The 57671-nt window shown below is 73.2% G+C and carries 44 protein-coding genes and 1 pseudogene (1 of these 45 running past the window's edge); 36 read left to right on the top strand and 9 right to left on the bottom strand.

The window, feature by feature from the left end; genetic code table 11:
* The 4 genes from IF73_RS0121190 to IF73_RS0121175 form a co-directional block, all read left to right on the top strand.
* Nucleotides 1–1213, top strand: the 3' portion of a protein-coding gene (locus IF73_RS0121190) for an ABC transporter ATP-binding protein (RefSeq protein ID WP_031010383.1). 71 nt of this gene lie to the left of the window's left edge; the window shows 1213 of its 1284 coding nt (coding positions 72–1284); its start codon lies beyond the left edge, outside the window; its stop codon occupies nucleotides 1211–1213.
* A gap of 69 nt (nucleotides 1214–1282) precedes the next feature.
* Nucleotides 1283–1960: a trimeric intracellular cation channel family protein gene (locus tag IF73_RS0121185; RefSeq protein ID WP_031010380.1), complete on the top strand. Its 678-nt coding sequence runs from the start codon at nucleotides 1283–1285 to the stop codon at nucleotides 1958–1960.
* 22 nt (nucleotides 1961–1982) lie between these two features.
* Entirely contained in the window at nucleotides 1983–2846 is an 864-nt protein-coding gene (locus tag IF73_RS0121180; protein WP_031010378.1) for a thioesterase family protein, read from the top strand.
* 70 nt (nucleotides 2847–2916) lie between these two features.
* Complete coding sequence (locus IF73_RS0121175; RefSeq protein ID WP_031010376.1) at nucleotides 2917–4080, top strand: cysteine desulfurase family protein; 1164 nt, start codon at nucleotides 2917–2919, stop codon at nucleotides 4078–4080.
* Between the two features lie 25 nt (nucleotides 4081–4105).
* On the opposite strand, the gene IF73_RS0121170 is transcribed toward IF73_RS0121175, so the two are convergent.
* The gene (locus IF73_RS0121170) at nucleotides 4106–4771 is read right to left on the bottom strand and encodes an N-acetylmuramoyl-L-alanine amidase (RefSeq protein WP_037879920.1); all 666 of its coding nucleotides are present in this window, start codon (nucleotides 4769–4771) and stop codon (nucleotides 4106–4108) included.
* Between the two features lie 60 nt (nucleotides 4772–4831).
* Between IF73_RS0121170 and mnmA the strand changes: the two genes are divergently transcribed.
* The gene (mnmA, locus tag IF73_RS0121165) at nucleotides 4832–5956 is read left to right on the top strand and encodes a tRNA 2-thiouridine(34) synthase MnmA (RefSeq protein ID WP_031010372.1); all 1125 of its coding nucleotides are present in this window, start codon (nucleotides 4832–4834) and stop codon (nucleotides 5954–5956) included.
* Between the two features lie 13 nt (nucleotides 5957–5969).
* On the opposite strand, the gene IF73_RS0121160 is transcribed toward mnmA, so the two are convergent.
* Nucleotides 5970–6533, bottom strand: coding sequence for an alpha/beta fold hydrolase (locus IF73_RS0121160; protein WP_031010370.1), 564 nt, complete (start codon nucleotides 6531–6533; stop codon nucleotides 5970–5972).
* A 97-nt stretch (nucleotides 6534–6630) separates the two neighbouring features.
* On the opposite strand from IF73_RS0121160, the gene IF73_RS0121155 reads away from it, so the two are divergent.
* The 9 genes from IF73_RS0121155 to gatB all read left to right on the top strand — a co-directional run bounded on the left by IF73_RS0121155 (nucleotide 6631) and on the right by gatB (nucleotide 17220).
* Nucleotides 6631–7170 (top strand): TIGR00730 family Rossman fold protein, encoded by a 540-nt coding sequence (locus IF73_RS0121155; protein WP_031010369.1) that lies wholly within the window; start codon nucleotides 6631–6633, stop codon nucleotides 7168–7170.
* 7 nt (nucleotides 7171–7177) lie between these two features.
* Nucleotides 7178–7876 (top strand): SDR family oxidoreductase, encoded by a 699-nt coding sequence (locus IF73_RS0121150; protein WP_031010367.1) that lies wholly within the window; start codon nucleotides 7178–7180, stop codon nucleotides 7874–7876.
* A gap of 9 nt (nucleotides 7877–7885) precedes the next feature.
* Entirely contained in the window at nucleotides 7886–8884 is a 999-nt protein-coding gene (locus IF73_RS0121145; protein ID WP_031010366.1) for a methionine synthase, read from the top strand.
* 33 nt (nucleotides 8885–8917) lie between these two features.
* Entirely contained in the window at nucleotides 8918–11119 is a 2202-nt protein-coding gene (gene ligA / locus IF73_RS0121140; protein ID WP_051717097.1) for an NAD-dependent DNA ligase LigA, read from the top strand.
* 320 nt (nucleotides 11120–11439) lie between these two features.
* Nucleotides 11440–13551 (top strand): putative bifunctional diguanylate cyclase/phosphodiesterase, encoded by a 2112-nt coding sequence (locus IF73_RS0121135; protein WP_031010363.1) that lies wholly within the window; start codon nucleotides 11440–11442, stop codon nucleotides 13549–13551.
* 109 nt (nucleotides 13552–13660) lie between these two features.
* Nucleotides 13661–13957 carry an Asp-tRNA(Asn)/Glu-tRNA(Gln) amidotransferase subunit GatC gene (gatC, locus tag IF73_RS0121130; protein WP_030492502.1) on the top strand — a complete coding sequence of 99 codons (297 nt, stop codon included), beginning with the start codon at nucleotides 13661–13663 and terminating at the stop codon, nucleotides 13955–13957.
* 2 nt (nucleotides 13958–13959) lie between these two features.
* The gene (gene gatA / locus IF73_RS0121125; RefSeq protein ID WP_031010362.1) at nucleotides 13960–15453 is read left to right on the top strand and encodes an Asp-tRNA(Asn)/Glu-tRNA(Gln) amidotransferase subunit GatA; all 1494 of its coding nucleotides are present in this window, start codon (nucleotides 13960–13962) and stop codon (nucleotides 15451–15453) included.
* A gap of 5 nt (nucleotides 15454–15458) precedes the next feature.
* Nucleotides 15459–15692 carry a hypothetical protein gene (locus tag IF73_RS0121120; RefSeq protein WP_031010360.1) on the top strand — a complete coding sequence of 78 codons (234 nt, stop codon included), beginning with the start codon at nucleotides 15459–15461 and terminating at the stop codon, nucleotides 15690–15692.
* A 16-nt stretch (nucleotides 15693–15708) separates the two neighbouring features.
* A complete protein-coding gene (gatB, locus tag IF73_RS0121115; RefSeq protein ID WP_031010357.1) occupies nucleotides 15709–17220 on the top strand; it encodes an Asp-tRNA(Asn)/Glu-tRNA(Gln) amidotransferase subunit GatB in 1512 nt (503 codons plus the stop codon).
* Between the two features lie 76 nt (nucleotides 17221–17296).
* On the opposite strand, the gene IF73_RS0121110 is transcribed toward gatB, so the two are convergent.
* Nucleotides 17297–19303 (bottom strand): protein kinase domain-containing protein, encoded by a 2007-nt coding sequence (locus tag IF73_RS0121110; RefSeq protein WP_063833460.1) that lies wholly within the window; start codon nucleotides 19301–19303, stop codon nucleotides 17297–17299.
* A 771-nt stretch (nucleotides 19304–20074) separates the two neighbouring features.
* Between IF73_RS0121110 and IF73_RS0121105 the strand changes: the two genes are divergently transcribed.
* From IF73_RS0121105 to IF73_RS42745, 4 genes are all read left to right on the top strand, one after another.
* Nucleotides 20075–22318 carry an MMPL family transporter gene (locus tag IF73_RS0121105; protein WP_031010352.1) on the top strand — a complete coding sequence of 748 codons (2244 nt, stop codon included), beginning with the start codon at nucleotides 20075–20077 and terminating at the stop codon, nucleotides 22316–22318.
* On the top strand, nucleotides 22296–22853 hold the full coding sequence (locus IF73_RS0121100) for a GNAT family N-acetyltransferase (protein WP_031010349.1): 558 nt from the start codon (nucleotides 22296–22298) through the stop codon (nucleotides 22851–22853). The genes IF73_RS0121105 and IF73_RS0121100 overlap by 23 nt, the downstream gene beginning before the upstream one ends.
* Nucleotides 22854–23033: 180 nt before the next feature.
* A complete protein-coding gene (locus tag IF73_RS41500) occupies nucleotides 23034–23207 on the top strand; it encodes a hypothetical protein (protein ID WP_199806685.1) in 174 nt (57 codons plus the stop codon).
* Between the two features lie 33 nt (nucleotides 23208–23240).
* Nucleotides 23241–26270, top strand: coding sequence for a helix-turn-helix transcriptional regulator (locus IF73_RS42745; protein WP_037879931.1), 3030 nt, complete (start codon nucleotides 23241–23243; stop codon nucleotides 26268–26270).
* A 40-nt stretch (nucleotides 26271–26310) separates the two neighbouring features.
* On the opposite strand, the gene IF73_RS0121085 is transcribed toward IF73_RS42745, so the two are convergent.
* Both IF73_RS0121085 and IF73_RS0121080 read right to left on the bottom strand, forming a co-directional pair.
* Nucleotides 26311–27444 carry a PQQ-dependent sugar dehydrogenase gene (locus IF73_RS0121085; RefSeq protein ID WP_031010345.1) on the bottom strand — a complete coding sequence of 378 codons (1134 nt, stop codon included), beginning with the start codon at nucleotides 27442–27444 and terminating at the stop codon, nucleotides 26311–26313.
* A gap of 133 nt (nucleotides 27445–27577) precedes the next feature.
* On the bottom strand, nucleotides 27578–28591 hold the full coding sequence (locus tag IF73_RS0121080) for an aldo/keto reductase (protein WP_037879917.1): 1014 nt from the start codon (nucleotides 28589–28591) through the stop codon (nucleotides 27578–27580).
* 75 nt (nucleotides 28592–28666) lie between these two features.
* Between IF73_RS0121080 and IF73_RS0121075 the strand changes: the two genes are divergently transcribed.
* The 6 genes and pseudogenes from IF73_RS0121075 to serA all read left to right on the top strand — a co-directional run bounded on the left by IF73_RS0121075 (nucleotide 28667) and on the right by serA (nucleotide 38731).
* Nucleotides 28667–29629: a 2-hydroxyacid dehydrogenase gene (locus IF73_RS0121075; RefSeq protein ID WP_031010342.1), complete on the top strand. Its 963-nt coding sequence runs from the start codon at nucleotides 28667–28669 to the stop codon at nucleotides 29627–29629.
* 642 nt (nucleotides 29630–30271) lie between these two features.
* Nucleotides 30272–33128 (top strand): annotated as a pseudogene (locus IF73_RS37880) (putative bifunctional diguanylate cyclase/phosphodiesterase).
* Nucleotides 33129–33355: 227 nt separating this feature from the next.
* Nucleotides 33356–35224, top strand: coding sequence for an acetolactate synthase large subunit (locus IF73_RS0121065; protein WP_031010340.1), 1869 nt, complete (start codon nucleotides 33356–33358; stop codon nucleotides 35222–35224).
* Nucleotides 35225–35259: 35 nt separating this feature from the next.
* Nucleotides 35260–35784, top strand: a complete 525-nt coding sequence (ilvN, locus tag IF73_RS0121060; RefSeq protein WP_031010337.1) for an acetolactate synthase small subunit — start codon at nucleotides 35260–35262, stop codon at nucleotides 35782–35784.
* A 119-nt stretch (nucleotides 35785–35903) separates the two neighbouring features.
* A complete protein-coding gene (ilvC, locus tag IF73_RS0121055; protein WP_031010335.1) occupies nucleotides 35904–36905 on the top strand; it encodes a ketol-acid reductoisomerase in 1002 nt (333 codons plus the stop codon).
* Between the two features lie 236 nt (nucleotides 36906–37141).
* On the top strand, nucleotides 37142–38731 hold the full coding sequence (gene serA, locus IF73_RS0121050; protein WP_031010333.1) for a phosphoglycerate dehydrogenase: 1590 nt from the start codon (nucleotides 37142–37144) through the stop codon (nucleotides 38729–38731).
* A gap of 97 nt (nucleotides 38732–38828) precedes the next feature.
* On the opposite strand, the gene IF73_RS0121045 is transcribed toward serA, so the two are convergent.
* Nucleotides 38829–40052, bottom strand: coding sequence for a PucR family transcriptional regulator (locus IF73_RS0121045; protein WP_031010332.1), 1224 nt, complete (start codon nucleotides 40050–40052; stop codon nucleotides 38829–38831).
* 194 nt (nucleotides 40053–40246) lie between these two features.
* Between IF73_RS0121045 and IF73_RS0121040 the strand changes: the two genes are divergently transcribed.
* The 5 genes from IF73_RS0121040 to IF73_RS0121020 all read left to right on the top strand — a co-directional run bounded on the left by IF73_RS0121040 (nucleotide 40247) and on the right by IF73_RS0121020 (nucleotide 45785).
* Nucleotides 40247–41173, top strand: coding sequence for a proline dehydrogenase family protein (locus IF73_RS0121040; protein ID WP_031010331.1), 927 nt, complete (start codon nucleotides 40247–40249; stop codon nucleotides 41171–41173).
* 36 nt (nucleotides 41174–41209) lie between these two features.
* Nucleotides 41210–42841, top strand: coding sequence for an L-glutamate gamma-semialdehyde dehydrogenase (gene pruA / locus IF73_RS0121035; protein WP_031010330.1), 1632 nt, complete (start codon nucleotides 41210–41212; stop codon nucleotides 42839–42841).
* 349 nt (nucleotides 42842–43190) lie between these two features.
* Nucleotides 43191–43322, top strand: a complete 132-nt coding sequence (locus IF73_RS42595; protein WP_267883591.1) for a hypothetical protein — start codon at nucleotides 43191–43193, stop codon at nucleotides 43320–43322.
* Nucleotides 43323–43414: 92 nt separating this feature from the next.
* Nucleotides 43415–44455 carry a 3-isopropylmalate dehydrogenase gene (locus IF73_RS0121025; RefSeq protein WP_031010329.1) on the top strand — a complete coding sequence of 347 codons (1041 nt, stop codon included), beginning with the start codon at nucleotides 43415–43417 and terminating at the stop codon, nucleotides 44453–44455.
* Nucleotides 44456–44699: 244 nt separating this feature from the next.
* Nucleotides 44700–45785 (top strand): branched-chain amino acid aminotransferase, encoded by a 1086-nt coding sequence (locus IF73_RS0121020; protein WP_031010327.1) that lies wholly within the window; start codon nucleotides 44700–44702, stop codon nucleotides 45783–45785.
* Here IF73_RS0121020 and IF73_RS0121015 read toward each other — a convergent pair whose 3' ends face one another.
* A complete protein-coding gene (locus IF73_RS0121015; protein WP_037879913.1) occupies nucleotides 45786–47210 on the bottom strand; it encodes a cytosine permease in 1425 nt (474 codons plus the stop codon).
* A gap of 130 nt (nucleotides 47211–47340) precedes the next feature.
* Here IF73_RS0121015 and ureA point away from each other — a divergent pair, with 130 nt between their 5' ends.
* From ureA to IF73_RS0120985, 6 genes are all read left to right on the top strand, one after another.
* On the top strand, nucleotides 47341–48039 hold the full coding sequence (ureA, locus tag IF73_RS0121010; RefSeq protein ID WP_031010325.1) for an urease subunit gamma: 699 nt from the start codon (nucleotides 47341–47343) through the stop codon (nucleotides 48037–48039).
* Complete coding sequence (locus IF73_RS0121005) at nucleotides 48039–49721, top strand: urease subunit alpha (RefSeq protein ID WP_031010324.1); 1683 nt, start codon at nucleotides 48039–48041, stop codon at nucleotides 49719–49721. Before ureA ends, IF73_RS0121005 begins: the two co-directional genes overlap by 1 nt.
* A gap of 11 nt (nucleotides 49722–49732) precedes the next feature.
* A complete protein-coding gene (locus IF73_RS0121000) occupies nucleotides 49733–50752 on the top strand; it encodes an agmatine deiminase family protein (RefSeq protein WP_031010323.1) in 1020 nt (339 codons plus the stop codon).
* Nucleotides 50753–50845: 93 nt separating this feature from the next.
* Nucleotides 50846–51418 (top strand): TetR/AcrR family transcriptional regulator, encoded by a 573-nt coding sequence (locus tag IF73_RS0120995; RefSeq protein WP_037879925.1) that lies wholly within the window; start codon nucleotides 50846–50848, stop codon nucleotides 51416–51418.
* Between the two features lie 282 nt (nucleotides 51419–51700).
* Entirely contained in the window at nucleotides 51701–53317 is a 1617-nt protein-coding gene (cimA, locus tag IF73_RS0120990) for a citramalate synthase (RefSeq protein ID WP_031010317.1), read from the top strand.
* Between the two features lie 61 nt (nucleotides 53318–53378).
* Entirely contained in the window at nucleotides 53379–54725 is a 1347-nt protein-coding gene (locus IF73_RS0120985; RefSeq protein ID WP_031010312.1) for a hypothetical protein, read from the top strand.
* 15 nt (nucleotides 54726–54740) lie between these two features.
* Here the strand turns inward: IF73_RS0120985 and dnaN are convergent, their stop codons facing one another.
* Both dnaN and IF73_RS0120975 read right to left on the bottom strand, forming a co-directional pair.
* The gene (dnaN, locus tag IF73_RS0120980) at nucleotides 54741–55850 is read right to left on the bottom strand and encodes a DNA polymerase III subunit beta (RefSeq protein ID WP_031010310.1); all 1110 of its coding nucleotides are present in this window, start codon (nucleotides 55848–55850) and stop codon (nucleotides 54741–54743) included.
* A 102-nt stretch (nucleotides 55851–55952) separates the two neighbouring features.
* Nucleotides 55953–56564: a YceI family protein gene (locus IF73_RS0120975; protein ID WP_031010308.1), complete on the bottom strand. Its 612-nt coding sequence runs from the start codon at nucleotides 56562–56564 to the stop codon at nucleotides 55953–55955.
* A gap of 254 nt (nucleotides 56565–56818) precedes the next feature.
* Between IF73_RS0120975 and IF73_RS0120970 the strand changes: the two genes are divergently transcribed.
* Nucleotides 56819–57328, top strand: coding sequence for a hypothetical protein (locus IF73_RS0120970; RefSeq protein ID WP_031010306.1), 510 nt, complete (start codon nucleotides 56819–56821; stop codon nucleotides 57326–57328).
* Nucleotides 57329–57671: the final 343 nt, after the last annotated feature.

The raw sequence follows: 57671 nt of genomic DNA, 5'->3' as shown, positions 1-57671 counted from the left end.
GGTCGGCCACGTCTACGCCGTGGACGGCATCTCGCTCAAGGTCGAGGCGGGCCAGACGTACGGCCTGGTCGGCGAGTCCGGCTGCGGCAAGACCACGCTCGGGCGGGCCGTGCTGCGGCTCGTGGACGTCACCGACGGCTCCGTCGTCCTCGACGGCACCGACGTGGCCAAGCTGCCGGAGAAGGAGCTGCGCTCCTTCCGCCGCCGCCTCCAGATGGTCTTCCAGGACCCGCTGGGCAGCCTGAACCCGCGCCAGAACATCGAGTCGATCCTCAGCGAGGGCATGGCCGCGCACGGGATCGGCGCGAACCAGGACGAGCGGCGGGAGCGGATCCGGGAGATCCTCGCCAAGGTGGGCCTGCCCGCCAACGCGCTCTCCCGCTACCCGCACGAGTTCTCCGGCGGCCAGCGCCAGCGCATCGGCATCGCCCGCGCGCTGGTCCTGGAGCCGGACCTCATCATCTGCGACGAGCCGGTCTCGGCGCTGGACGTCTCCATCCAGGCGCAGGTCATCAACCTGCTGGAGGAGCTCCAGGAGTCGATGGGCCTGACCTACCTGGTCATCGCCCACGACCTCGCCGTCGTCCGGCACATCTCGGACGTCATCGGCGTGATGTACCTCGGCGCGCTGGTGGAGGAGGCGACGAGCGACACGCTGTACGAGGAGCCGCTGCACCCGTACACCCGGGCGCTCATGTCCGCCGTGCCGGTGCCCGACCCGGAGGTCGAGGAGCGGCGCGAGCGGATCCTCCTCCGCGGCGACCTGCCCTCCCCGGCGAACCCGCCGGCGGGCTGCCGCTTCCACACCCGCTGCCCCTGGGCGCAGCCCCGGTGCGCGGAGGAGCGGCCGGAGCTCACGGACGCGGGCGACGGCCACAAGGTGGCCTGCCACTTCACCCAGGAGATCCGCTCGGGCGCCCTCCTCCCGGCGGGCGACCCCGCCCCGGCGACGGTCCCGACCCAGGCGACGGCGCCGGAAGCGGAGACGGCGGCGGAGACCGAGGCGGAGACCGAGGCGCCCGCGTCGCAGAAGGCCCCGAAGTCGGAGACGGCGCCGGAGCCGGAGACGGCGCCCGAGGCTGAGGCGCCCGCGGCGGAGGCCGCCGAGTCCGGGACGGCCCCGGAGCCGGAGGCCGCCGAGGGCGAGACGGCTCCCGAGACCGACGCGGCTTCCGAGGCCGGGGACGGTCCCGGGAAGGCCGAGGGCAAGTAGGGCTGCCGGAAAGGGCCCGTCCGCCGTGTGGCGGGCGGGCCCTTTCCGAACACACGGCACAATTGGCCGGTGCTCCACGATCTGTTCAGCCCGTCGGTCCAACACACGCTCGACCTCGTCGGGATCTTCGTCTTCGCCATCTCCGGCGCCCTCCTCGGCGTCCGGAAGAACTTCGACGTCTTCGGCATGGCCGTGCTCGCCGAGGTCACCGCGCTCGGCGGCGGTCTCCTCCGCGACCTCATCATCGGAGCCGTACCCCCGGCCGCCTTCACCGACCTCGGCTACTTCCTCATGCCGCTGGTCGCCACGGCCCTGGTCTTCTTCCTCCACCCCGAGGTGGAGCGCACCCAGACGATGGTGAACGTGTTCGACGCGGCCGGCCTCGGCCTCTTCTGCGTGACCGGGACGACGAAGGCGTACGACTACGGGCTCGGCCTCACCTCCTCCGCCGCGCTCGGCCTCGCCACCGCCGTCGGCGGCGGTGTGCTGCGCGACGTCCTCGCCAACGAGGTGCCGTCGCTGCTCCGCTGGGACCGGGACCTGTACGCCGTCCCCGCGATCGTCGGCGCCACCATGGTCGTCCTCTGCATCCGCTTCGACGTGCTGAACGCGTACACCAGCGGCACCGCGGTGCTCACCGCCTTCCTCCTGCGGCTGCTCGCCATGCGCTACCACTGGCGGGCGCCGCGCGCCTGGAACCGCCGGTCGTCCGCCCGCGAGGAGCCCGAAAAAGCTACCGCTCAGTAATCTCCTGTTGTACCTTCGGGGCATGAGCACGAGTACCGAGACGAGCCCGGCCCCGCGGACCGAGGCGCGCAGCGAGTTCGACCGGGACACCGCCGTCACCCTCCGGGAGCCCGGGGTCTACGACGCCGAGCTCTCGGCCGGCTGGACGATCATCCACGCCGTCAACGGCGGCTACCTCCTCGCCCTGCTCGGCCGCGCCCTCGGCGACCACCTCCCGCACCCCGACCCCTTCACCATCTCGGCGCACTACCTCACGCCGTCGGTGCCGGGCCCCGCCGTCATCCGGACCGAGACCGTCCGCACCGGCCGGACCCTCTCCACCGGCACCGCCTCGCTCTACCAGTACGCCGAGGACGGCACCGAGGTCGAGCGGATCCGCGTCCTCGCCTCGTACGGCGACCTCGACGCCCTCCCGGACGACGTCCGCACCAGCGCCGTCCCGCCCGCCCTCGCCCCGATCGAGCAGTGCTTCAGCGCCGCCGACAACCCGGCCCCGCCGATCCCCGGCTCCTCGGCCATCACCGACCGGCTCGACCTCCGCCTCGACCCCGCGTGCGTCGGCTGGGCGCTCGGCGCCCCCTCCGGCAAGGGCGAGATGCGCGCCTGGTTCGGCCTCGCCGACGGCCGCGAGCCCGACGCGCTCTCCCTGCTCCTCGCCGTCGACGCCCTGCCGCCGACCTCCTTCGAGCTGGGCCTCAAGGGCTGGACGCCGACCGTGGAGCTCACCACCCACGTCCGCTGCCGCCCCGCCCCAGGCCCGCTGCGGGTCTCCATCACCACCCGCAACCTCGCCGGCGGCTTCCTGGAGGAGGACGCCGAGGTCTGGGACAGCGCCGGCCGGCTCGTCGCCCAGTCCCGCCAGCTCGCCCGCGCCCCGCGCGACTGAGCCGGTACGCGGCCGTACGACCCCGGTGCGGAGGGGAGCGCCGTTCCGGGGCTCGTAGAATCGACCCACCATGGCTTACCTCGACCACGCCGCGACCACGCCCATGCTCCCCGAGGCGATCGAGGCGATGACCGCCCACCTCGCCGTCACGGGCAACGCCTCCTCCCTGCACGCCGCCGGGCGGCGCGCCCGGCGGACCGTCGAGGAGGGCCGCGAGACCCTCGCCGCCGCGCTCGGCGCCCGCCCCAGCGAGGTCGTCCTCACCTCCGGCGGCACCGAGGCCGACAACCTCGCGGTGAAGGGCCTCTACTGGTCCCGCCGGGACGCCGACCCCCGTCGCACCCGCGTCCTCGCCAGCCCCGTCGAGCACCACGCCGTCCTCGACGCCGTCGACTGGCTCGCCGGCCACGAGGGCGCCGAGGTGGAGTACCTCCCCGTCGACGCCCACGGCCGGGTCCACCCCGACGCGCTGCGCGAGGCGATCGCCCGTGACCCGGAGTCCGTCGCCCTCGCCACCGTCATGTGGGCCAACAACGAGATCGGCACCGTCATGCCGGTCCGCGCCCTCGCCGACGTCGCCGCCGAGTTCGGCGTCCCGCTGCACGCCGACGCCGTCCAGGCGGTCGGCCAGCTCCCCGTCGACTTCGGCGCCTCCGGGCTCGCCGCCATGACCGTCTCCGGCCACAAGATCGGCGGCCCCTACGGCATCGGCGCCCTGCTGCTCGGCCGCGAGCACACCCCCGTCCCCGTGCTGCACGGCGGCGGCCAGGAGCGGCACGTCCGCTCCGGCACCCTCGACGTCCCCGCCGTCGCCGCCTTCGCCACCGCCGCCCGCCTCGCCACGGAAGGGCAGGAGGGCTTCGCCCGCGAGATCGGCGCCCTGCGCGACACCCTCGTCACCGCCGTCCGCACGGCCGTGCCCGACGCGATCCTCGGCGGCGACCCGGTCGACCGGCTCCCCGCCAACGCCCACTTCACCTTCCCCGGCTGCGAGGGCGACTCCCTGCTCCTCCTCCTCGACGCCGCCGGCATCGCCTGCTCCACCGGCTCCGCCTGCACCGCCGGCATCGCCCAGCCCAGCCACGTCCTCCTCGCCACCGGCACCGACCCCGAGCTGGCCCGCGGCACCCTCCGCTTCTCCCTCGGCCACACCTCCACCGAGGACGACGTCCGGGCCGTCGCCGACGCCATCGGCCCGGCGGTCGAGCGCGCCAGGACCGCCGGCCTCAGCTAGGCGGGGCCGGGAGCCCCGGTCTCGGCTAGGCAGGCGCCGGCGGCTTCGTCAGCTCCTTCTTCACGAGGGTCAGATACCGGTCCCAGTCCCAGTGCGGGCCGGGATCGGTGTGGTCGGTGCCCTCGACCTCCACGTGCCCGATGATGTGCTCCCGGTCCACCGGTATCCCGTGCCGCCGGCAGATGTCCGCCGCCAGCCGCGCCGACCCCGCGTACATCTCCGCCGTGAAGTCCCCCGGCCGGTCCACGAAGCCCTCGTGCTCGATGCCGACGCTCCGCTCGTTCATGTCCCGGTTCCCGGCGTGGAAGGCCACGTCGAGCTCCCGGATCATCTGCGCCACATGCCCGTCCTTGCGGACCACGTAGTGGGTGGCCGCCCCGTGCAGCGGATTCCGGAACACCTTCAGCGCCGTCGCGTACGAGCCCTGCACCACATGGATCACCACCCGGTCGATCCGGTAGTCCTCCGGGCGGTCCGCCCGCCGCCAGTTCGCCTGGTGCGCCGCCGTCCACTCGGCCGCCTTGTGGTCCAGCTCCCCGTCCGTCCGCGGCTTCTCCATGCCCGGCAGCCGCCACCAGGCCCGCGCCAGCTCCTCGCGCGCCAGCACCGCCGTGCCCACCACGGCCGCGCCGCCGCCGAGCAGCACGGCGCGCCGGCCGACCCCCCGCTTCCTGCCGTTCTCGCTCCCCATGCTCCCCAGAACGCCGGTCCCGGCCGCGCGGTTCCCGCGGCCCCGTACCCTGGTAGGGCTATGACTGAGACTCCGCGCCCTCTTCGCGTCCTCGCCGCCATGTCCGGCGGGGTGGACTCCGCCGTCGCCGCCGCCCGAGCCGTCGAGGCCGGCCACGACGTCACCGGCGTGCACCTCGCGCTCTCCGCGAACCCGCAGTCCTTCCGCACCGGAGCCCGCGGCTGCTGCACCATCGAGGACTCCCGGGACGCGCGCCGGGCCGCCGACGTCATCGGCATCCCCTTCTACGTCTGGGACCTCGCCGAGCGCTTCCGCGCCGACGTCGTCGACGACTTCGTCGCGGAGTACGAGGCCGGCCGCACGCCCAACCCGTGCCTGCGCTGCAACGAGAAGATCAAGTTCGCGGCCCTGCTCGACAAGGCGCTCGCCCTCGGCTTCGACGCGGTCTGCACCGGCCACTACGCCACCGTGGTCCTGAACGAGGACGGCACCCGCGAGCTGCACCGCGCCTCCGACATGGCCAAGGACCAGTCGTACGTGCTCGGCGTCCTCGACGAGCAGCAGCTCGCCCACGCCATGTTCCCGCTCGGCGACACCCTCACCACCAAGGACGAGATCCGGGCCGAGGCCGAGCGGCGCGGCCTCGCCGTCGCCAAGAAGCCCGACAGCCACGACATCTGCTTCATCGCCGACGGCGACACCCAGGGCTTCCTCGCCGCCCGCCTGGGCAAGGCGGAGGGCGACATCGTCGACGAGTCCGGCACCAGGCTCGGCACCCACGAGGGCGCGTACGGCTTCACCATCGGCCAGCGCAAGGGCCTCCGCATCGGCCACCCGGCCGCCGACGGCAAGCCCCGCTACGTCCTCGACATCTCGCCCGTGAACAACACGGTCACCGTCGGCCCCGCCGAGTCCCTCGACGTCACCGCCCTCACCGCGATCAAGCCCCGCTGGTGCGGCACCGCCCCCGAAGGCCCCGGCCGCTACACCGCCCAGCTCCGCGCCCACGGCGGCGAGACGCCCGTGAGCGCGGCGATGGAGGACGGCGAGCTCCGCGTCACCTTCGACGAGCCCGTCCGCGGCGTCGCCCCCGGCCAGGCGATCGTCCTCTACGACGACACCCGCGTGGTCGGCTCGGCGACGATCGCGACGACGGTCCGCCGCACGGCCGCCGCGCCCGCGTAGCGGGGCGGCCCGCTCACAGCCCGTCGGACGCCTCCGCCACGAACTCCGCGAGCACCGGCGCCAGCACATGCGGCGCCACCTCGTGGGTCTGGCCGGTCAGCGTCCGGTGCCGGGCCCGCGGCAGCCGCGCCGACAGCTCCCGGGCCGCGCGCCGCACCGGCGCCGGGCTCGCGCCCCCGTCGACCACCAGCACGCGCGCGTGGACCTCCGGCAGGGGCCCGAGCGTGTCGTCGTACGGCGGCTCGAAGACCGACACCGCCCCCACCGGCAGCCCGGCCGCCGCGGCCGCCAGCGCCAGCGCGCCGCCCTGCCCGCTGCCGTGCACCGCCGCACCGGGGCCCGCGGCCTCCAGGACCGCCGCCAGGTCCTCGACCTCCCGCTCGACCGGCCCGGCGTCGCCCCGCACCCCCCGGTCGTACAGGAACACGGGGAAGCTCCGGGCCAGCAGCCGGGCGAGCGGCACCTCACCCGCCCCGCTCACCAGCACCACCGCGGGCCCGCCCGCGGCCCCCGTCCCGTACCGCTCGTACGCGATGGTCGTCCCGTCCCGCGAGACGACCGTCCTCACCTCGTCCATGGCAGGGCAGACCGGCGGACCCACCGGAACTCATCGCCCCCGCCCGGGATTTCCCGAAGAATCTCGGAACCCGCAGGTCACGGCATACCGTGGCGGCATGAACATCTGCGTCTTCCTCTCCGCCGCCGACCTCGACGAGCGCTACACCGCTCCCGCCCGCGAGTTCGCCGGCCTCCTCGGCAAGGCCGGCCACACCCTCGTCTGGGGCGGCTCCGACACCGGTCTGATGAAGGTCGTCGCGGACGGCGTCCAGGCGGCCGGCGGCCGGCTCGTCGGCGTCTCCGTCGACTTCCTCGCCGCCAAGGCCCGCACGAACGCCGACGAGATGACCGTCACCCGGGACCTGGCCGAGCGGAAGGCGCTCCTCCTCGCCAAGTCCGACGCCATCGTCGTGATGGTCGGCGGCACGGGCACCCTCGACGAGGCCACCGAGATCCTGGAGCTGAAGAAGCACGGCAAGCACACCAAGCCCGTCGTCGTCCTCAACACCGCCGGCTTCTACGACGGCCTCAAGGCCCAGTTCCGGCGCATGGAGGACGAGGGCTTCCTGCCCCGCCCCCTCGCCGAGCTGGCCTTCTTCGCCGAGGACGGGGCGACGGCACTGGCGTACCTGGAGAGCGAGATCGCCGCCCGCTGATGGGAGCATGGTGACCATGGCTACTCATGTGATCACCGGGGCCGGCTCCGGCATCGGCGCCGCCGTCGCGCGCCGGCTGCACGCGCGCGGGGACGAACTCGTGCTGCACGCGCGCGACGCGGCGCGTGCGAAGGAGCTGGCGGCCGAGTTCCCCGGCGCCCGCACGCTCGTCGGCGACCTGGCGGACCCGGACCGGCTCTCCTGGGCGTTCTCGCACCAGAGCCTGCCCGACCGGGTCGACTCGCTGCTGCACATCGCCGGCGTCGTCGACCTCGGCACGGTGGGCGAGCTGACCCCCAAGTCCTGGCACCACCAGCTGAACGTCAACCTCGTCGCCCCCGCCGAGCTGACCCGGCACTTCCTGCCGCAGCTCCGCCTCACCCAGGGGCACGTCGTCTTCGTGAACTCCGGCGCCGGGCTCCACGCGCACGCCGAGTGGAGCGCGTACGCGGCCTCCAAGCACGGCCTGAAGGCCCTCGCCGACTCCCTGCGCCACGAGGAGCACGCCCACGGCGTCCGGGTCACCTCCGTCTACCCCGGCCGCACCGCCAGCCCCATGCAGGCCAAGGTGCACCAGCAGGAGGGCAAGGAGTACGACCCCGCGAAGTGGATCGACCCCGAGTCGGTGGCGACCACCGTCGTGATGGCCCTCGACCTGCCGCGCGACGCCGAGGTCAACGACCTGACGGTCCGTCCGGGACGGTAGGGCAGGCACATGAGCGACACCCAGCTGTGGGGCCCCGCCACCGGCGTCGGCTCCCTGCCCGGAGGCGACGCCCGCGAGGCCGCCAAGACCGTCACCGGGTCCTTCGAGGACTTCCCCTTCCTCGCCGAACTCCCCGCCCGCGGCCCCGGCGCCGACATGATCGGCCGCACCCTCGGGCTGCTCGTCGACCTGTACGCGCACGTGGAGCCCAGCGGCTGGCGGATCAGCGACCGGCCCGGCCGCGACACCCGCCGCGCCCGCTCCTGGCTCGGCGAGGACCTCGACGCCCTGGAGGAGTTCACCCAGGGGTACGAGGGCCCGCTCAAGGTCCAGGCCGTCGGCCCGTGGACCCTCGCCGCCGCCCTCGAACTCCGCGGCGGAGAGGCCGCCCTGGCCGACCCCGGCGCCTGCCGCGACCTCGCCGCCTCCCTCGCCGAGGGCCTGCGCGAACACCTCGCCGACGTCGCCAAGCGCGTCCCCGGCGCCCGGATCGTGCTCCAGCTCGACGAGCCCTCGCTCACCGCCGTCCTCCTCGGGCGGATCCGCACCGCCAGCGGCTACCGCACCCACCGCGCCGTCGACCGGCAGGTCGTCGAGTCCGCCCTGCGGGACGTGATCGCCGCCCACGACGGGCCCGTCACCGTCCACTCCTGCGCCCCCGGCGTCCCCTTCGCGCTGCTCCGCCGCGCCGGAGCCGCCGGCGTCTCGTTCGACTTCGGGCTGCTCACCGAACGTGACGAGGAGCCCATCGGCGAGGCCGTGGAGGCCGGCACGAAGCTCTTCGCCGGTGTGGTGCCGTCCACCGACACGGCATTGTCCGACCCGGGCGGTAGCGTCATGGGTGTCAGGACGCTGTGGCGCAGGCTGGGGCTGAATCCGGGGACTCTCGCCGAGTCCGTGGTCGTCACCCCCACCTGCGGGCTCGCGGGCGCCTCGCCCGCGTACGCCCGGGCGGCGCTCGCCCACTGCGCCCGGGCGGCGAGATCGCTCGCGGACAACCCAGAGTGACCGGGTTCTGAAGGCACGGGAGGACGGACGAAGGTGGCAGTCGAACAGGGGGCCCTGCCCGACGGAGGGGCGGGCGTGCCCGCCGAGGCGCGCGAGAAGCACGCCGACCTGGCCGAGCAGGTCGAGGAGCACCGCTTCCGGTACTACGTGAAGGACCAGCCGGTCGTCAGCGACGCGGAGTTCGACCGGCTCCTGCGCGCCCTGGAGGCGCTGGAGGAGGAGCACCCGGAGCTGCGCACGCCCGACTCGCCCACCCAGAAGGTGGCGGGGCAGTACGAGACCGACTTCACCGCCGTCGAGCACCGCGAGCGCATGCTCTCGCTGGACAACGCCTTCGACGACGAGGAGCTGGCCACCTGGGCCGAGCGCGTCGCCCGGGACGTCGGCACCCCCGACTTCCACTTCCTGTGCGAGCTCAAGGTCGACGGCCTCGCCGTCAACCTCACCTACGAGCACGGCCGGCTCACCCGCGCCGCCACCCGCGGCGACGGCCGCACCGGCGAGGACATCACGCCCAACGTGCGGACGATCGCCGACATCCCCGAGCGCCTCCAGGGCGACCGGATCCCGGAGCTCGTCGAGATCCGGGGCGAGGTCTACTTCCCCATGGAGGCGTTCGAGGCGCTCAACGCCCGCCTGGTGGAGGCCGGCGACAAGCCCTTCGCCAACCCGCGCAACGCCGCCGCCGGCTCACTGCGCCAGAAGGACCCCAAGGTCACCGCCACCCGCCCGCTCCACATGGTGGTCCACGGCATCGGCGCCCGCGAGGGCTTCGAGATCACCCGCCTCTCGGAGGCGTACGAGCTGCTGCGCGAGTGGGGCCTGCCCACCGCCACGCACAACAAGGTGGTCGCCACCCTCCCCGAGGTGCGCGAGTTCATCGCGTACTACGGCGAGAACCGGCACTCCGTCGCCCACGAGATCGACGGCGTCGTCGTCAAGCTCGACGAGATCCCCCTCCAGGGCCGGCTCGGCTCCACCGCGCGCGCCCCGCGCTGGGCCATCGCCTGGAAGTACGCGCCGGAGGAGGTCAACACCAAGCTCGTCGACATCAAGGTCGGCGTCGGCCGCACCGGCCGCGTCACCCCGTACGCCCAGGTCGAGCCGGTCACCGTCGCCGGCTCCGAGGTCGAGTTCGCCACCCTCCACAACCAGGAGGTCGTGAAGGCCAAGGGCGTCCTCATCGGCGACACCGTGGTGCTCCGCAAGGCCGGCGACGTCATCCCCGAGATCCTCGGCCCGGTCGTCGACCTGCGGGACGGCACCGAGCGGGAGTTCGTGATGCCGGCCGAGTGCCCCGAGTGCGGCACCGCGCTGAAGCCGATGAAGGAGGGCGACATCGACCTCCGCTGCCCGAACGCCCGGACCTGCCCGGCGCAGCTGCGCGAGCGGCTCTTCTTCCTCGCCGGCCGCCAGTGCCTGGACATCGAGAACTTCGGCGCGGTGGCCGCCGCCGCCCTCACCCGGCCCCTGGAGCCGGCCGAGCCCCCGCTCGCCGACGAGGGCGACCTCTTCGACCTCACCATCGAGCAGCTGCTGCCGATCAAGGCGTACGTCCTCGACGCCGACAGCGGACTGCCCAAGCGGGACCCGAAGACCGGCGAGGAGAAGATCGTCACCGTCTTCGCCAACCAGAAGGGCGAGCCGAAGAAGAACGCGCTCGCCATGCTGGCCAACATCGAGGCCGCCAAGACCCGCCCGCTCGCCCGCTTCATCAACGGCCTCTCCATCCGCCACGTCGGCCCCGTCGCCGCCGAGGCGCTGGCCCGCGAGTTCCGCTCGCTGGAGCGCATCGAGCAGGCCACCGAGGAGGAGCTGGCCGCCGTCGACGGCGTCGGCGGGATCATCGCCGCCGCCGTGAAGCAGTGGTTCGCCGAGGAGTGGCACCTCGAGATCGTGCGGAAGTGGCGCGCCGCCGGCATCACCCTGGAGGACGAGGGCGCCGGGGAGGACGAGGGACCGCGCCCGCTGGAGGGTCTGACGGTCGTCGTGACCGGCACCCTGGAGGGTTTCACCCGGGATGGCGCAAAAGAATCGCTCCAGAGCCGCGGAGCCAAGGTCACCGGTTCCGTTTCGAAGAAGACCTCCTTCGTCGTGGTGGGGGAGAACCCGGGCTCCAAGTACGACAAGGCCATGCAGCTGAAGGTTCCGGTTCTGGACGAGGAGGGCTTCAAGATCCTGCTCGAACAGGGTCCCGAGGCCGCCCGGGAGGCCGCACAGCCGGTCGAGGAGTGACCGCCGGCCGCCCCTCCCCGCACCCCGGAAGCTCACCCGTTCGGCGCATACCAGATCGTTACGGGTGGCCAGGCCGCATTCGGGCAAGAGAGGGAGAGCGCTGCCCCTCGGCGCCCTCGGCGGCCTAGTGTGGTGACCGTGCGTCTCGTCCCGCACCGCCGCGCGAGGGTTCTGCGCGGCCGTGCGCCAGGACGAACGGCCCCGCGCCCTGCGCCCCGCCCCCGAAGCCGGCGGAGCAGGGCGGGGCGGCCGGACGCCACCCGGGCCGCCCCGCGGCCCATCGGACAGCGACGGCACCGCCGCCTGTGAGAGGGACGGGAATGGAACCGACCGAGAGTGCCGCCCCGGTGCCACGGACGCGCGGCCGGGTGCTCCCCGCGGGCTTCACCGGCCTGCCCGCCGCCGTGGTGGGCACGGCGGCCGCCGTGCTCGTCACCGGGCTCCAGCGGGCCCTGACCTCCGGGGAGCCGCTCTTCCCCGGCGGCGTCGCCGGCTGGTCCCTCGCCCTCCTCACCGGCCTCATCGTCGGCCACCTGGTCGCCCTCGGCCGCGAGCGCTGGTGGGGCGGCACCGGCTCCGGCGCCGCCCTCACCCTCGCCGTCCTCCTCCTGTACGGCTGGGTGCCCGCCGGGCTCGTCTCGCTCACCGTCGTCGTCCTCGTCAGCGCCGCCCGCCGGCACCGCTGGCGGCAGGGCCTGCTGCACGGCGCCGCCGACATCCTCGGCGTCGGCGCCGCCGCGCTCGTCCTCGCCGTCTTCGGCGACGTCCCCAGCGTCGACGCCCCCTGGCAGCCGCTCGACTGGGGGATCGCCGACGCCCCGGAGATCGTGCTCGCCGCCGGTGCGTACCTCCTCGCGACCCGCCTGCTGCTGTGGTACACGCTCGCGCCGCCCGGCCGCGGACTGCCCACCGTCGCCCGCACCGCCCTGCTCCGCCAGGGGCTCGTCGCCGTCGCCCTGCTCGGCATCGCCCCGCTGATCTGCGTCGTCGCCGACGCCTTCCCCGTCCTCCTGCCGCTCTTCGCGATCCCGCTGATCGCCCTCGACTCCACCCTCTGGATCGCCCGCGCCCGCGCCGAGGAACAGCTCCGCGACCCGCTCACCGGCCTCCCCAACCGCCAGTGGCTGCTGGAGCGCACCTGGACCGCGCTGGAGGACGCCGAGGGCGAGCAGGCCCGCGCCGCCCTCGTCCTCATCGACCTCGACCGCTTCCGCTCGGTCAACGACACCCTCGGCCACCTCGCCGGCGACCGGCTCCTCCTCCAGATCGCCGACCGGCTCCGCCTCGCCCTGCCGCGCGGCGCCGAGGCCGCCCGGCTCGGCGGCGACGAGTTCGCCGTGCTGCTGCCCGTCGCCGACTCCACCACCAGCGCCCAGCGGGTCGCCCGCCACCTCGTCGCCGCCCTCTCCTCCCCGCTCGACCTCGACGGGCTCACCCTCGTCCTGGAGGCCAGCGCCGGCGTCGCCGTCTACCCCGACCACGCCGCCGACGCCGAGGGCCTGCTGCGCCGCGCCGACGTCGCCATGTACCAGGCCAAGCGCGACCGCACCGGCGTCGAGGTGTACGAGTCCAAGCGCGACTCCAACACCCCCGACCGCCTCGGCCTCCTCGGCGACCTGCGCCGCGCGCTCGACGCCGGCGAGGTCGAGCTCCACTACCAGCCGAAGGTCCGCTTCGACGGCCAGGTGGCCGGCCTGGAAGCCCTCGTCCGCTGGGTCCATCCCGAGCGCGGAAAGGTTCCACCGGACGAGTTCATCGCCATCGCCGAGTCCTCCGGGCTGATGCCGCACCTCACCGAGTACGTCCTGGAGACCGCCCTCGCCCAGGTCGCCCGCTGGCGCGCCCAGGGCCTGGAGGTGCCCGTCGCCGTCAACGTCTCGCCGCGCGACGTCCACACCCCCGGCTTCGCCGGCGCCGTCGCCGCCCGGCTCGCCCGGCACGGCGTCCCGGCCGGCTCCCTCCAGCTGGAGATAACGGAACACGTCCTCCTGGAGGACCCCCAGCGCGCCGCCGACACCCTCAACGGCCTCACCGGCCACGGCGTCAAGATGTCCCTGGACGACTTCGGCACCGGCTACTCCTCCCTCGTCCACCTGCGCCGGCTCCCGGTCAGCGAACTGAAGATCGACCGCTCCTTCGTCGCCCGGCTGGCCGTCGACACCGAGGACGCCGAGATCGTCCGCTGCACCGTCGACCTCGCCCACTCCCTCGGCCTCCTCGTCGTCGCCGAGGGCGTCGAGGACGACGAGACCTGGGAGCGGCTGCGCGACCTGGGTTGTGACGCCGTCCAGGGCTGGCTGGTCTCCGCGGCCATGCCGCCCGCCGAGACCACCGCCTGGCTGCTCGCCCGCGGCGAGCACGGCTGGCGGCGGGCGGTCGACACCGCCCCCGTGACCGCGCTCGACCCGGCCCCCGGACACGTCGTGCAGTGACCCGTGGGGGTCGGACCGGGGGCCGTCCGGCCCGACCGTTTCACGGGGAGTGGTGCGGGCCCCATAGGATTGGGCCAAAACCATCAGACTCACCCCAGAGGATCGCTGCATGCCTGGCATCACGCGCGAGGAGGTCGCACACCTCGCTCGGCTGGCGCGTCTGGAACTCGCCGACGAGGAACTCGACCACTTCGCCGGTCAGCTCGACGACATCATCGGCGCGGTCGCCCGCGTCTCCGAGGTCGCCGAGCAGGACGTACCGCCGACCTCCCACCCGCTGCCGCTGACGAACGTCATGCGCGCGGACGAGGTCCGCCCTTCGCTCACCCCCGCGCAGGCGCTCTCCGGCGCCCCCGCCCAGGAACAGCAGCGTTTCAAGGTGCCGCAGATCCTGGGGGAGGACTGACCATGACGGACATCATCAAGCTCGACGCCGCCGAGATCGCCGCGAAGATCGCTTCCGGCGAGCTGACCGCGGTCGAGGTCACCGAGGCCCACCTGGCCCGCATCGACGCCGTCGACGAGAAGGTGCACGCCTTCCTGCACGTCGACCGCGAGGGCGCGCTCGCGCAGGCCCGCGCCGTCGACGAGAAGCGCGCCCGCGGCGAGAAGCTCGGCCCGCTGGCCGGCGTCCCGCTGGCCCTCAAGGACATCTTCACGACCCAGGGCGTGCCCACCACGGTCGGCTCGAAGATGCTCGAGGGCTGGATCCCGCCGTACGACGCCACGCTGGTCAAGCGCCTGAAGGCCGCCGACGTGGTCATCCTCGGCAAGACCAACATGGACGAGTTCGCCATGGGCTCCTCCACCGAGAACAGCGCCTACGGCCCGACCGGCAACCCCTGGGACCTCACCCGGATCCCCGGCGGCTCCGGCGGCGGCTCCTCGGCCGCGCTCGCCGCGTACCAGGCCCCGCTGGCCATCGGCACGGACACCGGCGGCTCGATCCGCCAGCCCGCCGCCGTCACCGGCACCGTCGGCGTCAAGCCGACCTACGGCTCGGTCTCCCGCTACGGCATGGTCGCCTTCTCCTCCTCCCTCGACCAGGGCGGCCCCTGCGCCCGTACGGTCCTGGACGCGGCCCTGCTGCACGAGGCGATCGCCGGCCACGACCCGCTCGACTCCACCTCCATCGACCTGCCGGTCCCGCCGATGGTCGAGGCCGCCCGCAACGGCTCGGTGGCCGGGATGCGCGTCGGCGTCGTCAAGCAGTTCCGCGGCGAGGGCTACCAGGCCGGCGTCATGCAGCGCTTCGACGAGTCCGTCGAGCTGCTGAAGGAGCTGGGCGCCGAGGTCGTCGAGCTGGACTGCCCGACCTTCGACCTGGCCCTCTCGGCGTACTACCTGATCGCGCCGTCCGAGTGCTCGTCCAACCTGGCCCGCTTCGACGGCCTGCGGTACGGCCTGCGCGCCGGCGACGACGGCAGCCGGTCCGCCGAGGACGTCACCGCCCTCACCCGCGAGGCCGGCTTCGGCCCCGAGGTGAAGCGCCGCATCATCCTGGGCACCTACGCGCTCAGCTCCGGCTACTACGACGCGTGGTTCGGCTCGGCCCAGAAGGTCCGCACCCTCATCACCCGCGAGTTCGAGAAGGCGTTCGAGCAGGTCGACGTGATCGTCTCCCCGACGACCCCGACCACCGCCTTCCCGATCGGCGAGCGCGCCGACGACCCGATGGCGATGTACCTCGCGGACCTGTGCACCATCCCGACCAACCTGGCCGGCAACGCCGCCATGTCGCTGCCCTGCGGCCTGGCGCCGGAGGACGGCCTCCCGGTCGGGCTGCAGATCATCGCCCCCGCCATGCAGGACGACCGGCTCTACAAGGTCGGTGCCGCCGTCGAGGCCGCCTTCGTGGAAAAGTGGGGCCACCCGCTGCACGAGGAGGCTCCGTCGCTGTGAGTGCCATGGCAAAGAAGGCCAAGAACTTCAAGAAGTCGAAGACCGGGATCTACGTCTCGCTCGCGACCACCGCGTTCGGTGCCGTCAGCGTCGCCAAGCAGGCCAGGCTGGCCCGCAACGACCACGACATGCTGCGCCTGATCGACTCCGCCGTGTCCGCCGCCGCCATCGTCACCGGCCTCGCGATCCTGTACCGCGAGCTGAAGCGCCTCGGCGACGACGACGTCCTGCTGGGCTGAGAGGGAAAGTTCCACCGTGACTGTCACTGAACTGCTGTCGTACGAGGCGGCACTGGCCTCGTTCGACCCCGTCATGGGCCTGGAGGTCCATGTCGAGCTCGGCACGAAGACCAAGATGTTCTGCGGCTGCTCGACCGAGCTGGGCGCCGATCCCAACGCGCAGACGTGCCCGACCTGCCTCGGCCTGCCCGGCGCGCTGCCGGTCGTGAACGAGATCGGCGTCGAGTCCGCGATCAAGATCGGCCTCGCGCTGCACTGCGAGATCGCCGAGTGGTGCCGCTTCGCCCGGAAGAACTACTTCTATCCGGACATGCCGAAGAACTTCCAGACCTCCCAGTACGACGAGCCGATCGCCTTCAACGGCTACCTGGACGTCCAGCTGGAGGACGGCGAGGTCTTCCGCGTGGAGATCGAGCGCGCCCACATGGAGGAGGACACCGGCAAGTCCACCCACATCGGTGGCGCGACCGGCCGCATCCACGGCGCCTCGCACTCGCTGCTCGACTACAACCGGGCCGGCATCCCGCTGATCGAGATCGTCACCAAGCCGATCGTCGGCGCCGGTGACCGCGCCCCCGAGGTCGCCAAGGCGTACGTCGCCGAGCTGCGCGAGGTCATCCGCTCCCTGGGCGTCTCCGAGGCGCGCATGGACAAGGGCCAGATGCGCTGCGACGTCAACCTGTCGCTGATGCCGAAGGGTTCGAGCACCTTCGGCACCCGCTCGGAGACGAAGAACGTGAACTCGCTCCGCTCCGTGGAGCGGGCGGCGCGCTTCGAGATCCAGCGCCACGCGGCGGTCCTGGAGTCCGGCGGCACCATCGTGCAGGAGACCCGTCACTTCCACGAGGACGACGGCTCCACCACCTCCGGCCGCATCAAGGACAACGCCGAGGACTACCGCTACTTCCCGGAGCCGGACCTGGTCCCGGTCGCCCCGTCCCGCGAGTGGGTCGAGGAGCTGCGCAAGGGTCTGCCCGAGCTGCCGCGCGTGCGCCGCAACCGGCTGCGCGAGGAGTGGGCCGTCTCCGAGCAGGAGATGCAGTCCATCCTCAACGCGGGCGCGGTCGACCCGATCGTCGCCACGATCGAGGCGGGCGCGGACGCGGCCTCGGCCCGCAAGTGGTGGATGGGCGAGCTGGCCCGCAACGCCAACGAGAAGGGCGTCTCCCTGGAGGAGCTGCCCATCACGCCGGCGGACGTGGCCCGGGTCTCGGCCCTGGTGGCCGGCGGCGACCTCAACGACAAGCTGGCCCGCCAGGTCATCGAGGGCGTCCTCGCCGGCGAGGGCACCCCGGACGAGGTCGTCGAGAAGCGCGGTCTGAAGGTCGTCTCCGACGACGGCGCGCTCGGCGCGGCCGTCGACGAGGCCATCGCGGGCAACGCGGCGATCGCCGACAAGATCCGCGGCGGCAAGGTCGCGGCGGTCGGCGCGCTGGTCGGCGCGGTCATGAAGGCCACCCGTGGCCAGGCCGACGCGGCGAAGGTCAAGGACCTCATCCTGGAGAAGCTGGGCGTCACCGAGGGCTGAGCCCTCCGGCCCGTACGCGCACGAGAGCGGCCCCGCACCGGAGTTCCGGTGCGGGGCCGCTCCTTCGTCGTACGGGCTACCGCTTGAGCATCGGGGCGGCGATGATCCCGCTGCCGGAGTCGGTGCAGGTCTCCTCGACCTTCAGGCGCAGCCGCAGGGCCCCGGTGATGTCCAGGGTCTCGGAGATCGGCTTGCCCAGACGCACCGTCTCGTTGAAGAGCGCGGGCTTGTCGTCGACGGAGATCACGACCCGGGCGGTCTCGACCTTCGAGCCGTCGTCGACGCCGGCGGTGAACTCGAAGGTCTTCCACTCCCGGTTCAGGTCGTACTCGACGTAGCCGCCGTAGTAGCAGTCGCCGATCAGGGCGGAGCCGTACTCCTTGGTGTTGATCTTCGCGCTGCCGATCCTGACGTTGTCGGGCTCGCTGACGGACGCGAGGGTGGTGAGGTCGGCCTCGGTCGCGTCCGGCACGGAGCCGGGGTCGACCGACGGGCTGCCGCTCTCGGTCGGCTCGGCGGTCGGCTCCTCCGTGGGCTCCTCCGTCGTCGGCTCCTCGGTGGGCGCGTCGGTGGTCGGCTCCTCGGAGGGCGTCTCGGCGCTCGCCGGCGCGGCCGTCGTTTCGGAGGGTCCGGCCTGGTCGTTCTTGCCGTTGTCGGCGTCGCGGTCGCCGAGCAGCCGGATGCCGACCACCGCGAGGACGGCGACCAGGAGGACACCGGCGACGGCGCCGATCAGCGGCCCCTTGCGGCGACGCCTGCGCGGCTCCGGCGACCGCTTCGGCACGGGGCCGGTCGGTCCGCCGGGCCCGCCGACGGTGGGCATCCCGGCCGTCGGAGGCCCGAACCCCTGCCCGCCGTAGCCCGGCCCGCCGTACGCGGGAACGCCGGCGGTCGGCGGACCGTACGCGCCCTGCCCTGCGTCGTGCCCGACGGGCGCGGGCGCGGAGACCGACGGCTGGACGGACTGAACGGGCTGGGCGGGCTGGGCGGGCGGGGGAGTGGGCGCGGCGTCCTGCACCGGCGGGGCGGGCGGCTCGGCCGGCGGGGGTCCCACGGGCGGGGCGACGGGGAGCGGCGGCACGGCCGGCGCGGCGGCCGGGCGGGGCGGGACGGCGTCCTGCGGAGCCGCGTCCTTCGGGGGCGCGTCCTTCGGGGGCGCGTCCCGCGGGGTCGCCGGACGGGAGGTCGTCGTGGTGGAGACGACCCCGTGCCGGACCTCCTTGACCCACGACGACAGCGACAGCGGACGCCTGTCCGCGTCCGCCGCCGCGATGGCGAGCACCCGCCGGCGCTGCTCCTCCGGCAGCCCGGCGATCTGCGGCACGGCGGCGAGCGCGGCCGCGAGCTGCTCCGGCGAGGCCGGCGGGGACTGGCCGCTCAGCAGGAAGTAGGCGATGGCACCGAAGGCGTACCGGTCGGTGGCCGGCGTCCGCTTTCCCTCGAAGATCTCGGGCGCCGCGTAGCCGGGGGTGAACCAGACCTCGGCGGTCTGGTGGTCGGCGGTCAGCTTGCTGAGGCCGAAGTCGACGAGGGTGGCCTGGCCGTGCTCGTCGACCATCACGTTCCCCGGCGAGAGGTCGCCGTGGACGACGGTCCGCCCGGACGGCGTGGCCTTGCCCGAGTGCAGCCAGTCGAGGACGTCCGCGAGCTGTTCGAGCGTCCGCATGACCTCGCGCCGCTCGGCCGGGGTGGCCAGGGTCCGCTCGGCGCGCCAGTCGCGCAGGTCGAGCCCGTCGACGTGGTTCATGACCAGCACGAGGGCCCGGCCGGTGAGCGTGCCGGACTCGCCGGGCGCGTGGATGGGCGAGCCCTGGAAGTGCTCGCGCACACCGACGACGCCGGGACGGCTGACGAAGCGCAGCAGCTCGGCCTGCTCGTTCCACTTGCGGCTGACCCGCTCGAAGATCTCGGGCGTGATCGTCGTCTTGGAGTCGAGGACCTTGACGACGACGGGTTCGGTGCCGCCCGCGAGCTCGATCTCGGCGAGGTAGAGCACCGCCTCCCCACCGCGTCCGATGGAGCGCAGCAACCGGTAGCGGTCCGGTGCGGAGTCAGGCCCGATGTGGTGTGCCGACTTGCTCAACGTTCCCCCAAGGCACAGTGAATGACAGGAAGTCAGCTTGCCGCCCGGGGGAGTCGGGGGTCAACCGAGGTGCGCGGCAGCCCCCCGCGCCGACGAAGGCGGCACGCACCGGCCACGACCCCGCCCCTTCGCACGCGCGCACGCACCGTGGCCCTTCCCCGGGCGGTTGCGGCAGGGCCGTCTTGGCTACTGTGAAGCGAGACGACCCGCGCGCGTGAGGTCCACGGGCCGTTCACAGGGGCCGAACGAGGGGGAGCAGATGTCCTGGGACGAGGGGGAACAGCTCAAGACCGACACCGCGTAGCGCCAGGTTTCCCGTACTGCCGCAGCGGTATCGACTGCCGTGGTCACGGCAGGTCTGCTGGCGAGCTGTGCGGCGAGTGAGGACGAGGCTGTCCCCAGTCTGCCCGAGCGCGTCTGCTGGAACATGCCCGGGAAGCGCGTCGGGCGGGGCGTGAGCGGCGGGCGCGTCGCGCGGGCCTGTGCGGCCGTCCTGGGGGCCGGCCCTCGATGCCCGCGGCGGACCCGACGTCCACGTGACCGTCGAGCGCAGGCACGACCGCTGCTCCCCGGACGGCAGGGCCCAGTCCCGACGCGGCGAAGGTGACCGGTGCGGCGAGCCCGGAGGCGTACTTCCGCAGAGAGCCGTCCTGCGCATGATGCCGCTCCCATCCCCCCGCGATCTGTGAGGATCGACACGAAACGGTCAAACGATCACGTTTGGCTGCGACAGTGGGCCGCGAGCACCGATCCAGGCAGGGAGCACGTCCTTTGGCAGCCATCGCACGGTGGTTCATCCGGCACCGCCTCGTCGCCGTCCTCCTGTGGGTTCTCGCCCTCGTCGGGGTCGGTGGCGCCGCCGCCTTCGCCGGCAGCGCGTACTCGAACGACTACGAGGTGCCCGGGACCGAGTCGGGGCGGGCCACCGCCCTGCTCGACCGCGGGTTCCAGGGGCTCGGCGGGGACACCGACACCATCGTCTGGCACACCGAGCGCGGCAGCGTCCGCGCCGACGCGGTCCAGGAGCGGGTCGGGCCGATGCTGGAGAAGGTCGCCGCGCTGCCCGGCGTCGCCGGCGTCGCCTCCCCGTACGGGGACGGTGCCGCGCGCGGCCAGGTCAGCGAGGACGGGCGGACCGCGTACGCCACCGTCACGTTCCGCGAGCAGGCCGACGACATCCCCGTCGAGCAGGCACGGGCCCTCGTCGACACCGCGAAGGCGGCCGGGACCGACGGGCTCCAGGTGGAGCTCGGCGGCAGCGCCGTCGCCCTCACCGAGGCGCCCGGCGGGCACATCGCCGAGGCGGTCGGCGTGGCCGTCGCCGCCGTCGTGCTCTTCCTCGCCTTCGGCTCCCTCGCCGCCTCCCTGCTGCCCATCGCGACCGCCCTGGTCAGCGTCGGCATCGCCTACTCCGGGATCGTGCTCCTCGGGCACGTGATGACCGTCGCCGACTTCGCCCCGATGCTCGGCATGCTCATCGGTCTCGGCGTCGGCATCGACTACGCGCTCTTCATCGTCACCCGCCACCGCAAGGGCCTGAAACGCGGCCTGAGCGTCGCCGAGGCCGCCGAGACCGCCGTCGCCACCACCGGCAGGGCCGTCGTCTTCGCCGGCGCGACCGTCTGCATCGCCCTGCTCGGCATGCTCATCCTCCGGCTGAGCTTCCTCAACGGCGTCGCCCTCGCGGCCTCCCTCACCGTCGTCCTCACCGTCGCCGCCTCGGTCACCCTGCTGCCCGCGCTGCTCTCCCTCATCGGCATGCGCGCCCTCTCCCGGCGCGAGCGCCGCAGGCTCGCCGAGCACGGCCCCCAGCCCGAGCTGCCCACCGGCTTCGCCGCCCGCTGGTCCGCCTTCGTCGAGCGCCACCCCAAGCTGCTCGGGGCCGTCGCCCTCGTCGTCATGACCGTCCTCGCGCTGCCGACCCTCTCGCTCCACCTCGGCACCTCCGACCAGGGCAACAATCCGGCCACCGCCACCACCCGGCAGGCGTACGACCTCCTCGCCGACGGTTTCGGCCCGGGCGTGAACGGCCCCCTCACCCTCGTCGCCGGCCTCGACGGCGCCGACGACCGGGTCGCCCTCGACCAGCTGCCGGACGCGCTGGCCGCCACCAGGGGCGTCGCCGCCGTCTCCCCGGTCACCTACAACGGCTCCGGGGACACCGCCGTCCTCACCGTCGTCCCCGACTCCTCCCCGCAGTCCAAGGCCACCAGCGAGCTCGTCGACCGGCTCCGCCACGACGTCCTCCCGGCCGCCGAGACCGGCACCTCCCTCGACGTCCACGTCGGCGGCATCACCGCCTCGTACGACGACTTCGCCGAGATCATCGTCGGCAAGCTCCCGCTCTTCGTCGGCGTCGTCGTCGCCCTCGGCTGTCTGCTCCTGCTGCTCGCCTTCCGCTCCCTCGGCATCCCGCTCAAGGCCGCCGCGATGAACATCGCCGCCGTCGCCGCCGCCTTCGGCATCGTCGTCGCGATCTTCCAGTGGGGCTGGGGCGCCGAACTCCTCGGCCTCGGCAGCGCCGGCCCGATCGAGCCCTTCCTGCCCGTGATCATGGTCTCGGTGCTCTTCGGCCTCTCCATGGACTACCAGGTCTTCCTGGTCAGCCGGATGTACGAGGAGTGGCTGGAGACCGGCGACAACCGGCGGGCGGTCCGGGTCGGCCTCGCCGAGACCAGCCGGGTGATCAACTCCGCCGCGGTCATCATGATCTCGGTCTTCCTCGCCTTCGTGCTCTCCGGCGACCGGGTCATCGCGATGTTCGGCATCGCCCTCGCCGCCGCCGTCGCCCTCGACGCCTTCGTCCTGCGGACCCTCCTCGTCCCCGCCCTGATGCACCTGCTCGGCGGCGCCAACTGGTGGCTGCCCCGGAGCCTCGACCGGATCCTGCCCCGGATCAGCATCGAACCGCCCGAGTGCCGGAGCGCCGCCGACGCCCGTGCGAAGATCCCCGGGCAGCGAGTGACGGCACCGGCCACGGAGGAGAACGAGGATGTTCGCGATATCGCTGGGTGACGACGGCGCCGAGCTGAGGCCCCTGGAGCCCTGGCAGGCGGAGGAGTTCCTCGCCCACATGGACCGCGGCCGGGAGTACGTCGGCACCCACATCGGCCTCGCCGACGTCGTCCACGACCTCGACTCCGCCCGCGCCTTCCTCCGCGGCTACGCCGAGAAGACCGCGAACGACGCCGGACGCCTCTACGGCATCTGGAGCGACGGCACCCTCGTCGGCGGCGTCATGTTCCGGACCATGGACGTGGCCGCCGGCAACGCCGAGGTCGGCTGCTGGCTGGAACCCGCCGCCGCCGGCCGCGGCCTGGTCACCCGCGCCTGCCGGACCATCATCGACTGGGCCGTCGACCAGCGGGGCATCCACCGCCTCGAATGGTTCGTCTCCTCGAAGAACGAGTCCAGCATCGCCGTCGCCCGCCGGCTCGGCATGACCCGCGACGGCGTCCTGCGCGAGCACTACCTCTACCGCGGCACCCGCACCGACACCGAGATCTGGTCCGTCCTCGCCCCCGACTGGCGCGCCGCCCGGGACGCCTAGACCCCCCGCCCGGGGAGCGTACGGACCCTCCCCGGGCGCCCTAAGGCACCCCCCGGACCTCCCTAAGGCCCCCCGCACCCCGAACATGCGGCACTCGCCCGATGCCCCGGCACCGGCTGGGCGACGAAGGTAGAGGCATCGCAAGGAGCGATACCGACACCACAGCCCAGGGAGCACCCCATGTTCGTCTACGAACTCCACCGCGCCGCCCACGCCGAGCTGGTCCGCGAGGCCGCCGCCCAGCGCCTCGGCCGCGAGGCCGCCCGCGCCGCCAAGGCCGCCCGCCGGGCCGGACGCCATGAAACGGAGGGGCGGGTGAGCACCGGCAGGGACCACTACGCCCAGGTCGCGTGACCCCGTATGGGTGACCCGCGGGGCGCCTGTGCGATGCTCGGCGCCGTGGAGACCAGGTCCGTCAGCCCCGTCTTCGTCGGCCGCGCCGGCGAACTCACCGCCCTCACCGAGGCGCTCTCCCGCGCGACCGCGGGAGAGCCCCAGGCCCTGCTCGTCGCCGGCGAGGCCGGCGTCGGCAAGACCCGGCTCGTCGAGGAGTTCCGCGACGCCGCCTGCGCCACCGGCGCCGTCGTGGCCGTCGGCGGCTGCGTGGAGCTCGGCGCCGACGGACTGCCCTTCGCCCCCTTCTCCACCGCCCTGCGCACCCTGCGCCGCCGCCTCCCCGAGGAGGTCGCCGCAGCGGCCGACGGCCACGAGGGCGAGCTCGCCCGCCTCCTCCCCGAGCTCGGCGACCCCGGCGGCACCGACACCGGGGACGAGGACGCCACCGCCCGCCTCTTCGAGCTCACCGTCCGCCTGCTGGAACGGCTCGCCGCCGACCGCACCCTGGTCCTCGTCCTCGAGGACCTCCACTGGGCCGACACCTCCACCCGCCACCTCCTCACCTATCTGCTGCGCACCCTGCGCCGCGGCCGGATCGTGGTCGTCGCCACCTACCGCGCCGACGACATCCACCGCCGCCACCCGCTGCGCCCCCTCCTCGCCGAACTCGACCGGATGCGCACCATCCGCCGCATCGAGCTCTCCCGCTTCACCCGCACCGAGGTGCACCGCCAGCTCACCGGCATCCTGGCCGCCGAACCCGCCCCCGGCCTCGTCGACGAGATCTTCGACCGCTCCGACGGCAACGCCTTCTTCGTCGAGGAGCTCGTCGCCTCCCGCACCTGCGGCGACGGCACCGGCCCGCTCAGCGACTCCCTCCGCGACCTCCTCCTGGTCCGCGTCGAGGCCCTCCCCGAGGACGCCCAGCGGGTCGCCCGGATCGTCGCCGAGGGCGGCTCCACTGTCGAGTACGGACTCCTCGCCGCCGTCTCCCGCCTCGCCGAGGACGACCTCATCGAGGCGCTGCGCGCCGCCGTCGGCGCCAACATCCTGCTCGCCGTCCCCGACGGCGAGGGCTACCGCTTCCGCCACTCCCTGGTCCGCGAGGCCGTCAGCGACGACCTGCTCCCCGGCGAGCGCTCCCGCCTCAACCGGCGCTACGCCGAGGCCCTGGAGACCGACCCCGGCCTCGTCCGCCCCGACGAGCGGGCCACCCGCCTGGCCACGTACTGGTACCACGCCCACGACCCGGCCAAGGCGCTCCCCGCCGTCCTCGACGCCTCCGTCGCCACCCGCAAGCGCTACGCCTACGCCGAACAGCTCCGGCTTCTCGAACGGGCCATGGAACTCTGGGACGAGGCCCCCGCCGAGATCCGCGCCGGCCTGCGCCCCCTGGACTACGCCGAGTCCTACCCGGCCTGCGGCTGCGACCCCGAGACCACCCCGCTGCGCCACCTCGACCTCCTCGCCGAGGCCGCCGTCGCCGCCCGGCTCTGCGGCGAACGCGAGCGCGCCGTCAAGATCGGCAAGATGGCGCTCCGCCTCCTCGACGGCGACGACGAGCACGACCCCCTGCGCGCCGCCTGGTTCTGGGCCGAGCAGGCCCGGCTCCAGTCCAACCTCGGCCGCGGCGACGGCTGGACCGAGATCTCCCGCGCCCAGGAACTCGTCAAGGGCCTGCCGCCGTCCGCCGTCCACGCGGTCGTCCTCGCCGGCGCCGCCGGCTGGGGCATGCTCCGCAGCCCCGGCCCCGACGCCCTCGCCGCCGCCGAACGCGCCGTCGAGTACGCCCGCCTGGTGAAGGCCGAGGCGACCGAGCTCAACGCCCGCCTCACCCTCGGCACCATCATGGTCGCCGCCGGCGACCGCGAGGCCGGCCTCGCCGAGATGCACGCGGTCCGCGAACGGACCACCGCCCTCGGCCAGTTCCACGAAGCGGCCCGCGCCCACATCAACATCGTCTCCGCCCTGGAGTCCCTCGGCCGCTCCGCCGAGGCCGTCGAACTCGCCGACGCCGGTCTCGAACTCGCCCGCGCCCGCGGCCTGGTCGAGTCCGCCGGCTGGATCCGCGGCAACAAGGCCGAGTCCCTTCTCTCCCTCGGCCGCTGGGACGAGGCCCGCGCCGAGGCCGAACACCTCCTCTCCTCCGCCACCAGCACCAAGCCCCGCGCCTCCGCCCACCTCCGGCTCGCCCAGATCGCCGTCGCCCGCGGCGAGACCGCCACCGCCGCCCGCCACCTCGACGAGGCCCGCGCCGTCTACGGCACCCGCGACCCGATCCCGCAGTACACCCTGCCGCTGGCCGGCGCCGACGTCGCCACGGCCGCCGCCGAGGGCCGCCTCGCCGACGTCCGGGCCCGGATCGCCACCGCCGCCGAGGCCGGCTTCCCGCCCGGCACCCACCGCTACGGCTGGCCGCTCGTCCTCACCGCCGTCACCGCCGAGGCCGACAGCCGCGGCCTCCCCGCCGCCGAGGAGGGCCGAGCCGAGGCGCTGGCCGCCATCCGCCGCTGCGTCCGCGCCCTCGCCGCCCCCGCCCCCGTCTGGGCCGCCCACGCGGCCCAGGTCAGCGAGGAACTGGCCCGCGCCGAGGGCCGCGAGACCGCCGCCCGCTGGGCGGAGACCGTCGAGGCGTGGACCCCGCTCGGCCTGCCCTACCCGCTGGCCCGCGCCCGCCACCGGCTCGCCGACGCCCTCCTCACCGAGGGCGGCCGGCGCGAGGAGGCCACGGCCCTGCTCCGCCAGGCCCACGCCACCGCCGTCGCCCTCGGCGCCCGCCCGCTCCGCGAGGACGTCGAACTGCTCGCCGCCCGCGCCCGGATCCTCCTCACCGCCGACGCGCCCGCGGAGCCGGAGCCGGAGCCCGAGTCCGACGCCTTCGGTCTCACCCCCCGCGAGCAGGACGTGCTGCGCCTGGTCGCGGCCGGCCGCACCAACCGGCAGATCGCCGAGGAGCTGTTCATCTCACCGAAGACCGCCAGCGTCCACGTCTCCAACATCCTCGCCAAGCTCGGCGTCTCCGGCCGCGGCGAGGCCGCCGCGATGGCCCACCGCCTCCACCTCCTCGACACCCCCCGCTGACCCCGCCCCCGGCCCCGGCCCCCACCCCGGGCCGGGGCCGTCATCTCACGTCGAGCCGCAGGATCCGGTCGTCCCCGGCCTCCGGCGTGCCCCGGGTGTCGGTCTCGCTCGTCACCAGCCACAGCCGCCCGTCCCCGCCCGCGAGGACCGTCCGCAGCCGCCCGTACTCCCCGGCCAGGAACGCCTCCGGCTCCCCGGACCGCTCCGCGCCCGACAGGGGGATCCGCCACAGCCGCTCGCCCCGCAGCCCCGCCATCCACACCGCGCCCCGGGCGTAGGCGATCCCGCTCGGCGACGCCTCCGAGGTCGGCCACTGCGCCACCGGGTCCACGAAGCGCGCCTCGCCCGCCCTGCCCTCGGCATGCGGCCAGCCGTAGTTCCGCCCCGGCTCGACCAGGTTCAGCTCGTCCCAGGTGTTCTGCCCGAACTCGGCCGCCCACAGCCGCCCCTCGGCGTCCCAGGCGATCCCCTGCACGTTCCGGTGCCCGTACGAATAGACCACCGAGCCGGGGAAGGGATTGCCCGGCGCCGGCCGCCCCTCCGGGGTCATGCGCAGGATCTTCCCGCCCAGCGACTCCCGGTCCTGCGCCAGCCCGGTCCGCCCGGTCTCACCGGTCCCCGCGTACAGCATCCCGTCCGGCCCGAAGGCGATCCGCCCGCCGTTGTGCACCACGCCCTTGGGGATGCCGGTGAGCACCGGCTCCGGCGCCCCCAGCCGGTCGCCCGCCCCGCCGCCGTACCGCATCCGCACGATGCGGTTGTCCGACTCGGCGGTCAGATACGCGTACACCCACCCGTCGCGCACGGCCAGGCCCATCAGTCCGCCCTCGCCGCCCGGCACCACCCCCGGCACCTCGCCCAGCGAGGTCTTCGCACCGCTGCGCCCGTCCACCCGGGTGACGGTCCGCTCGTCCCGCGAGGAGACCAGCAGATCGCCGCCCGGCAGCGCGGCGAGCCCCCAGGGCGACCGCAGCCCCTCCGTGAGCGTCCCCGCCACGGTCACCCGTCCGTCCCCGGCCGGCCGCGCCGACGACGGGGCCGGAGCGGACGAGGGGGCCGACGAGGCGGGCGGCGAGGTGCCCCGTACACCGGTGTCGGCGTCCGAGGAGCAGCCCACCGCGAACAGCAGCGCGGCGGCACCCCCCAGGGCCCTCAGCACAGCAGGACGGCTCATGATCCGGTCCCTTCGACGGTACGAGCGTTCGAGCGGCATCCCTTCTCCTCTTGATACACCGCTCGCGCCGATCGCGTTCCCGCCTCCGGCCCGCTTTCCCGGACGCCTTCCGGACGTCCGGCCGAACCGCAGGTCAGGACCGCGGATACTCCCAGGACTCGCGCGCCGCGGGCAGCGCGGCGAGCTCCGCCAGATCCCCGTCGGTGAGCCGCAGCCCCGCCGCCCCGGCGTTCTCCACCGCCCACCGCTCCCGCTTCGTCCCCGGCACCGGCACCACGTGCCGCCCCTGTGCGAGCACCCACGCCAGCGCCACCTGCGCCGGGGTCACCCCGTCGCCGTGCCGTGCCGCCACCCGCCGCAGCCCGGCCACCAGCGGCTGGTTCGCCGCCATCATCTCGGCCGTGAACCGCGGGTGCCGGGCCCGCGGGTCGTCCGGCTCGAAACCGCCGCCCGGCGTCAGCGTCCCGGTCAGGAAACCGCTCCCCAGCGGCATCGCCGCGAGCAGCCCGATCCCGCGCGCCCCGCACCAGGGCAGCAGCCGCGCCAGGGCCTCCGGCGCCCACACCGACAGCTCGGCCTGGACCGCCGCCACCGGGAACACCTGCTGCACCCGGGCCAGCTGACGGATCGTTCCCTCGTACAGATCACCGGTCGGCGACCGCCGGGTCCGCCGCACCCCGACCGCGCTCAGCCCGAGCGCCCGCACCTTGCCCGCGGCCACCAGCCCCGCCATCGCCCCCCAGGTCTCCTCCACCGGCACCTCCGGGTCCGCCCGGTGCAGCAGGTACAGGTCGAGGACGTCCGTCTGGAGGCGCCGCAGCGAGGCGTCGCAGGCCCGGCGCACGTACTCCGGCCGCCCGTTGGCGACCACGTGCCCGTCGCCGACGAGCAGCCCGCACTTCGTCGACACGAAGACGTCCGCCCGGCGCTCCTTCAGCACGCGCCCCAGCAGCAGCTCGTTGGTGAACGGCCCGTACATGTCGGCCGTGTCCAGCAGGCTCACCCCGGCGTCCAGCGCCGCGTGCACGGCCCGCAGCGAGCGGTCGCCCCGCTGCTCCGACCGCCCGTAGGCCCAGTTCATCGGCATGCAGCCGAGGCCGACGGCCCCCACGTCGAGCGCCGTCGCCCCGATAGTCCTGCGCTCCACGTGCCGCTACCCCTCCCTGTGCCGCCCCCCAAAGTAACCAATGGCGCGCGGGATTCTTCGCATAGCCTCCCGCTCATGACACTCGCACCCACCACCGCCGACGTGTGGCTTCCGATGCCCGCCGACGAGATCGACGGGCTGCCCGACCCGGGCGCGTCGGGACTGAACTACCGCTTCTGGGACGGTGGAACCGACTTCCCGGCCGATCCGGCCGACTGCGCCTTCTACGTCGTCCCGTACATGAAGGGCTCGGCGGTCGCGGTCCGGCCGCTCGCCGCGATGACCTCGCTCCGCGTCGTCCAGACCCTCTCCGCCGGCATCGACCACGTCGTCCCCGGACTCGGCTCGCTCGGCCCCGGCGTCTCGGTCTGCAACGCCAGGGGGGTGCACGAGGCCAGCACCGCCGAACTCACCCTCGCCCTGATCCTCGCCTCCCTGCGCGGCATCCCGCGCTTCGTCCGGGGCCAGGACGCCGAGGAGTGGCGGGACGGCTTCTACCCGGCGCTCGCCGACAAGTCCGTCCTGATCGTCGGGTACGGATCGATCGGCTCGGCGATCGAGGACCGGCTCGCGCCCTTCGAGTGCGCGCGGGTGGTGCGCGTCGCACGCTCCGCGCGCACCACGGCCCGCGGGCCCGTGCACGCCCTCGCCGACCTGCCCGCCCTGCTGCCCGAGGCCGACGTCGTGGTGCTCTCCACCCCGCTGACCCCGGAGACCCGGCACCTCGCCGACGCGGGCTTCCTCGCCCGGATGAAGGACGGCGCGCTGCTCGTCAACGTCGCCCGCGGGCCGGTGGTCGACACGAACGCCCTGCTCAAGGAGGTGGAGAGCGGACGGATCACGGCGGCCCTGGACGTGACCGACCCGGAACCGCTCCCGGCCGGGCATCCGCTGTGGCACGCTCCCGGTGTCCTCGTCACCCCCCACGTCGGCGGATCCACCTCGGCGTTCATGCCGAGGGCGAAGCGGCTGATCGCGGCGCAGGTCGGGCGGTTCGCGGCGGGGGAGGAGCTCGCCAACGTCCTCCGCACCACCTGAGGCCGTCCGGCGGTGCGCGCCCCCCGCGCGCCGCCCGTGACCCCCTGGCCGTCACGGAGAGTACTGCGGCCCTGTCCCTGAGTGACGGTCCTGGTGTATCGTCCCGGATCGGGGGACTGCGTCGTGTACGGGCTGACGCTGGGGAGCGAAGTGACGGGCCATCAGAATCCGAGGGGGGTGACGGGTGAGGCACGGCCGGAGGACCGAGGGTCCCGCGCGGCGACGCCGCCTGCCGACCTCCCGCGCCTCGCTGCCGGTCTCGCGCGTTCGGTGCCGGACCAGGCCGCGCCCCACCGCGCGGAGCGCCTGGACGGCGCGCCGCAGCACGCGGACGTCACGGGGCCGTCGCCCCGCGTCCCGGACCCGTGTCCCGACTGCGGCGCCGAGGCGCCACGGCCGGTCGACACCGTCCCGACCCGCGAGCGGACCGCGCCGGACCCGGCCGCACCCGCCCGGGCCCGCCTGCGCGCCTCCGTCCCGGAGCCGTACACCCGCGCCCCCCGCGCGCGGGGCGCGGCCGACGGCGCCCCGCGCGACCTCCCGAACCCGCACGCCTTCGGCGGGACGGACGGGGAGGCGGGCGGCTTCGGGCACGACGAGGGGCGGGAGGACGCGGTGACCGGCACCGGCGCGACCGCCCTGATGCGGCGCGTGCCCGCCCCCGCCGGACCCGGCCTGCCCGGACCCGAGCGGACCGCGCCCGGACCGGAGCGGCCGCCCTCCTGGGCCGGCTCGCTCCTCGCCCAGATCGCCCTCGGCCTGGTCTGCGCCGGCTACACCACCGGCGCCGCCCTCGGCTGGGGCTCCCCCCGACTCGCCCTGTTCATGGGCGACTTCGGGCTGAGCGCCGCGGCCTTCACCGCCGCCGTCTCCTGCTTCCTCTACGCCAGGACCGAGCGCGGCGGCACCCGCCCCGCCTGGCTCCTCTTCGCCTTCTCGTCCTTCATGGCAGGTGCCGGAAACGCCGTCTGGGGCTGGTACGAGGTCGTGCGCGGCCTGGAGGTCCCCGAGTCCTCCGTCGCCGACCTGTTCTTCTTACTCTTCGCCCCGCCCGCCATCGTCGGACTCCTCGTCCTGGCCAAGAAGCCCGTCACCCGGGCCGGCTGGGTGTGCCTCGGTCTCGACGCCTGGCTCATCGCCGGCTCCCTGCTGACCCTCTCCTGGAGCCTCGCCCTCGCCCACACCGCCCACTTCCAGGGCGAGTCGGTGGCCCAGGCCGCGCTGTCGCTGGCGTACCCGCTCCTCGACATCGTGCTCGTCAGCATGGTCCTCGCGCTCCACTTCCGTCGCTCCCACGGGAACCGCTCGGCGGTCAACACCGCGATCGCCGCCCTCGCCCTCACCGTGCTCTGCGACGCCCTCTTCACCTCGCCGCTGCTGCGCGCCAACTACGTCTCCGGCCAGCTGCTCGACGCCGGCTGGTTCGCCGGCTCGCTGCTGCTCGCCTACGCCCCGTGGGGCGTCCGCCGGCCGCCGGAGACCTCCGCCGTCCGCGGCCCCGGACTGCCCAGCAGGCCCATCGCCGGGTCGCTCGCCGCCCTCACCCCGTACCTCGCCGCCGCGGTCTGCACCCTCGGCATCCTGTACAACGTGGTCGAGGGCCGCCGGATCGACCGGGTCGTCGTCCTCACCGGCTGCGCCGTCGTCCTCGCCCTCGTCGTCCGCCAGGGCATCATGCTCATCGACAACATCGCCCTCACCCACGAACTGGCCCAGAAGGAGAACCACTTCAGGTCGCTCGTGCAGGGCTCCAGCGACGTCATCATGATCGCCGCGCCCAGCGGCGTGCTGCGGTACGTCAGCCCCGCCGCCAGCGGGGTCTACGGGCGCGACGCCGACGAGCTGATCGGCACCGAACTGGCCGCGCTCATCCACCCCGAGGACCTCGGCGCCGTCGTCCACGAGGTGCGCCGCTTCCTCGCCGCCTCACCCGCCGAGGAGCCCACCACCCGGATCGAGTGCCGCTTCCGCTCCGGCGGCGGGGACTGGCTCAACGTCGAGTCCACCGTCAACCGGCACCAGGGCGGCCTGATCTTCAACAGCCGCGACGTCACCGAACGGGTCCGGCTCCAGGCCCAGTTGCAGCACAACGCCGAGCACGACCCGCTCACCGACCTGCCCAACCGCGCGCTCTTCACCCGCCGCGTCGGGCAGGCCCTCGGCGGCCGCCGCTCCTCCGACCCCGGCACCGCCGTGCTCTTCATCGACCTCGACGGCTTCAAGGCGGTCAACGACCGGCTCGGCCACCAGGCAGGCGACGACCTGCTGATCCAGGCCGCCCGCCGCCTCCAGGAGGCCGTACGGGCCGGGGACACCGCCGCCCGGCTCGGCGGCGACGAGTTCGCCGCCCTCATCCTCGGCGACGGCCAGCGCGACCGGGCCGCCCGGGAGACCCAGGTCCAGGAGATCGCCGACCGGCTCCGGCTCACCCTCTCCCGCCCCTACCGCGTCGACGGGGGCACCGAGGTCCGGGTCGCCGCCTCCATCGGCGTCGCCTTCGCCGAGCCCGGCATCGGCGCCGGCGACCTGCTGCGCAACGCGGACCTCGCCATGTACCGGGCCAAGGCGGGCGGCAAGGACCGGGTCGAGCTGTACGGGCCCCAGGTGCAGGCCGAGGTCGTCCGGCGCACCGAACTCGCCGCCCGGCTGCGCAGCGCGCTCCACGACGGCGAGTTCGCCCTGCTCCACCAGCCCGTCGTGGACCTCGCCACCGGCCGGATCTCCGCCGTCAGCGCGCAGGCCCGCTGGCGCTCCGCCCAGGGCATCCTCTTCACCCCCGCGGAGTACCTGCGGGTCACCGACGACGGCGAGCGCACCGCCGAGCTGGGCCGCTGGCTCCTGGAGGAGGCGGTCGAGCAGGCCGCCGAGCGGGCCGGCAGCGGCCACCGCACCCCGGTGGCCATCCGGCTCGCGGCCCACCGCCTCCTCGACCGCTCGGTCCCGCTCGGCTCCGTCGAGGCCCTGCTGGCCCGGCACGGGCTGCCCTCCGGTTCGCTCGTCATCGAGCTGGCCGACACCGACCACCGGATCCCCCTGGACGAGCTGGAGCAGCGGCTGGTCTCGCTGCGCCGGCTCGGCGTGCGGATCGCGCTCGACGGATTCGGCAGCGGACATGTCGCCGTTCACGCGCTCAGGCGCCTCCCGGTCGACATACTGAAACTGGACAGAGCGCTCGTCGAAGGCGTGGTCGAATCGGCCCGGCTCCGCAAGATCACCAGCGGGGTGCTCCGCATCGCCGGGGAGCTGGGCATGCAGACCGTCGCCGAGGGCGTCGACGTCCCCGAGCAGGTGCTCGCCCTGCGGGCCATGGGCTGCCGGCACGCGCAGGGCATGGCCTTCGCGGGCCCGCTCGACGAGTACCGGCTCCGCCGGGCCCTCGTCCGGGGCGACTATCCGCTGCCCGGCGCCGTCTCCGTTCCGGCCGGGACGGGACCGGACGCGCGGCGGAAACCGTCCCCCGATCCGCTCACATGATGAGACGCGTGTCCCACCCACTTGACAGTGGCGAGGCCCGAGAGGGAGGGTCAGTGCCATGCGCACCCGAATTCTCGTACTTGGACAGCGCGTCGGCTGAGGCCGGGCCCCATCAGGCCCGCTGAGAACCACCCGACGCGCTCCCCTCGCTTGCCTTCCGGCACGAGGGGTTTTTTGTTGCACTGGTTCTCCCCGAAGTCGATGCAAAACCCCGTAAAACACCTCGCAAAAAACCCTCTGCTTCGAGAAGAGATGCTGATGACCGAGCAGGCCACCGGGCACCATCCGCAGCCGCGGCCCCGCAGCGGCGCGACGCCCGCCCCCACCGTCGAGCACGTCACGGGTGCGCAGTCCCTCATCCGTTCTCTCGAAGAGGTGGGCGCGGACACCGTCTTCGGCATCCCGGGCGGCGCGATCCTCCCGGCGTACGACCCGATGATGGACTCCAAGAAGGTCCGCCACGTCCTCGTCCGCCACGAGCAGGGCGCCGGCCACGCGGCCACCGGCTACGCCCAGGCCACCGGCAAGGTCGGCGTCTGCATGGCGACCTCCGGCCCCGGCGCGACCAACCTGGTCACCCCGATCGCCGACGCCCACATGGACTCCGTCCCGATGGTCGCGATCACCGGCCAGGTCGCCTCGAAGGCGATCGGCACGGACGCCTTCCAGGAGGCGGACATCTGCGGCATCACCATGCCGATCACCAAGCACAACTTCCTGGTCACCAAGGCCGAGGACATCCCGCGGACCATCGCCGAGGCGTTCCACATCGCCTCCACCGGCCGCCCCGGTCCGGTCCTGGTCGACATCGCCAAGGACGCCCTCCAGGCGAAGACCACCTTCTCCTGGCCGCCGCAGACCGAGCTGCCCGGCTACCGCCCGGTCACCAAGCCGCACGCCAAGCAGATCCGCGAGGCCGCGAAGCTGATCACCGCCGCGAAGCGCCCGGTCCTGTACGTCGGCGGCGGTGTCATCAAGTCGGGCGCCACGGCCGAGCTGAAGGTCCTCGCCGAGCTGACCGGCGCCCCGGTCACCACCACCCTGATGGCCCTCGGCGCCTTCCCCGACAGCCACCCGCTGCACGTCGGCATGCCCGGCATGCACGGCGCCGTCACCGCCGTCACCGCGCTCCAGAAGGCCGACCTGATCGTCGCCCTCGGCGCCCGCTTCGACGACCGCGTCACCGGCAAGCTGGACAGCTTCGCCCCGTACGCCAAGATCGTCCACGCCGACATCGACCCGGCCGAGATCGGCAAGAACCGCGCCGCCGACGTCCCGATCGTCGGCGACGCCCGCGAGGTCATCGCCGACCTGGTGCAGGCGGTCCAGGCCGAGCACAGCGAGGGCAACCAGGGCGAGGCCGCCCGCACGGGCTACGCGGCCTGGTGGTCCGACCTGAACCGCTGGCGCGAGACCTACCCGCTCGGCTACGACCTGCCGGAGGACGGCAGCCTCTCGCCGCAGCAGGTCATCCAGCGCATCGGCCAGCTCGCCCCCGAGGGCACGATCTTCGCGGCCGGCGTCGGCCAGCACCAGATGTGGGCCGCCCACTTCATCGACTACGAGAAGCCCGCCACCTGGCTGAACTCCGGCGGCGCCGGGACCATGGGCTACGCCGTCCCGGCCGCCATGGGCGCCAAGGCCGGCATGCCCGACCGCACGGTCTGGGCGATCGACGGCGACGGCTGCTTCCAGATGACCAACCAGGAGCTCACCACCTGCGCCCTGAACAACATCCCGATCAAGGTCGCCATCATCAACAACGGCGCCCTCGGGATGGTCCGCCAGTGGCAGACCCTCTTCTACAACCAGCGCTACTCCAACACGGTCCTGCACTCCGGCCCGGACGACGTCAACCCGGAGGCCAAGGGCACCCGCGTCCCGGACTTCGTGAAGCTGTCCGAGGCCATGGGCTGCGTCGCCCTGCGCTGCGAGGACCCGGCCGACCTCGACAAGGTCATCGCCGAGGCCAACGCCATCAACGACCGGCCCGTCGTCATCGACTTCATCGTCCACGAGGACGCCCAGGTCTGGCCGATGGTCGCCGCCGGCACCTCCAACGACGAGGTCATGGCCGCCCGGGGCGTCCGCCCCGACTTCGGCGACGGCGAAGACGACTGAGCAGCGACGAGCCACAGGGAAGAGACCCACACACCATGTCCAAGCACACGCTCTCCGTCCTGGTCGAGAACACGCCCGGCATCCTCGCCCGGATCGCCGCCCTGTTCTCCCGCCGCGGCTTCAACATCGACTCCCTCGCCGTCGGCGTCACCGAGCACCCCGACATCAGCCGCATCACCATCGTGGTCAACGTCGAGGACCTGCCCCTGGAGCAGGTGACCAAGCAGCTCAACAAGCTGGTCAACGTCCTGAAGATCGTCGAACTCGAGCCCAGCGCCGCGATCCAGCGCGAGCTCGTCCTGGTGAAGGTCCGCGCCGACAACGAGACCCGCTCCCAGATCGTCGAGATCGTCAAGCTCTTCCGCGCCAAGACCGTCGACGTCTCGCCCGAGGCCGTCACCATCGAGGCCACCGGTTCGAGCGACAAGCTGGACGCCATGCTGAAGATGCTGGAGCAGTTCGGCATCAAGGAGCTCGTCCAGTCGGGCACCATCGCCATAGGGCGTGGCGCCCGGTCCATCACCGACCGGTCCCTGCGGGCACTCGACCGCAGCGCCTGAGCGTCACCGGACGTCAACCGCCGGTCCGCCCGGCGGTCCGACTGACGAGACCAGAGAACTTCCCTTCCGCTCCCCGCCGTACGGTGGGACGCAACACCAGCACCTCAAGGAGATTTCCAGTGGCCGAGCTGTTCTACGACGCCGATGCCGACCTCTCGATCATCCAGGGCCGCAAGGTCGCGGTGATCGGTTACGGCAGCCAGGGCCACGCCCACGCGCTGTCGCTGCGCGACTCGGGTGTCGACGTCCGCGTCGGTCTGCACGAGGGCTCCAAGTCCAAGGCCAAGGCCGAGGAGCAGGGCCTGCGCGTGGTCACCCCCGCCGAGGCCGCGGCCGAGGCCGACCTCATCATGATCCTGATCCCGGACCCGATCCAGGCCAAGGTCTACGAGGAGTCCATCGCCCCGAACCTGAAGGACGGCGACGCGCTGTTCTTCGCCCACGGCTTCAACGTCCGCTTCGGCTTCATCAAGCCCCCGGCCGGCGTCGACGTCGCCCTGGTCGCCCCGAAGGGCCCGGGCCACCTGGTCCGCCGTCAGTACGAGGAGGGCCGCGGCGTCCCCGCGATCGCCGCCGTCGAGCAGGACGCCACCGGCAACGCGTTCGCCCTCGCCCTGTCGTACGCGAAGGCGATCGGCGGCACCCGCGCCGGCGTCATCAAGACCACCTTCACCGAGGAGACCGAGACCGACCTCTTCGGCGAGCAGGCCGTCCTCTGCGGCGGAGCGTCCGCGCTCGTCAAGGCGGGCTTCGAGACCCTGGTCGAGGCCGGCTACCAGCCGGAGATCGCCTACTTCGAGTGCCTGCACGAGCTGAAGCTCATCGTCGACCTCATGTACGAGGGCGGCCTGGAGAAGATGCGCTGGTCCGTCTCCGAGACCGCCGAGTGGGGAGACTACGTCACCGGCCCGCGCGTCATCACCGCCGACACCAAGGCCGAGATGAAGAAGGTCCTCACCGAGATCCAGGACGGCACCTTCGCCAAGAACTGGATGGACGAGTACCACGGCGGTCTGAAGAAGTACAACGAGTACAAGACCCAGGACGAGAAGCACCTCCTGGAGACCACCGGCAAGGAGCTGCGCAAGCTCATGAGCTGGGTGAACGACGAGGAGGCGTAAGCCTCTCGGCACGGGGCCGGACACCTTGTCCGGCCCCGTGCCGCATCCTTGGACACCCCGTCCAACCACGGACGGGTGATCCTTCCAACGAGGCGCACGACGTGTGCCGATGCGGCACTACACTGCTCAACAACATCGCGTCTGGCCCACAGCGTCGTGCGCTTTCACGCGGCAAGCCCCCTCCACCGCCTGCGGCCGTCGGGACGGCCGTCCGCACTGCCTCTGTGAGGACTCACGTGAGCTCGAAACCTGTCGTACTCATCGCTGAAGAGCTGTCGCCCGCCACCGTCGACGCCCTGGGCCCGGACTTCGAGATCCGGCACTGCGACGGCGCCGACCGCGCCGAGCTGCTCCCCGCGATCGCCGACGTCGACGCCATCCTCGTCCGCTCGGCCACCAAGGTCGACGCGGAGGCCATCGCCGCCGCCAAGAAGCTGCGGGTCGTCGCCCGCGCCGGCGTCGGCCTGGACAACGTGGACGTCTCCGCCGCCACCAAGGCCGGCGTGATGGTCGTGAACGCCCCGACCTCCAACATCGTCACCGCCGCCGAGCTCGCGTGCGGTCTGCTCGTCGCCACCGCGCGCAACATCCCGCAGGCCAACACCGCGCTGAAGAACGGCGAGTGGAAGCGCTCCAAGTACACCGGCGTCGAGCTCAGCGAGAAGACCCTCGGCGTCGTCGGCCTCGGCCGCATCGGCGTCCTGGTCGCCCAGCGCATGTCCGCCTTCGGCATGAAGATCGTCGCGTACGACCCCTACGTGCAGCCGGCCCGCGCCGCCCAGATGGGGGTGAAGCTGCTGGCCCTGGACGAGCTCCTGGAGGTCGCCGACTTCATCACCGTCCACCTGCCGAAGACCCCCGAGACCGTCGGTCTCATCGGTGACGAGGCGCTGCACAAGGTCAAGCCGAGCGTCCGCATCGTCAACGCCGCCCGTGGCGGGATCGTCGACGAGGCCGCGCTGTACTCGGCCCTCAAGGAGGGCCGGGTCGCCGGCGCCGGCCTCGACGTGTACGCGAAGGAGCCCTGCACGGACTCCCCGCTCTTCGAGCTCGACCAGGTCGTCTGCACCCCGCACCTCGGCGCCTCCACCGACGAGGCCCAGGAGAAGGCCGGCATCGCCGTCGCCAGGTCGGTGCGCCTCGCGCTCGCCGGCGAGCTGGTCCCGGACGCGGTCAACGTCCAGGGCGGCGTCATCGCCGAGGACGTGAAGCCGGGTCTGCCGCTCGCCGAGAAGCTCGGCCGCATCTTCACCGCCCTCGCGGGCGAGGTCGCGGCCCGCCTCGACGTCGAGGTGTACGGCGAGATCACCCAGCACGACGTCAAGGTGCTCGAACTCTCCGCGCTCAAGGGCGTGTTCGAGGACGTCGTCGACGAGACCGTGTCGTACGTGAACGCGCCGCTGTTCGCGCAGGAGCGCGGGGTCGAGGTCCGCCTCACCACCAGCTCCGAGTCGCCCGACCACCGCAACATGGTCACCGTGCGCGGCACCCTCTCCAGCGGCGAGGAGGTCGCCGTCTCCGGCACCCTGGCCGGCCCCAAGCACCTCCAGAAGATCGTCGCCGTCGGCGACTACGACGTGGACCTCGCGCTCGCCGACCACATGGTGGTGCTGCGCTACGAGGACCGTCCCGGTGTCGTCGGCACCGTCGGCCGGATCCTCGGCGAGGCCGGTCTGAACATCGCGGGCATGCAGGTCTCCCGTACCGAGGAGGGCGGCGAGGCGCTCGTCGTGCTCACCGTCGACGACACCGTCCCGGCGGCCGTCATCGCGGAGATCGCCACGGAGATCGGCGCCACCTCGGCCCGCTCGGTCAACCTGGTCTGAGCCCCGCCGAACCACCCGCACCCGGTCGTCGGACATCCGTCCGACGGCCGGGTGCGGTGCTTTTCCGGGGTCTTTCCCGGCGCCTCTTCCGGGGGTGTCAGAGCCGGGCGGTCTTGAGGGCCATGTGCAGCAGCAGGCGGTCCTCGCCGGCGTCCAGGTCCAGGCCGGTGAGCTGCTCGACCCGGGAGAGCCGGTAGTAGAGGGTCTGCCGGTGGATGCCGAGCGCCGCCGCCGTCCGGCCCGCCTGGCCCGCGTGGTCGAGGAACACCTCGGCCGTGCGGGCCAGTTCGGCGTGCGCGGGGGCGAGCAGCGCCCGTACCGCCGGATCGGGCTCGGCCTGCGGGAGGGCGGTGAGCAGCCGGTACGCGCCCAGCTCCGACCAGTGGGCGAGCGGGCCGAGCCGGGGCTGGGCGTGCGCGGTGCGGGCGGCGGCGGTCGCCTCGCGCCAGCTGAGGTCGAGCTCCGCGAGGCCCCGCCGGGGCGCGGCGACCCCGGCGACGGCCGCCGGGCCGGCCGTGCCGCGCAGCCGCCCGGCGGCGGTGGTCGCGGGGGAGAGGTTGTCGGCCGACCGCAGTCGCACCAGGACGGCGAGCGCCCGCTGCGGGCCGGGCCCGGGGGCGTATCCGCCGTCGGAGACCGTGTCCGGGTCGCCGCCGGCGCGGGCCGGGGCGGTGGCGTACGGGCCGGCCGGGCCCTGCCAGGGGAGGGCGCAGAGGGCCGCGGCGCCGGGGATTGTACGGGGGGAGGGGGAGTCCTCGCCGCTCCAGGGGGCGATGCAGACCAGGGCGTGCAGGCCCTCGGCGTCCGGGCCCAGGGCGGTGCGGAGGGCGGCGACGGCCATGTCGTACTGCCAGCCGCGCTCCGCTGCGAGGACGGCCCGCAGCTCGCGGGAGAGGTCGGAGCCGGCTCGCTCCTCGTCGGCGAGCAGCTCGCCGATCCGGGCGGCGACGTCCATCGCGGCCGTCAGCTGGTCGTGCGAGGGGCCCGGCTCGGCGTCGAGCAGCCAGACGTACCCGAGGACGACACCCCGATGGCGTACCGGGAGGCAGATCCGATCGCGGAAGACGCCCGCGTCCGGCGCGGCCGGGATGCGGACGGGGCCGGTGGCCCGGGTGATGCCGAAGCCCTCGAACCAGGCGCGGACCGCCGGGGTGGACTTCCGGGTCAGGATCGAGCGGGTGCGGACCGGGTCCATGGCGCTGTCGTCGTCGCTGTCGTGGGCCCCGAAGGCGATCAGCCCGAAATCGCGGTTCTCCAGGGTCGCCGGGGCGCCGAGCAGCGCCGAGATCTCGTCCACCAGCTCCTGGTAATCGCCCTTCACGGGCCCATTCTCGCACCGCCGGCCGGCCGCTTCAGACAGATGTCTGAGGCCGTGCTCACGGATGCGTGACAGCTGTAGATGGCGCAGGATCGGAGCGATCCTTAGGTTTCACGGTGGTTACCCGTGCTGTTCCCGGTTCGTACCCCTACGACCGGTAACAGCCCTGTTCTTCCTCGCCCCTCTGGAGGTGCCCCGTGCTGGGTCCCGTGATCCTCGCCGCGTCGCGCAGCGACAAGATGCGCCGTCTCGTGTCGGCCGCGCCCGGGACCAAGCAGGTCGTGGCGCGCTTCATCGCCGGTGAGGTCGTGGACGACGTCGTCCCGATCGTCCGGGACCTGACCGACCGCGGCCTGGAGGTCACCCTCGACGTCGTCGGCGAGGACATCACCACGGTCGAGCAGTCCTACGCCGCCCGTGACGCCTACCTGGAGCTGATCGGCCGCCTCAAGGAGCTGGGCCTCGGCGAGCGCGCCGAGATGTCCGTCAAGCTGTCGATGTTCGGCCAGTCCCTGGAGAACGGGCACGAGCTGGCGCTCGCCAACGTGCGCCCGGTCGTCGAGGCCGCCGCCGAGATCGGCACCACGGTCACCCTGGACGCCGAGGACCACACCACCCTCGACTCGATGTTCGCCATCCACGAGGAGCTGCGGAAGGACTTCCCGCAGACCGGCTGCGTCATCCAGGCGTACCTCTTCCGCACCGAGGAGGACGCCCGCCGCCTCGCCGCCAACGGCTCCCGCGTCCGGATCGTGAAGGGCGCCTACAAGGAGCCCGCCGAGGTCGCCATCCAGGACAAGCCCGAGATCGACAAGGCGTACGTCCGGATCATGAAGATCCTGATGGACGGCGAGGGCTACCCGATGATCGGCTCGCACGACCCGCGGCTGATCTCCATCGGCCAGGAGCTGGCCCGCCGCGCGGGGCGCAAGCTGGACGAGTACGAGTTCCAGATGCTGTACGGCATCCGCTCCGAGGAGCAGAACCGCCTCGCCGCCGAGGGCCACCGCATGCGCGTCTACACGGCCTACGGCACCGACTGGTACGGCTACTTCATGCGCCGTCTCGCGGAGAAGCCGGCCAACCTGCTCTTCTTCGTCCGCTCCATCCTGACCAAGGGCTGAGCCCACCTCCCCCTCTTTGAAGGAGTCAAGAGCCTCATGGACGCTGTGACCCAGGTCCCCGCTCCCGTCAACGAGCCGGTGCACGGCTACGCCCCCGGTTCGCCCGAGCGCGCCCGGCTGGAGGCCAAGCTCAAGGAGCTGGCCGACAACCCGCGCGAGCTGCCGATGACCATCGGCGGCGTGAAGCGCATGGGCGGCGGCGACGAGTTCAAGGTCGTGCAGCCGCACAACCACAAGTCCGTCATCGGCACCTTCCGCGGCGCCACGCAGCAGGACGCCCAGGACGCCATCGACGCCGCCCTGGCCGCCGCCCCGGCCTGGCGCGCGATGTCCTTCGACGACCGCGCCGCGATCATCCTGCGCGCCGCCGAGCTGCTGGCCGGCCCGTGGCGCGAGACGCTGGCCGCCTCCACCATGCTCGGCCAGTCGAAGACCGCCCAGCAGGCCGAGATCGACACCCCGTGCGAGCTCGTCGACTTCTGGCGCTTCAACGTGGCGTACGCCCGCCAGATCCTCGCCGAGCAGCCGCCGGCCAACTCCCCGGGCGTGTGGAACCGACTGGACCACCGCCCGCTGGAGGGCTTCGTCTACGCGATCACGCCGTTCAACTTCACGGCCATCGCGGGCAACCTGCCCACCGCCCCCGCCCTCATGGGCAACGTGGTGGTCTGGAAGCCGTCCCCGACGCAGACCCACTCCGCCGTGCTCCTCATGGAGCTCCTGGAGGAGGCCGGCCTGCCGAAGGGCGTCATCAACCTGGTGACCGGCGACGGCATCGCCGTCTCCGAGGTGGCCCTGAACCACCGCGACCTGGCCGGCATCCACTTCACCGGCTCGACCAGGACCTTCCAGCACCTGTGGAAGACGGTCGGCACCAACATCGAGAAGTACCGCTCCTACCCGCGGATCGTCGGCGAGACCGGCGGCAAGGACTTCGTCGTCGCCCACCCCAGCGCCGACCGCGCCGTCCTGAAGACCGCGCTGACCCGCGGCTCCTTCGAGTTCCAGGGCCAGAAGTGCTCCGCGTCCTCGCGGGCGTACATCCCGGCCTCCATCTGGAACGACGGCTTCAAGGAGGAGTTCGCGGCCGAGGTCGACGGCATCAAGATGGGTGACGTCACCGACCTGTCGAACTTCATCGGTGCCGTCATCGACGACCGCTCGTTCGCGAAGAACAAGGCGGCGATCGACCGTGCGTCCTCCGACCCGAGCTGCACGATCGTCGCCGGCGGCACCTATGACGACTCGGAGGGCTACTTCGTCCGTCCGACCGTCATCGAGTGCACCGACCCGGAGAACGAGGTCTTCAAGGCCGAGTACTTCGGCCCGATCCTCGCCGTGTACGTGTACGAGGACGAGAAGTACGACGAGATGCTGACCCAGATGGAGTCGGTCTCCGACTACGCCCTCACCGGCGCGGTCATCTCCAACGACCGCGCCGCCGCCGCGCACACGATGGAGAAGCTCCGCTTCGCCGCGGGCAACTTCTACATCAACGACAAGTCGACCGGCGCCGTCGTCGGCCAGCAGCCCTTCGGCGGCGGCCGCGCCTCCGGCACCAACGACAAGGCCGGTGCCCCGCAGAACCTGATGCGCTGGACGCTGACCCGCGCCATCAAGGAGACGCTGGTCCCGCCGACCGAGTACGGCTACCCGCACATGGGCTGACGCCCGCCCGCCGCGTGAGCGGCCCCTGATCACCGCCCCCCTCCCCGGTCCCCCCAGGCCGGGGTCGGGGGCGGTACTCATGTGCGGACGGTCGTGGCCGGAGGCTGACCGTGCGGAGCGGCCCGTCTCAGATAGTAGGAAGTCCGAGTAATTGTGGAGACAGATGAGGGGGGCTGCCCTAGCTTTGTAGAAGCCGAACGTCTCGCTTCATCAGCGAACGGCGGACGAGAGCGCGACGCCCCCGTGCAGGCAACCCCTGCGGCGGCGCTCCCCGCCCCTTCCGGCGCCTTCGATCACCACTGATCTCCGCACGCCCGGATCACCACTGATCTCAAGGAGTCGATCCCTCATGGCCGCTCAGACCGCCCCCCGCGTCCGCCACTCCGCCAGCCGTCCCAGCGACGAGGCCCGGCAGAACGCCGCCGCAGCCCTCCAGCGCGCCCTCGACCGCCGCGACAACGGCGGCTCCACCGGCCACTGAGGCCGGTCGCCGAAGAGGCCCCGACGCCTGGCCGTTCGTCCACATGGTGGACGATGCGTGTCAGACGATGGGACGAAGAGTAGGGTGCCGCCATGTCTCACAGCATCAATCTCGCAGTCATCCCCGGCGACGGCATCGGCCAGGAGGTCGTGGCCCAGGGCCTCAAGGTCCTCGCCGCCGTGCTTCCGCAGGACGTGAAGCTGGAGACCGAGGAGTACGACTTCGGCGCCCGGCGCTACCACGCCACCGGTGAGACCCTCACCGACGCCGACCTCGACTCGCTCAAGAAGCACGACGCCATCCTGCTCGGCGCGATCGGCGACCCGTCGGTCCCGTCCGGCGTCCTGGAGCGCGGCTTCCTCCTGAAGCTGCGCTTCGCCTTCGACCACCACGTCAACCTGCGCCCCTCGAAGCTGCTCCCCGGCGTCGCGACCCCGCTCGCCGGCCAGCCCGCGATCGACTTCGTCGTGGTCCGCGAGGGCACCGAGGGCCCGTACACGGGCAACGGCGGGACCATCCGCAAGGGCACCCCGCACGAGGTCGCCACCGAGGTCTCCGTCAACACCGCCTTCGGTGTCGAGCGCGTGGTCCGGGACGCCTTCGCCCGCGCCCAGGCCCGCCCGCGCAAGAAGCTGACGCTGGTCCACAAGAACAACGTGCTGACCTTCGCCGGCCACCTCTGGACCGACACCTTCCACCGCGTCGCCCAGGAGTACCCCGAGGTCACCACCGACTACCTGCACGTCGACGCCGCGACGATCTTCCTCGTCACCGACCCGGCCCGCTTCGACGTCATCGTCACCGACAACCTCTTCGGCGACATCATCACCGACCTCGCCGCGGCCGTCTCCGGCGGCATCGGCGTCGCCGCCTCGGGCAACATCAACCCGAGCCGCGAGTTCCCGTCCATGTTCGAGCCGGTCCACGGCTCCGCGCCGGACATCGCGGGCCAGGGCAAGGCCGACCCCACGGCCACCGTCCTCTCCGTCGCCCTCCTGCTGCGCCACCTCGGCTACGAGGCCGAGGCCGCCCGGGTCGAGACGGCCGTCGAGGCCGACCTCACCGAGCGGGGCGCCGCCGTCCGCACGACGGACCAGATCGGCGACGCGCTCGCCGCGCGAGTAGCGAGCTGACCCGCGCGTCACTGACACCACTCAGCAGCCGCCGGGTCTCCCACGCACCCGGCGGCTGTTCTCGTGCGGTCGCGGGGTGCCACCATCGACCCCGGACCGCCTCACCCGCCTTTCGTACCCGGGTTCCCACGCGCGATAATCGGACGTGGGCCGCCCCATGCGGGAAAGCTCGGACGTCCTAGCAGCCATGCCGGGCGGGCGCGGGCGCGGTCCGACACACACAACCGGTGAAGGACAAGCACCCATGACGACGATCGAGCTCAAGCCCTCCTCCAGCCCGCTGTCCGCCGCGGAGCGCGAGGCGATCCTGGCCAACCCGGGATTCGGCCGCCACTTCACCGACCACATGGTGACCGTCCGCTGGACGGAGGGCCGCGGCTGGCACGACGGCGAGCTCGTGCCGTACGGCCCGCTCTCCCTCGACCCGGCGACCAACGTCCTCCACTACGCCCAGGAGATCTTCGAGGGCCTGAAGGCGTACCGCCGCCCCGACGGCTCCGTCGCCTCCTTCCGCCCGGACGCCAACGCCCGCCGCTTCCAGCGCTCCGCGCACCGCCTCGGCATGCCCGAGCTGCCGGTCGAGACCTTCATCGAGGCGTGTGACGCGCTGGTCCGCCAGGACGAGGCGTGGGTCCCCGAGCACGGCGGCGAGGCGTCCCTCTACCTGCGCCCGTTCATGATCGCGACCGAGGTCGGCCTGGGCGTCCGCCCGGCCAACGAGTACCTCTTCGTCGTCATCGCCTCCCCGGCCGGCCCGTACTTCCCCGGCGGCGTCAAGCCGGTCTCCATCTGGGCCTCCGAGGACCGCGTCCGCGCCGTCCCCGGCGGCATGGGCGACGCCAAGACCGGCGGCAACTACGCGGCCTCCCTGCTCGCGCAGGCCGAGGCGGCGGCCAAGGGCTGCGACCAGGTCTGCTACCTCGACGCGGTCGAGCACAAGTGGGTCGAGGAGCTCGGCGGCATGAACCTGTACTTCGTGTACGGGAACAAGATCGTCACCCCGTCCCTCAGCGGCTCGATCCTGGAGGGCATCACCCGCGACTCCCTCCTCAAGCTCGCCGCCGACCTCGGCCACGAGGTGGAGGAGGCCCGCGTCTCCATCGACCAGTGGCAGGCCGACACCGCGAACGGCACCCTCACCGAGGTCTTCGCCTGCGGCACCGCCGCCGTCATCACCCCGGTCGGCACGGTCAAGTCCGCCCGGGGCGAGTGGCAGCAGTCCGGCGGCCGGCCCGGCGAGGTCACGATGAAGCTGCGCGAGGCGCTGCTCGCCATCCAGACGGGCAAGGCCGAGGACACCCACGGCTGGATGCACGAGCTCGGCAGGTAGTCACTCCGTCGTCGCCAGGGCTTCCGGGGCCGTCACGGTCCCGGAAGCCCTGTGCGGCGTCAGGGCCGCGTACAGCACGCCGCCCACGACTCCCGAGAGCACGAAGCTGCAGTCGATCCCGCCGGTCAGGGCCAGCAGCGGACCCTCGTACAGCGGGGTCGACACGCCCGCCAGGCCCACCGCCGCGCCGATCGCCCAGGAGAGCGTGGCGCGCGGGTGCCAGCCGGCCGAGAACCAGTAGATCCCGCCGCGCGAGCGCCGGTTGTAGACCTGCAGCGCCTCGGGGTCGTACTCCCCGCGGCAGCGGACGTGCCCGATCAGGGTGATGACCGCCCACGGCGTGCCGATGGCCGTCAGGAGCAGCACGAACGAGGTCATCGCCGACTGTGCGTCCGAGGCGAAGTGGCCGAGGAAGACGAAGCCGGTGGCGACCGCCGCCACCACGAGGGTGGCCCGCGCCCGGGTGGCCCGGGGCAGGATCGCGTCCAGGTCCAGGCCCATCGAGTAGAGCATCAGACCGGCGTTGCCGACCGAGCCGGCGGTGGCGGCGAGCAGCAGCGGGACCAGGTACCAGGCGGGGGAGGCGGCGACCAGCGGCCCCGCGTAGTCGAGGCCCGCGCGGGCGGCGAGCGCCGTGAAGGTGCCGAAGAGCTGCGGCACGAGCAGGCCGACGAGCAGCCCCAGACAGGTGGCCCGCCAGACGCTCCGCGCGCTGTGCCGGGCGGGGGAGACGTACCGGGTGTAGTCGCCGAGCAGGGTGATGAAGGCGACCGGTCCGCTGAGCCCGGCGGCGACCGCCGAGAGCAGCCAGGTCGGCCAGAAGGAGCCGAGCAGGTACGGGGTGTCCGGCACCGGCGCGGCGGTGAAGTCACCGGCGTACGCCACGACCCCGACCGCCAGCAGGACGGTCATGCCGACGGCGAGCGCCTTGCTCAGCCGGAGCAGCAGCCGGTAGCCGTACACGGCGCCCACCACCGTGCAGGCCGCGAGCAGCGCGTAGACGACGGCGTGCGCCCCGTCGCCGGCGGAGAGGCCGGTCAGCCGGGCGAGCGTGCCCACCATGACGTCGCCGCCGATCCACAGGGTCAGCGCCGTGTAGCCCAGCGAGAGCAGCAGCCCCACCACCGAGCCGACGAGCCGGCCGCGGACGCCGAAGAAGGCGCCCGAGGAGGTGGAGAGGTTGGTGGCGGTACGCAGGGACACCAGCGCCAGCGGGGCGGTGACGGCGACGCCGACGACCGTGCCCGCGACCACGGAGGTCACCGAGCCCCACAGGCCGAGACCGAAGGAGACCGGCAGCCAGCCGAAGACGATCACCCCCAGGCAGAGGTTGGAGCCGAGCAGGATCGCGACCAGGTCGCGGGGACCGCTGGTGCGTTCGGCCTCGGGGACGGTGTCGACTCCGCGCTGTTCGATCGTTGCCATGGGACCTCCGGGGGAGCGGAAGGGGGATTTTTGAGTGGCGCTCAATGTGACCTGTGCCTGACCGGCACGTCAATACTTGGAAGCGTTGCGTCCAGCATTTAGAGTGTCGCTCAAACAGGAGGTGTATGACGTGCGACTGACCCCCACCGAGCGCGACCGGCTGCTGCTCTTCGGCGCCGCCGAACTCGCCCGGGCCCGCCGGGCCCGCGGACTGCGGCTCAACGTCCCCGAGGCGACCGCCCTCATCGCGGACACCGTCTGCGAGGCCGCCCGCGACGGCCGGAGGCTCGCCGAGGCCATCGAGGCGGCCCGCTCCGTCCTCGGCCCCGAGGACGTGCTGCCCGGCGTCGCCGACGTGGTGACCGAGGTGCACGTCGAGGCCGTCTTCGACGACGGCTCCCGGCTCGCCGTCGTCACCGACCCGATCGGCGGAGGCACGCTCGGCGCCGGCGCGCCCGGCGCGCTGCTGCCCGGCCCCGGCCACCCGGAGCAGCAGCCCGCGCTCACCCTCGCCGTACGGAACACGGCGACGGTCCCGGTCAGCGTCACCTCCCACTTCCACTTCTTCGAGGCCAACCCGCGCCTCGACTTCGACCGCGCCGCCGCCTACGGCATGCGGCTCGCCATCCCCGCGGGCGCCTCCTTCCGCTTCGACCCGGGCGGCTCCGCCGAGGTCGGGCTCGTGCCCATCGGCGGCGCACGCGTGGCGATCGGCTTCGCCGGCCTCGTCGACGGGCCGCTGGACGCCCCCGGCGCGAAGGAGGAGGCGCTGCGCCGCGCGGCCGCCTGCGGCTACCTGGGCACCGCGACCGACGAGGAGGGCCACTGATGGACCCGTACGAGTACGCCTCCGTGCACGGCCCCCGGGCCGGCGACCGCGTCGTCCTCGGCGACTCCGGGCTGGTCGTCCGGGTCGAGTCCGACTCCCAGAAGCCCGGCGACGAGTTCCTGGCCGGCTTCGGCAAGACCGCCCGCGACGGCCTGCACCTGAAGGCCGCCGCCGTCCGCGAGACCTGCGACGTCGTCATCAGCAACGTCCTGCTGATCGACGCCGTCCAGGGCATCCGCAAGGTCTCCATCGGCATCCGCGAGGGCCGGATCCACGCCATCGGCCGGGCCGGCAACCCCGACACGCTCGACGGCGTCGAGGTCGTCGTCGGCACCGGCACCTCGATCGTCTCCGGCGAGGGCCTCATCGCCACCGCCGGCGCCGTCGACACCCACGTCCACCTGCTCTCGCCGCGGATCATGGAGGCGTCGCTCGCCAGCGGCGTCACCACGATCGTCGGCCAGGAGTTCGGCCCGGTCTGGGGCGTCGGCGTCAACTCGCCCTGGGCCCTGAACCACGCCTTCAACGCCTTCGACGCCTGGCCGGTCAACATCGGCTTCCTCGCCCGGGGCTCCTCCTCGGACCCGGCGCCGCTGGTCGAGGCGCTCGCCGAGGGCGGCGCGTCCGGCTTCAAGGTCCACGAGGACATGGGCGCCCACACCCGCGCCCTGGACACCGCGCTGCGGGTGGCCGAGGAGCACGACGTCCAGGTCGCCCTGCACAGCGACGGCCTCAACGAGTGCCTGTCGGTGGAGGACACCCTCGCCGTCCTGGAGGGCCGTACGATCCACGCCTTCCACATCGAGGGCTGCGGCGGCGGACACGTCCCCAACGTCCTGAAGATGGCGGGCGTGCCGAACGTCATCGGCTCCTCCACCAACCCCACCCTGCCCTTCGGCCGCGACGCGGTCGCCGAGCACTACGGGATGATCGTCTCCGTCCACGACCTGAAGACCGACCTCCCCGGCGACGCCGCCATGGCGCGCGACCGGATCCGGGCCGGGACGATGGGCGCGGAGGACGTCCTGCACGACCTCGGCGCGATCGGGATCACCTCCTCCGACGCGCAGGGGATGGGAAGGGCCGGCGAGACCGTACGCCGGACCTTCGCCATGGCCGGGAAGATGAAGGCCGAGCTGGGCCCCCTGGAGGGCGACGGCGCGCACGACGACAACGCGCGCGTGCTGCGCTACCTGGCCAAGCTCACCATCAACCCGGCGATCGCCCACGGCCTCGCCCACGAGATCGGCTCGGTCGAGGTCGGCAAGCTGGCCGACATCGTGCTGTGGCGGCCCGAGTTCTTCGGCGCCAAGCCCCAGATGGTGCTGAAGGCCGGCTTCCCCGCCTGGGGGGTCGTGGGCGATCCCAACGCCGCCACCGACACCTGCGAACCGCTCGTCCTCGGCCCGCTGTTCGGCGCCCACGGCGCCACCGCCGCGGACCTCTCCGTCGCCTTCGTCGCCCAGGCCGCCGTCGACCTCGGCGGCGACCGGATGCCGACCCGGCGCCGCCGCGTCCCGGTGCGCGGCACCCGGGGGATCGGCCCCGCCGACCTGCTCCTCAACTCCCGCACCGGCTCCGTCCAGGTGGACGACCGCACCGGCCTCGTCTCGCTCGACGGCTCCCCGATCCGCTCCGAGCCGGCCGACTCCGTCTCGCTGAACCGCCTCTACTTCCTCTAGGACCCGCCTCCATGACTTCGTACCGCATGCCCGCCGAGTGGACCCCGCACGAGCGGACCTGGATGGCCTGGCCGAGCCCCAACGCCACCTTCACCGACGCCGCGGAGCTCGCCGAGGCCCGCGGGGCGTGGGCCTCCGTCGCCCGTGCCGTCCGCCGCTTCGAGCCGGTGACGATGGTCGTCGCCCCCGGCGACGCGGAGGGCGCCCGCGCGCTCCTCGGCGAGGACGTCGAGCTGGTCGAGCGGGAGCTCGACGACGCCTGGATGCGCGACATCGGCCCCACCTTCGTCACCGACGGCACCTCCCTGGCCGCCGTGGACTGGGTGTTCAACGGCTGGGGCGCCCAGGACTGGGCGCGCTGGGAGCACGACTCCAAGATCGCCCGCCATGTCGCGGACGCGGCCGGGGTCCGCGTGCTGAGCAGCGAGCTCGTCAACGAGGGCGGCGGCCTCCACGTCGACGGCGAGGGCACCGTCCTGCTCACCGACACCGTCCAGCTCGGCTCCGGCCGCAACCCCGAGTGGACCCGGGAGCAGGTCGAGCGGGAGATCCACGCCAAGCTCGGCACCCGCAAGGCGATCTGGCTGCCGCACGGCCTCGCCGGCGACTACGGCATGTACGGCACCCAGGGCCACGTCGACATCGTCGCCGCCTTCGCCCGCCCCGGCACCGTCCTCGTCCACAGCCAGCAGGACCCGAACCACCCGGACTACGCCCGCTCCCGGCTGTACGTGGACATCCTCCGCGCCCAGACCGACGCCGACGGCCGCCCCCTGGAGGTCATCGAGGTCCCCGCCCCCACCGTCCTCAGGGACGAGGAGGGCGAGTGGGTCGACTACTCCTACATCAACCACTACCTGTGCAACGGCGCCGTGATCCTCTGCGCCTTCGACGACCCGCACGACGAGCTCGCCGCCGAGATCTTCCGCCGCCTCTTCCCGGACCGCGAGGTCGTCCTGGTCGACGCCCGCACGATCTTCGCGGCGGGCGGCGGCATCCACTGCATCACCCAGCAGCAGCCCGCGGTGTAGAACGTACGAGTGAGTCAGAGCAGCAGCCCGTCCCCCGCCCCCCGCCGCCGCAACCAGGCCGCCCCGCCCCGCGAGGAGGTGTTCTCGGCGGCGATGGACACCGTCGCCGAGCGCGGCCTCGACGGGCTCACCATGGCCGGGCTGGGGCGGCAGGTCGGGATGAGCAGCGGACACCTCCTCTACTACTTCCGTACCAAGGACGAGCTGCTGCTCCAGACCCTGGAGTGGAGCGAGGGGCGGCTCGGGGCCGAGCGGGGCGCGCTGCTCTCCGGACCGGGGACCTCCCGCGAGCGGCTCGACGGATACGTCGACGTGTACGTGCCCGACGGGCCGCGCGACCCGCACTGGACGCTCTGGCTGGAGGTCTGGAACCGCTCGCAGAACGCCGACGCGGACGCCCGCGCCCGCCAGGCCGCCATCGAGGGCGCCTGGCACCGGGACCTCGTCGCGATCCTCGCCGAGGGCGTCTCGCGCGGCGAGTTCCGGCCCGTGGACCCGGACCGCTTCGCCACCCGGATGCGCGCCCTGCTGGACGGCTACAGCGTGCACGTCGCGGTCGGCCTGCCCGGCACCGGCCGGGCCGAGGTCCTCGCGCAGGTACGGGAGTTCGTCGACGAGACCCTCACGCCCCCGGCGCGGGGCGCGGACGCGGATTCCGCATCGTGAGATCCGGGTCCGTGGACGAAGGGGCCTGTGGCACACTGCCGACGTGCTCGCTACCACGATGATTATCGGCAGCAGCGCGCCGGTCCGCAGTGACCACTGAACCGCGGTACGACCCCCGCGGCAGTGGACATCGTGCCCCAGACCCGCGCGCAGACCTCTCGCACCCGCGAGAGGTTTTTTCGTTTTCCGGCCCCATCCCCGCCGGAGGCGGACGACGCGTGAGAATGGGGGCAAGTGGATCCATACCTTCCGGAGCCACATCCGACAGGAGCCATCACAGCCATGACCACGGAGAACGCCGAGGGCTCGCGCCCCGACGACGGCTTTCACGTCTTCGACACCACCCTGCGCGACGGGGCGCAGCGCGAGGGCATCAACCTCACCGTCGCGGACAAGCTGACCATCGCCCGGCACCTCGACGAGTTCGGCGTCGGCTTCATCGAGGGCGGCTGGCCCGGTGCCAACCCGCGGGACACCGAGTTCTTCGCCCGCGCCCGCCAGGAGATCGACTTCCGGAACGCGCAGCTCGTCGCCTTCGGCGCCACCCGCAGGGCCGGCGGCACCGCCGCCGACGACCCACAGGTCAAGGCGCTGCTCGACTCCGGCGCCCCGGTGATCACCCTGGTGGCCAAGTCCCACGACCGGCACGTCGAACTGGCCCTGCGCACCACCCTCGACGAGAACCTGGAGATGGTCCGCGACACCGTCTCCCACCTGGTCGCCCAGGGCCGCCGCGTCTTCGTCGACTGCGAGCACTTCTTCGACGGGTACAAGGCCAACCCCGACTACGCCAAGGCCGTGGTCCGCACCGCGCACGAGGCCGGCGCCGACGTCGTCATCCTCTGCGACACCAACGGCGGCATGCTGCCCGCCCAGGTCCAGGCCGTCGTCGGCACCGTCCTCGCCGACACCGGCGCCCGGCTCGGCATCCACGCCCAGGACGACACCGGCTGCGCCGTCGCCAACACCCTCGCCGCCGTCGACGCGGGCGCCACCCACGTCCAGTGCACGGCCAACGGCTACGGCGAGCGGGTCGGCAACGCCAACCTGTTCCCGGTCGTCGCCGCCCTGGAGCTGAAGTACGACAAGCGGGTGCTGCCCGCCGGCGCCCTCGCCGAGATGACCCGGATCTCGCACGCCATCGCCGAGGTCGTCAACCTCACCCCCTCCACCCACCAGCCGTACGTCGGCGTCTCCGCCTTCGCCCACAAGGCCGGTCTGCACGCCTCCGCGATCAAGGTCGACCCCGACCTCTACCAGCACATCGACCCCGAGCGGGTCGGCAACACCATGCGGATGCTCGTCTCCGACATGGCCGGACGCGCCTCCATCGAGCTCAAGGGCAAGGAGCTCGGCGTCGACCTCGGCGGCGACCGCGCCCTGGTCGCCCGGGTGGTCGAACGGGTCAAGGAGCGCGAGCTCCAGGGCTACACCTACGAGGCCGCCGACGCCTCCTTCGAGCTGCTGCTCCGGGCCGAGGCCGAGGGGCGGGCCCGCCGCTACTTCCGCACCGAGTCCTGGCGGGCGATCACCGAGAACCGCCCCGACGGCACCCACGCCAACGAGGCCACGGTCAAGCTGTGGGCCAAGGGCGAGCGGATGCTGGCCACCGCCGAGGGCAACGGCCCGGTCAACGCCCTGGACCGCGCCCTCCGGGTCGCCCTGGAGCGGATCTACCCGCAGCTCGCCAAGTTCGAGCTGGTCGACTACAAGGTCCGCATCCTCGAAGGCCGGCACGGCACCGAGTCCACCACCCGGGTGCTCATCACCACCAGTGACGGCAACGCCGAGTGGGCCACGGTCGGCGTCGGCGAGAACGTGATCGCCGCCTCCTGGCAGGCCCTGGAGGACGCCTTCACCTACGGTCTGCTGCGGGCCGGGGTGGACCCCGCCGAGTAGCGTCCGAGAACGACCCACGCCCGAGATGTCTAGTTCGATCCCGTTCGGGTAATTTCGAACCATGAGGACCAGGGCGATTTCGGTGTGGCCGGCCCTCGCCGGGCTGGTGCTCCTGCTGCTCCTGGCCCTGGCTCCCGCGTCGGCGGGCGCCAGGGCCACGGGCGTCCCGGACGCGGGCGCGGCCCTGAGACAGGGCCCCGTCTACGTGGATCCGGGCGCCGCCGGCCAGCTCTCGACGGCCGACGCGGCCGCCCTCGCGGAGAAGATCGAGGACGCCGACAAGCCCCTCTTCGTGGCGGTGCTGCCGGAGGGCGCGGAGTACCCGCCGCAGGGGCTCATCGACAACCTCCGCGAGCAGACCGGCCACGCCGGGGTGTACGCGGTGCGGCTCGGCGACCGGTTCGACGCGAAGGCCGACGCCCGGGTGCTCTCGGCCGGCGCGGTGGAGAACATGGTCGCCACCGTCGACCGGCCCGGCACCGACGCCGCCACCCAGCTGAACGCCTTCGCCGACCAGGCCCTCCCCGCGATGCGCGGCTCCGCGCCCGCCGCCTGGCCCGGCGGCGCCGCGGAGGACTCCGGCGTCCCGGTCGCCGGCCTCGTCACCCTGGGCGCGGTCGCCGCCGCCGGCGGCACCGCCGCCTACGCCGTGGTCCGCACCCGGCGGAAGCGGAAGGAGGCGGAGGAGCGGGCCGCCCTGGACCGGCTCCGGGTCGTCGTCGACGAGGACATCACCGCCTTCGGCGAGGAGCTGGAACGGCTCGACTTCCACCCGGCCGAGCCCCGCGCCGACGAGGCGATGCGCGCCGACTACGAACGGGCCCTGGACTCCTACGACCGGGCGAAGTCGCTGATGGGCTCGGCGACCCGGCCGCACGACGTCCGGGGCGTGACCCAGGCGCTGGACGACGGCCGCCACGCGCTGGCGGTGCTCGACGCCCGCCGCGCCTCCAGGCCGCTGCCCGAGCGCCGGCCCCCGTGCTTCTTCGACCCGCGCCACGGTCCGTCCACCGAGGACCGCACCTGGACGCCGGCCGGCGGGGCGGCCCGCGAGGTCCCGGTCTGCGCCGCCGACGCTGCCCGGCTGGACGACGGCGAGGACCCGCTGGCCCGGACCGTCGAGACCGACTCCGGCCGCCGCCCCTACTGGGAGGCCGGCCCGGCGTACGGCCCCTGGGCCGGCGGCTACTTCGGCGGCGGCCTGCTGCCCGGCCTGCTCATGGGCACCCTCCTCGGCTCCGCCCTCTCCACCCCCGCCTACGCCTCCGAGTACGGCGGTCCCGACTTCCAGGACGGCGGCGACTTCGGCGGCGGGGGCGACTTCGGAGGGGACTTCGGCGGCGGCGACTTCGGGGGCGGCGGGGACTTCGGCGGCGGTGGCGGCTTCGACGGCGGCGGAGGCTTCTGACGGCCGGGCCGCCGGTCAGACCAGCGGCTTCACCGACATCAGCAGGTGCCGGTGACGGCCGTCGTCGCCGTCGGTCAGCAGGGCGCGCTGGCCCGGGCCCAGCAGGTGGAGCCGTACCTCCTCGGCGGTGAACCGCTCCAGGGCGTCCAGCAGATAGCCCGGGTTGAAGGCGACCGTCATCGCCGTGGCGCCGCCGAGGGTGGCGGGCAGCCGCTGGGAGGCCACGTCGTCCTCGTACCCCGCCTGGAGCCGGAGCGTCGTCCCGTCGAAGGCGAGCTGGACCGGGCTGTCGCCTTCGGCGACGACGGAGACCCGCTTCACCGCCTCGACCAGCGCGGCCCGGCCGGTCGCCGCGACGGCGTGGTCGCCGAGGGCGAACAGCTTGTCGTGGCGGGGGAGCCGGCCGTCGAGCAGCCGGGTGGTGGTGCGCAGCCCGGCCCGCTCGAAGCCGAGGGAGTGCGCGTCCAGGCCGATCCTGGCCCGCCCGCCGGCCACCAGGGAGCGGGCGGTCTCGGCGAGGCGGCGGGCCGGGACGACGACGTCGGCGGGTTCGACGGCGGCGGCGCCGGGGGCGGGGTACCACTCCAGGGTGCGGACGGCGTAGCGGTAGCGGTCCGTGGCGGCCAGGGTCATCTCCGGGCCGTCGAGCGCGAGCCGTATCCCGGTGAGGACCGGCAGCGAGTCGTCCCGCCCGGCCGCCGCCGCGACCTGGGCCACCGCCTCCGCGAAGGCGTCCCCGTCGACCTCGCCGAGGACCGGCGGCAGCGCCGGGGCGGCCGGGTGGGCGTCGAGCGGCAGCAGCGAGAGGCCGAAGCGGACGTCGCCGGAGGAGACGGAGAGCCGGGGGCCCTCGACGGCGAGGGCGGTGCGGCCGCGCGGCAGCACCTTGCAGATGTCGAGCAGGCGCCGGCCGAGCACCAGGACGCGGCCCGGCGTCACCGTCTCGGCCTCGGCCTCCACGCGCGCGGACGCCTCGTGGTCGAGCCCGAAGACGCTCAGCCGGCCGTCCTCGCCGGCCTCCAGGAGCAGCCCGCCGAGAACGGGCATGGGGGAGCGGGCGGGCAGGACGCGGGCGGCGCGGCCGACGGCCTCGGTCAGCACGGCACTGTCGATGTGGATCTCCATGCGGCCGACGCTAGCGACCGCCTCTGACAACGCCGAGCGCCCGCCGTCCGCGGGTTCGCGGAGGGCGGGCGCGCTCGTGGTGCCGGGTTCCTGCGGGGAGGGTCAGGCGGCGTTCTTGATGGCGGAGATGTCGAAGTTCAGCTTCACCTTGTCGCTGACCATGACACCGCCGGTCTCCAGGGCAGCGTTCCAGGTGAGGCCCCACTCGGAGCGCAGGATCTCGGCGGAGCCCTCGAAGCCGACGCGCTCGTTGCCGTACGGGTCGGTGGCGGTGCCGTTGAACTCCAGGTCGATGGAGAGCGGCTTGGTGACGTCCTTGATGGTCAGGTCGCCGGTGATCCGGTACTTGTCGCCGCCGAGCTGCGCCGCCTCGGTGGAGCGGAAGGTCATCAGCGGGAACTGCTCGGCGTCGAAGAAGTCGCCGCCGCGCAGGTGGTTGTCGCGGTCGCCGATGCCGGTGTCGATGGAGGCGATCCTGACGTCGATGGCGGCGCTGGAGGCGGACGGGTCGCTGCCGTTCAGCTTCAGGGTGCCCTCGTGCTCGCCGAAGGAGCCGCGGACGTTGGTGACCATCGCGTGGCGGACGGTGAAGCCGATGCTGCTGTGGGCGGCGTCGATGGTGTAGTCGCCGGTCAGGGCGGCGAGGGCCGGGTCCACGGGGAGGGTGGCGGTGGCGGCGGCGGACTCGGTGTTCTTGCGGCCGAAGATGCCCATGACGTGCTCCTTGGTGGGGGTGTTGTTGAACCTTCAACGAGAATGACTGTAGACGCATTCCGTTCAACTTTCAACCTTTCTTGGGGCGGTTCCCCCGGACGGCCCACGCCGGACCCCTCCGCCCTCTGGCGGACGCGCGTAGAACTGCGGCATCATCCCCGTGCGCGGCAGGCGCGTCAGCGCCCCGCGAGCACACCGGCACCACCTGCACCGCCGTCCCCGCCCGTCACGGTCACCAGCAGGAGGCATCCCCCGTGAAGCTCCGCTCCGTCCTCACCGCCCTCGCCCTCGTCCTCGGCGCCCTCTTCGCCCCCGGCTTCGGCGCCCTCACCTCGGCCGGCGAGGCCCACGCCGTCACCAAGATCAGCCACGTCACCGCCACCTCGATGTTCCGCAGCTCCGGCATCACCTGGTCGTCCTCCGGCGGCTGCTCCGACCGGTACAACTCCACCTGCACGTCCTTCGAGCAGCTCAACCTCGCCACCGCGCAGGGCGCCCAGACCCTCAAGAGCGCCAGCGGCTGCGCCCTCAACATCACCGGCGGCACCGAGGTCGGCCACGCGAGCGGCACCTACTCGCACTGGAACGGCTACAAGCTCGACTTCAGCAAGTACACGTGCCTCGGGAACTACATCAAGAACACGTTCACCTACATCGGCCTGCGCGGGGACGGCGCCCCGCAGTGGCGCTCCGGCGCCGGTAACGTCTACGCCGACGAGGGCAACCACTGGGACGTGACCTTCTACAACTGCGGCGGCTGCTGAACCGCGCACCCGTCGAGCGCGCGGGCCTCCCCGACCCCGGAGGCCCGCGCCTCACTTTTGTGGGACCCCCACAAGCAAAAGGGGTCTCAGGCTGTGGACTCGCTCCGCCGCCTCCGCGGTTCTGTCCGTCCCCGCCAGGAATCGACACGCGAGACTGTACGGAGTCGACGGCGGGGTTTCCTTGGTCGAGTTCGTAGGGTCGGTACATGACCCTTGTCGACGAGATCCCGAGCGAGCCCACCGACGCACGTGGCCGCGTCGCCGAACTGCACGTCCTGCGGGAGCAGGCGCTGGCCGGCCCCAGCGAGCGCGCGACCGAGGCCCAGCACGCGAAGGGCAAGCT

Origin of the sequence: Streptomyces sp. NRRL F-5727, from assembly GCF_000719555.1 — a bacterium.
GTDB lineage: Bacteria > Actinomycetota > Actinomycetes > Streptomycetales > Streptomycetaceae > Streptomyces.
This window is presented reverse-complemented; position numbering and strand designations above follow the sequence as displayed.

Bases quoted from the DNA above. Each gene is read 5' to 3' on its own strand.
- IF73_RS0121180 (WP_031010378.1), top strand. From the start codon at position 1,983: ATGAGCACGAGTACCGAGACGAGCCCGGCCCCGCGGACCGAGGCGCGC.
- IF73_RS0121175 (WP_031010376.1), top strand. From the start codon at position 2,917: ATGGCTTACCTCGACCACGCCGCGACCACGCCCATGCTCCCCGAGGCG.
- IF73_RS0121170 (WP_037879920.1), bottom strand. From the start codon at position 4,771: ATGGGGAGCGAGAACGGCAGGAAGCGGGGGGTCGGCCGGCGCGCCGTG.
- mnmA (WP_031010372.1), top strand. From the start codon at position 4,832: ATGACTGAGACTCCGCGCCCTCTTCGCGTCCTCGCCGCCATGTCCGGC.
- IF73_RS0121160 (WP_031010370.1), bottom strand. From the start codon at position 6,533: ATGGACGAGGTGAGGACGGTCGTCTCGCGGGACGGGACGACCATCGCG.
- IF73_RS0121155 (WP_031010369.1), top strand. From the start codon at position 6,631: ATGAACATCTGCGTCTTCCTCTCCGCCGCCGACCTCGACGAGCGCTAC.
- IF73_RS0121150 (WP_031010367.1), top strand. From the start codon at position 7,178: ATGGTGACCATGGCTACTCATGTGATCACCGGGGCCGGCTCCGGCATC.
- IF73_RS0121145 (WP_031010366.1), top strand. From the start codon at position 7,886: ATGAGCGACACCCAGCTGTGGGGCCCCGCCACCGGCGTCGGCTCCCTG.
- IF73_RS0121135 (WP_031010363.1), top strand. From the start codon at position 11,440: ATGGAACCGACCGAGAGTGCCGCCCCGGTGCCACGGACGCGCGGCCGG.
- gatC (WP_030492502.1), top strand. From the start codon at position 13,661: ATGCCTGGCATCACGCGCGAGGAGGTCGCACACCTCGCTCGGCTGGCG.
- gatA (WP_031010362.1), top strand. From the start codon at position 13,960: ATGACGGACATCATCAAGCTCGACGCCGCCGAGATCGCCGCGAAGATC.
- IF73_RS0121120 (WP_031010360.1), top strand. From the start codon at position 15,459: ATGGCAAAGAAGGCCAAGAACTTCAAGAAGTCGAAGACCGGGATCTAC.
- IF73_RS0121100 (WP_031010349.1), top strand. From the start codon at position 22,296: ATGTTCGCGATATCGCTGGGTGACGACGGCGCCGAGCTGAGGCCCCTG.
- IF73_RS41500 (WP_199806685.1), top strand. From the start codon at position 23,034: ATGTTCGTCTACGAACTCCACCGCGCCGCCCACGCCGAGCTGGTCCGC.
- IF73_RS42745 (WP_037879931.1), top strand. From the start codon at position 23,241: ATGCTCGGCGCCGTGGAGACCAGGTCCGTCAGCCCCGTCTTCGTCGGC.
- IF73_RS0121085 (WP_031010345.1), bottom strand. From the start codon at position 27,444: ATGAGCCGTCCTGCTGTGCTGAGGGCCCTGGGGGGTGCCGCCGCGCTG.
- IF73_RS0121075 (WP_031010342.1), top strand. From the start codon at position 28,667: ATGACACTCGCACCCACCACCGCCGACGTGTGGCTTCCGATGCCCGCC.
- IF73_RS0121065 (WP_031010340.1), top strand. From the start codon at position 33,356: ATGCTGATGACCGAGCAGGCCACCGGGCACCATCCGCAGCCGCGGCCC.
- ilvN (WP_031010337.1), top strand. From the start codon at position 35,260: ATGTCCAAGCACACGCTCTCCGTCCTGGTCGAGAACACGCCCGGCATC.
- pruA (WP_031010330.1), top strand. From the start codon at position 41,210: ATGGACGCTGTGACCCAGGTCCCCGCTCCCGTCAACGAGCCGGTGCAC.
- IF73_RS42595 (WP_267883591.1), top strand. From the start codon at position 43,191: ATGGCCGCTCAGACCGCCCCCCGCGTCCGCCACTCCGCCAGCCGTCCC.
- IF73_RS0121025 (WP_031010329.1), top strand. From the start codon at position 43,415: ATGTCTCACAGCATCAATCTCGCAGTCATCCCCGGCGACGGCATCGGC.
- IF73_RS0121020 (WP_031010327.1), top strand. From the start codon at position 44,700: ATGACGACGATCGAGCTCAAGCCCTCCTCCAGCCCGCTGTCCGCCGCG.
- IF73_RS0121015 (WP_037879913.1), bottom strand. From the start codon at position 47,210: ATGGCAACGATCGAACAGCGCGGAGTCGACACCGTCCCCGAGGCCGAA.
- IF73_RS0121005 (WP_031010324.1), top strand. From the start codon at position 48,039: ATGGACCCGTACGAGTACGCCTCCGTGCACGGCCCCCGGGCCGGCGAC.
- IF73_RS0121000 (WP_031010323.1), top strand. From the start codon at position 49,733: ATGACTTCGTACCGCATGCCCGCCGAGTGGACCCCGCACGAGCGGACC.
- IF73_RS0120995 (WP_037879925.1), top strand. From the start codon at position 50,846: ATGGACACCGTCGCCGAGCGCGGCCTCGACGGGCTCACCATGGCCGGG.
- cimA (WP_031010317.1), top strand. From the start codon at position 51,701: ATGACCACGGAGAACGCCGAGGGCTCGCGCCCCGACGACGGCTTTCAC.
- IF73_RS0120985 (WP_031010312.1), top strand. From the start codon at position 53,379: ATGAGGACCAGGGCGATTTCGGTGTGGCCGGCCCTCGCCGGGCTGGTG.
- dnaN (WP_031010310.1), bottom strand. From the start codon at position 55,850: ATGGAGATCCACATCGACAGTGCCGTGCTGACCGAGGCCGTCGGCCGC.
- IF73_RS0120975 (WP_031010308.1), bottom strand. From the start codon at position 56,564: ATGGGCATCTTCGGCCGCAAGAACACCGAGTCCGCCGCCGCCACCGCC.